Origin of the sequence: Dysosmobacter sp. Marseille-Q4140, assembly GCA_018228705.1 — a bacterium.
In the GTDB taxonomy this organism is placed as follows: domain Bacteria; phylum Bacillota; class Clostridia; order Oscillospirales; family Oscillospiraceae; genus Oscillibacter.
In genome coordinates this window covers 114618-170895 of record CP073694.1, presented here as the reverse complement: position 1 = coordinate 170895, position 56278 = coordinate 114618, and the positions used below count along the sequence as shown (strand labels likewise).

General features: G+C 65.6%; 58 protein-coding genes and 1 pseudogene (2 of these 59 only partly in view). 48 read left to right on the top strand and 11 right to left on the bottom strand.

The annotated features are described in order from the left end of the window. The 40 genes from rpsB to KFE19_00615 form a co-directional block, all read left to right on the top strand. On the top strand, positions 1–336 hold the 3' end of the coding sequence (rpsB, locus tag KFE19_00810; GenBank protein ID QUO38101.1) for a 30S ribosomal protein S2. It extends 390 nt beyond the left edge of the window; only the last 336 of its 726 coding nucleotides appear in the window; the start codon falls outside the window, past its left edge; its stop codon occupies positions 334–336. A 57-nt stretch (positions 337–393) separates the two neighbouring features. Next, the gene (locus KFE19_00805; GenBank protein ID QUO38100.1) at positions 394–1311 is read left to right on the top strand and encodes an elongation factor Ts; all 918 of its coding nucleotides are present in this window, start codon (positions 394–396) and stop codon (positions 1309–1311) included. A gap of 919 nt (positions 1312–2230) precedes the next feature. Then, positions 2231–3340, top strand: coding sequence for an S-layer homology domain-containing protein (locus KFE19_00800; GenBank protein QUO38099.1), 1110 nt, complete (start codon positions 2231–2233; stop codon positions 3338–3340). 175 nt (positions 3341–3515) lie between these two features. Further along, the gene (locus KFE19_00795) at positions 3516–4178 is read left to right on the top strand and encodes a site-2 protease family protein (protein ID QUO38098.1); all 663 of its coding nucleotides are present in this window, start codon (positions 3516–3518) and stop codon (positions 4176–4178) included. A 10-nt stretch (positions 4179–4188) separates the two neighbouring features. Then, complete coding sequence (locus tag KFE19_00790) at positions 4189–4971, top strand: segregation/condensation protein A (protein ID QUO39480.1); 783 nt, start codon at positions 4189–4191, stop codon at positions 4969–4971. A gap of 19 nt (positions 4972–4990) precedes the next feature. Next, a complete protein-coding gene (gene scpB, locus KFE19_00785) occupies positions 4991–5638 on the top strand; it encodes an SMC-Scp complex subunit ScpB (GenBank protein ID QUO38097.1) in 648 nt (215 codons plus the stop codon). Between the two features lie 34 nt (positions 5639–5672). Beyond that, on the top strand, positions 5673–6341 hold the full coding sequence (locus KFE19_00780; GenBank protein ID QUO38096.1) for a DUF2953 domain-containing protein: 669 nt from the start codon (positions 5673–5675) through the stop codon (positions 6339–6341). Between the two features lie 27 nt (positions 6342–6368). Continuing rightward, on the top strand, positions 6369–6764 hold the full coding sequence (gene ytfJ / locus KFE19_00775) for a GerW family sporulation protein (protein ID QUO38095.1): 396 nt from the start codon (positions 6369–6371) through the stop codon (positions 6762–6764). A 44-nt stretch (positions 6765–6808) separates the two neighbouring features. Beyond that, positions 6809–7909: a D-alanyl-D-alanine carboxypeptidase gene (locus KFE19_00770; GenBank protein ID QUO38094.1), complete on the top strand. Its 1101-nt coding sequence runs from the start codon at positions 6809–6811 to the stop codon at positions 7907–7909. 19 nt (positions 7910–7928) lie between these two features. Continuing rightward, positions 7929–8636 carry an rRNA pseudouridine synthase gene (locus KFE19_00765; protein QUO38093.1) on the top strand — a complete coding sequence of 236 codons (708 nt, stop codon included), beginning with the start codon at positions 7929–7931 and terminating at the stop codon, positions 8634–8636. A 172-nt stretch (positions 8637–8808) separates the two neighbouring features. Then, entirely contained in the window at positions 8809–9675 is an 867-nt protein-coding gene (locus KFE19_00760; protein QUO38092.1) for a MurR/RpiR family transcriptional regulator, read from the top strand. Next, positions 9668–10897 carry an NAD(P)/FAD-dependent oxidoreductase gene (locus KFE19_00755; protein ID QUO38091.1) on the top strand — a complete coding sequence of 410 codons (1230 nt, stop codon included), beginning with the start codon at positions 9668–9670 and terminating at the stop codon, positions 10895–10897. Before KFE19_00760 ends, KFE19_00755 begins: the two co-directional genes overlap by 8 nt. 17 nt (positions 10898–10914) lie before the next feature. Beyond that, the gene (locus KFE19_00750; protein QUO38090.1) at positions 10915–11595 is read left to right on the top strand and encodes a (d)CMP kinase; all 681 of its coding nucleotides are present in this window, start codon (positions 10915–10917) and stop codon (positions 11593–11595) included. Then, positions 11592–12239, top strand: coding sequence for a 1-acyl-sn-glycerol-3-phosphate acyltransferase (locus tag KFE19_00745; GenBank protein ID QUO39479.1), 648 nt, complete (start codon positions 11592–11594; stop codon positions 12237–12239). Before KFE19_00750 ends, KFE19_00745 begins: the two co-directional genes overlap by 4 nt. Next, positions 12230–14188: a bifunctional 4-hydroxy-3-methylbut-2-enyl diphosphate reductase/30S ribosomal protein S1 gene (locus KFE19_00740; GenBank protein ID QUO38089.1), complete on the top strand. Its 1959-nt coding sequence runs from the start codon at positions 12230–12232 to the stop codon at positions 14186–14188. Before KFE19_00745 ends, KFE19_00740 begins: the two co-directional genes overlap by 10 nt. Positions 14189–14438: 250 nt before the next feature. Next, positions 14439–15785: a butyryl-CoA:acetate CoA-transferase gene (locus KFE19_00735; protein ID QUO38088.1), complete on the top strand. Its 1347-nt coding sequence runs from the start codon at positions 14439–14441 to the stop codon at positions 15783–15785. A 175-nt stretch (positions 15786–15960) separates the two neighbouring features. Beyond that, a complete protein-coding gene (locus KFE19_00730; protein QUO38087.1) occupies positions 15961–16455 on the top strand; it encodes a CarD family transcriptional regulator in 495 nt (164 codons plus the stop codon). Positions 16456–16477: 22 nt separating this feature from the next. Further along, positions 16478–17206, top strand: coding sequence for a 2-C-methyl-D-erythritol 4-phosphate cytidylyltransferase (gene ispD, locus KFE19_00725; GenBank protein ID QUO38086.1), 729 nt, complete (start codon positions 16478–16480; stop codon positions 17204–17206). Then, positions 17203–17688 (top strand): 2-C-methyl-D-erythritol 2,4-cyclodiphosphate synthase, encoded by a 486-nt coding sequence (locus KFE19_00720; protein QUO38085.1) that lies wholly within the window; start codon positions 17203–17205, stop codon positions 17686–17688. Before ispD ends, KFE19_00720 begins: the two co-directional genes overlap by 4 nt. A 747-nt stretch (positions 17689–18435) precedes the next feature. Then, positions 18436–18687: a DUF3343 domain-containing protein gene (locus KFE19_00715; protein ID QUO38084.1), complete on the top strand. Its 252-nt coding sequence runs from the start codon at positions 18436–18438 to the stop codon at positions 18685–18687. Further along, complete coding sequence (locus tag KFE19_00710; protein ID QUO38083.1) at positions 18684–19808, top strand: aminotransferase class V-fold PLP-dependent enzyme; 1125 nt, start codon at positions 18684–18686, stop codon at positions 19806–19808. Before KFE19_00715 ends, KFE19_00710 begins: the two co-directional genes overlap by 4 nt. A 137-nt stretch (positions 19809–19945) precedes the next feature. Continuing rightward, positions 19946–20830 carry a diadenylate cyclase CdaA gene (gene cdaA / locus KFE19_00705; GenBank protein ID QUO39478.1) on the top strand — a complete coding sequence of 295 codons (885 nt, stop codon included), beginning with the start codon at positions 19946–19948 and terminating at the stop codon, positions 20828–20830. After that, positions 20817–22139 (top strand): hypothetical protein, encoded by a 1323-nt coding sequence (locus KFE19_00700; GenBank protein QUO38082.1) that lies wholly within the window; start codon positions 20817–20819, stop codon positions 22137–22139. Before cdaA ends, KFE19_00700 begins: the two co-directional genes overlap by 14 nt. A gap of 16 nt (positions 22140–22155) precedes the next feature. Beyond that, positions 22156–22563, top strand: coding sequence for a SoxR reducing system RseC family protein (locus KFE19_00695; GenBank protein ID QUO38081.1), 408 nt, complete (start codon positions 22156–22158; stop codon positions 22561–22563). Further along, positions 22563–23468, top strand: coding sequence for a hypothetical protein (locus tag KFE19_00690; protein ID QUO38080.1), 906 nt, complete (start codon positions 22563–22565; stop codon positions 23466–23468). The genes KFE19_00695 and KFE19_00690 overlap by 1 nt, the downstream gene beginning before the upstream one ends. After that, positions 23465–24103, top strand: a complete 639-nt coding sequence (locus KFE19_00685; protein QUO38079.1) for a DnaJ domain-containing protein — start codon at positions 23465–23467, stop codon at positions 24101–24103. The genes KFE19_00690 and KFE19_00685 overlap by 4 nt, the downstream gene beginning before the upstream one ends. A 24-nt stretch (positions 24104–24127) precedes the next feature. Beyond that, positions 24128–25009, top strand: a complete 882-nt coding sequence (locus KFE19_00680; protein QUO38078.1) for a YicC family protein — start codon at positions 24128–24130, stop codon at positions 25007–25009. A 7-nt stretch (positions 25010–25016) separates the two neighbouring features. Continuing rightward, positions 25017–25274: a DUF370 domain-containing protein gene (locus KFE19_00675; protein QUO38077.1), complete on the top strand. Its 258-nt coding sequence runs from the start codon at positions 25017–25019 to the stop codon at positions 25272–25274. Between the two features lie 4 nt (positions 25275–25278). Continuing rightward, positions 25279–25875: a guanylate kinase gene (gmk, locus tag KFE19_00670; GenBank protein ID QUO38076.1), complete on the top strand. Its 597-nt coding sequence runs from the start codon at positions 25279–25281 to the stop codon at positions 25873–25875. Positions 25876–25944: 69 nt separating this feature from the next. Beyond that, a complete protein-coding gene (gene rpoZ / locus KFE19_00665; protein ID QUO38075.1) occupies positions 25945–26160 on the top strand; it encodes a DNA-directed RNA polymerase subunit omega in 216 nt (71 codons plus the stop codon). A gap of 20 nt (positions 26161–26180) precedes the next feature. After that, entirely contained in the window at positions 26181–28613 is a 2433-nt protein-coding gene (priA, locus tag KFE19_00660) for a primosomal protein N' (GenBank protein QUO38074.1), read from the top strand. A 68-nt stretch (positions 28614–28681) separates the two neighbouring features. Further along, positions 28682–29182 carry a peptide deformylase gene (gene def / locus KFE19_00655; GenBank protein QUO38073.1) on the top strand — a complete coding sequence of 167 codons (501 nt, stop codon included), beginning with the start codon at positions 28682–28684 and terminating at the stop codon, positions 29180–29182. Between the two features lie 4 nt (positions 29183–29186). Next, entirely contained in the window at positions 29187–30101 is a 915-nt protein-coding gene (gene fmt / locus KFE19_00650) for a methionyl-tRNA formyltransferase (protein QUO38072.1), read from the top strand. A gap of 90 nt (positions 30102–30191) precedes the next feature. Continuing rightward, complete coding sequence (locus KFE19_00645; GenBank protein ID QUO38071.1) at positions 30192–30938, top strand: zinc metallopeptidase; 747 nt, start codon at positions 30192–30194, stop codon at positions 30936–30938. After that, the gene (gene rsmB, locus KFE19_00640; protein QUO38070.1) at positions 30935–32257 is read left to right on the top strand and encodes a 16S rRNA (cytosine(967)-C(5))-methyltransferase RsmB; all 1323 of its coding nucleotides are present in this window, start codon (positions 30935–30937) and stop codon (positions 32255–32257) included. Before KFE19_00645 ends, rsmB begins: the two co-directional genes overlap by 4 nt. A 13-nt stretch (positions 32258–32270) precedes the next feature. Then, positions 32271–33314, top strand: a complete 1044-nt coding sequence (gene rlmN / locus KFE19_00635) for a 23S rRNA (adenine(2503)-C(2))-methyltransferase RlmN (GenBank protein QUO38069.1) — start codon at positions 32271–32273, stop codon at positions 33312–33314. Between the two features lie 5 nt (positions 33315–33319). After that, a complete protein-coding gene (locus KFE19_00630) occupies positions 33320–34057 on the top strand; it encodes a Stp1/IreP family PP2C-type Ser/Thr phosphatase (GenBank protein ID QUO39477.1) in 738 nt (245 codons plus the stop codon). 16 nt (positions 34058–34073) lie between these two features. Further along, a complete protein-coding gene (pknB, locus tag KFE19_00625; GenBank protein QUO38068.1) occupies positions 34074–36074 on the top strand; it encodes a Stk1 family PASTA domain-containing Ser/Thr kinase in 2001 nt (666 codons plus the stop codon). Continuing rightward, positions 36067–36954: a ribosome small subunit-dependent GTPase A gene (gene rsgA / locus KFE19_00620; protein ID QUO38067.1), complete on the top strand. Its 888-nt coding sequence runs from the start codon at positions 36067–36069 to the stop codon at positions 36952–36954. Before pknB ends, rsgA begins: the two co-directional genes overlap by 8 nt. 487 nt (positions 36955–37441) lie before the next feature. Next, the gene (locus KFE19_00615; protein QUO38066.1) at positions 37442–38980 is read left to right on the top strand and encodes a DUF3794 domain-containing protein; all 1539 of its coding nucleotides are present in this window, start codon (positions 37442–37444) and stop codon (positions 38978–38980) included. Between the two features lie 1220 nt (positions 38981–40200). Here the strand turns inward: KFE19_00615 and KFE19_00610 are convergent. The 3 genes from KFE19_00610 to KFE19_00600 form a co-directional block, all read right to left on the bottom strand. Beyond that, a complete protein-coding gene (locus KFE19_00610) occupies positions 40201–40989 on the bottom strand; it encodes an amino acid ABC transporter ATP-binding protein (GenBank protein ID QUO38065.1) in 789 nt (262 codons plus the stop codon). 12 nt (positions 40990–41001) lie between these two features. Continuing rightward, positions 41002–41754, bottom strand: coding sequence for an amino acid ABC transporter permease (locus KFE19_00605; protein QUO38064.1), 753 nt, complete (start codon positions 41752–41754; stop codon positions 41002–41004). A gap of 98 nt (positions 41755–41852) precedes the next feature. After that, positions 41853–42722 (bottom strand): transporter substrate-binding domain-containing protein, encoded by an 870-nt coding sequence (locus KFE19_00600; protein QUO38063.1) that lies wholly within the window; start codon positions 42720–42722, stop codon positions 41853–41855. 226 nt (positions 42723–42948) lie between these two features. On the opposite strand from KFE19_00600, the gene spoIVA reads away from it, so the two are divergent. Further along, the gene (gene spoIVA / locus KFE19_00595; GenBank protein QUO38062.1) at positions 42949–44424 is read left to right on the top strand and encodes a stage IV sporulation protein A; all 1476 of its coding nucleotides are present in this window, start codon (positions 42949–42951) and stop codon (positions 44422–44424) included. A gap of 43 nt (positions 44425–44467) precedes the next feature. Here the strand turns inward: spoIVA and KFE19_00590 are convergent. Then, positions 44468–44806 (bottom strand): annotated as a pseudogene (locus KFE19_00590) (hypothetical protein). A gap of 100 nt (positions 44807–44906) precedes the next feature. Beyond that, on the bottom strand, positions 44907–45500 hold the full coding sequence (locus tag KFE19_00585) for a methylated-DNA--[protein]-cysteine S-methyltransferase (GenBank protein QUO38061.1): 594 nt from the start codon (positions 45498–45500) through the stop codon (positions 44907–44909). Between the two features lie 132 nt (positions 45501–45632). Between KFE19_00585 and KFE19_00580 the strand changes: the two genes are divergently transcribed. Both KFE19_00580 and KFE19_00575 read left to right on the top strand, forming a co-directional pair. Beyond that, complete coding sequence (locus KFE19_00580; GenBank protein QUO38060.1) at positions 45633–46403, top strand: type III pantothenate kinase; 771 nt, start codon at positions 45633–45635, stop codon at positions 46401–46403. Positions 46404–46424: 21 nt separating this feature from the next. After that, entirely contained in the window at positions 46425–46577 is a 153-nt protein-coding gene (locus tag KFE19_00575) for a hypothetical protein (protein QUO38059.1), read from the top strand. A gap of 51 nt (positions 46578–46628) precedes the next feature. Here KFE19_00575 and KFE19_00570 read toward each other — a convergent pair whose 3' ends face one another. Next, positions 46629–47867, bottom strand: coding sequence for a 6-phosphofructokinase (locus tag KFE19_00570; protein ID QUO38058.1), 1239 nt, complete (start codon positions 47865–47867; stop codon positions 46629–46631). Between the two features lie 202 nt (positions 47868–48069). Between KFE19_00570 and fba the strand changes: the two genes are divergently transcribed. After that, complete coding sequence (gene fba, locus KFE19_00565) at positions 48070–49038, top strand: class II fructose-1,6-bisphosphate aldolase (GenBank protein ID QUO38057.1); 969 nt, start codon at positions 48070–48072, stop codon at positions 49036–49038. 184 nt (positions 49039–49222) lie between these two features. Further along, the gene (locus KFE19_00560; GenBank protein ID QUO38056.1) at positions 49223–49858 is read left to right on the top strand and encodes a helix-turn-helix transcriptional regulator; all 636 of its coding nucleotides are present in this window, start codon (positions 49223–49225) and stop codon (positions 49856–49858) included. Positions 49859–50246: 388 nt separating this feature from the next. Here KFE19_00560 and KFE19_00555 read toward each other — a convergent pair whose 3' ends face one another. Beyond that, a complete protein-coding gene (locus KFE19_00555) occupies positions 50247–50873 on the bottom strand; it encodes a flavodoxin family protein (GenBank protein QUO38055.1) in 627 nt (208 codons plus the stop codon). A 224-nt stretch (positions 50874–51097) separates the two neighbouring features. Here KFE19_00555 and KFE19_00550 point away from each other — a divergent pair, with 224 nt between their 5' ends. From KFE19_00550 to KFE19_00540, 3 genes are read left to right on the top strand one after another with little or no spacing between them, the layout of a single operon-like run. Further along, positions 51098–51403, top strand: a complete 306-nt coding sequence (locus KFE19_00550; protein ID QUO38054.1) for an STAS domain-containing protein — start codon at positions 51098–51100, stop codon at positions 51401–51403. Positions 51404–51422: 19 nt separating this feature from the next. Next, on the top strand, positions 51423–51872 hold the full coding sequence (gene spoIIAB, locus KFE19_00545) for an anti-sigma F factor (GenBank protein QUO38053.1): 450 nt from the start codon (positions 51423–51425) through the stop codon (positions 51870–51872). Beyond that, positions 51869–52573, top strand: coding sequence for a sigma-70 family RNA polymerase sigma factor (locus KFE19_00540; protein QUO38052.1), 705 nt, complete (start codon positions 51869–51871; stop codon positions 52571–52573). The genes spoIIAB and KFE19_00540 overlap by 4 nt, the downstream gene beginning before the upstream one ends. Here KFE19_00540 and KFE19_00535 read toward each other — a convergent pair. From KFE19_00535 to KFE19_00520, 4 genes are all read right to left on the bottom strand, one after another. Next, positions 52461–53318 carry a TIGR03915 family putative DNA repair protein gene (locus tag KFE19_00535; protein QUO38051.1) on the bottom strand — a complete coding sequence of 286 codons (858 nt, stop codon included), beginning with the start codon at positions 53316–53318 and terminating at the stop codon, positions 52461–52463. The two genes, KFE19_00540 and KFE19_00535, sit on opposite strands and share 113 nt — an antisense overlap. Before the next feature lie 12 nt (positions 53319–53330). After that, complete coding sequence (locus KFE19_00530; protein QUO38050.1) at positions 53331–54590, bottom strand: putative DNA modification/repair radical SAM protein; 1260 nt, start codon at positions 54588–54590, stop codon at positions 53331–53333. 264 nt (positions 54591–54854) lie between these two features. Further along, on the bottom strand, positions 54855–56261 hold the full coding sequence (locus tag KFE19_00525) for a hypothetical protein (protein ID QUO38049.1): 1407 nt from the start codon (positions 56259–56261) through the stop codon (positions 54855–54857). Beyond that, a protein-coding gene (locus KFE19_00520; protein QUO38048.1) for a sigma-70 family RNA polymerase sigma factor crosses the window boundary here: on the bottom strand, positions 56258–56278 show its end. Its footprint extends 519 nt past the window's final position; 21 of the gene's 540 nt are visible here — the last part of the coding sequence; its start codon lies off the right edge, out of view — the gene reads right to left on this strand; the stop codon is at positions 56258–56260. The genes KFE19_00525 and KFE19_00520 overlap by 4 nt, the downstream gene beginning before the upstream one ends.

The following is a 56278-nucleotide window of genomic DNA, read 5'->3' as shown; positions in this document are numbered from 1 at the left end:
ATGCTGCCCAAGAAGGAAGTCATGAAGCACCTGGGCGAGATTGCCAAGCTGGAGAAGTACCTGGGCGGCGTGAAGGACATGAAGAAGCTGCCCGGCGCCCTGTTCATCGTGGACACCCGCAAGGAGCGCAACGCCATCGCCGAGGCCCACAAGCTGGGCATTCCCGTGGTCGCCATCGCCGACACCAACTGCGATCCCGACGAGATCGATTATGTGATCCCCGGCAACGATGACGCCATCCGCGCCATCAAGCTGATCTCTTCCATCATGGCCAACGCCGTGCTGGAGGGCAAGCAGGGCGAGCAGACCGAGGAGGCCGCTGAGGACGCTCAGTAAGCAAGACGCTTTCATCAGGCGCGGACGCCTGACACCAAATATATGGAGGAATCGAAAATGGCTTTTACTGCCGCAGATGTGAAGAACCTGCGCGAAATGACCGGCGTGGGCATGATGGACTGCAAGAAGGCTCTGACCGCCTCCGACGGCGATATGGACAAGGCGATCGAGTGGCTGCGTGAGAAGGGCATGGCCGCCTCCGCCAAGAAGGCCGGCCGCATCGCTGCCGAGGGCATGGCTTACGCCACCGTGGTGGACGGCGTGGGCGTCGTGGTCGAGGTCAACGCCGAGACCGACTTCGTGGGCAAGAACGAGAAGTTCGTGGACTTCGTCAAGGGCGTGGCCGCCACCGTGGCCAAGGCCAACCCCGCCGACCTGGACGCTCTGATGGAGTGCAAGTACGACGGCACCGACCTGACCGTCACCCAGCAGCAGCAGGAGATGGTCTTGGTCATCGGCGAGAACATCAAGGTCCGCCGCTTTGCCCGCTTCGCTGACGGCATCTCCGTTCCCTACGTCCACGCCGGCGGCAAGATCGGCGTGCTGGTGAACCTGACCACCGACCTCTCCGCCGACAAGGTGGAGGAGATCGGCAAGGATGTCGCCATGCAGATCGCCGCTCTGAATCCCCGTTTCTGGGACAAGAGCCAGGTGGGCCAGGACGTTCTGGACGAGGAGAAGAAGATCATGATGGTCCAGATGGAGAACGACCCCAAGATGGCCGGCAAGCCCGAGGCCGTTCGCGAGAAGATCGTCATGGGCAAGCTGAACAAGTTCTATGCCGAGAACTGCCTGCTGCAGCAGGAGTTCGTCAAGGACAACTCCATGACCGTGGAGAAGTATATCGCCTCCGCCGCCAAGGCGCTGGGCGGCAGCGTCACCTTCAAGGACGCCGTCCGTTTCGAGAAGGGCGAGGGCATCGAGAAGAAGCAGGAGAACTTCGCCGAGGAGATCGCCTCCATGGTGAAGGGCTGAGCCTCTCATACAGAACCGACAGGAGCGGGTGCGAAAGCGCCCGCTCCGTTTCCTTCTTCTCGATGCCCGCCGCGTATGCGGCGTCCAAGCGTTTTAGCCCCAGGCAAAAACCTTGAAATCGCCGGGCTCCGCCTGGCGATTTGAGTGAGATCGAGGGGCCCCCAAAGGGCGCTGGCCCTTTGGGGAGCAAGAAGCAGGAGAACTTCGCCGAGGAGATCGCTTCCATGGTGAAGGGTTGAGCCTCTCATACAGAACCGACAGGAGCGGGTGCGAAAGCGCCCACTCCGTTTCCTTCTTCCCAATACGCGCCTGCGGACCTCGGGATGGCGGGCGGATACAGGATCCGCCCCTGCGGCAAACGGGGAGGTCGTCAGTAACTGCCGGGGCAGCGCGTAGCAGAGCGTAACGCGCGGAGATCGGAGCAGGTCAAATCCGACAATCACTCCGGTCATCCGCCAAGGTTGCTATGCGGGGGCCGGGCTCTTCAAGCGCCAGGGTAAGGCGCAGAGTCGACGGGAGTCCCGATTTCTGCCGTACCGATTCGCAAGACCCCCGTTACACGAAGATGCGGCTCGAACGGACCGTATCTTCGTCAAAGCGCTTTTTCTTTTGGACTGGTGCAGCGATAACAAAACTTGCCGGGGGCAAGTTTTTAGCGTAGCCCCGGCCGAATAGGTTCGGCCGGGGCTACGCTGGCGCTGAAAATGGGGGGAGCATTCCCCGCGGACCCCCGCGCCCCCGGCGGGCCGGTCCCCCCGCAGGGAGCCTGCGCCCGCCCGTCCCGCCGGACGCAAAGAGCAATACCCGGACCATCCTTCCGGAAAGCGAAACTTCCCATTGACAACATCTTCCAGTCTGCTACAATGGAACAAGATCCCGGACAGGCTCTGTCCGGAGCACGAATGTGAGGGGGAATTTCATGAAAAAGTTTGTCTCTTTGCTGCTGGCGGCTGTGCTGGCGGCGTCTTTGGGCGTCACGGCCCTGGCGGCAGGGGGGAGCCTGAAAAAGGTCAACACCTACACGCCGGGCCAGTTCACCGACGTGACCGCCGATCTCTGGTGCGCCGCCAACGTCCAGGTCGCCTATGAGTACGGCATCATGGGCGGCAAGACCGCCACCTACTTTGACACGGAGAGCAATCTCACCGTGGCCCAGGCCATCGTCATGGCCTGCCGTCTCCACAGCGGCTATGTGGGCGACTGGGCGGAGTTTGCCGCCGCCGATCCCTGGTATCAGTCCTATCTGACCTACGCGGCGGACAACGGCATCCTCTGGAAGTACGATGCCTACGATGTGCCCGTGAGCCGGGCGGCCTTTGCCATGATCCTGGGCAGCGCCCTGCCGGACGAGGCCCTGCCGGTCATCAGCGACATCGAGGACGGCGCCATCCCCGACGTGCCGGAGGAGGCGGGCTACGCTGAGGCGGTGTACCGGCTCTACGATGCCGGCGTCCTCACCGGAAACGACGCCCTCGGTACCTTCACGCCCTTCAGCTACATCACCCGGGGCGCCGCGGCGGCCATCATCGGCCGCATGGCGGACCCGAGCCTGCGCAAGGCCATCACTCTGGAGAAGGCGCCCTTCCAGCCGGTGGCGGTGAACAAGCTGCAAAACCTGACCAGCCTGAAAAAGAAGTGCACCGATGCGGAATTCCAGGCGGCCTACAATGCGGCGGTGGAGCTGGTGACGCCGCTGGCGGACTTGCCCCGGGAGGACCAGCTCTACGGAATCGCCGTAGCGCTGCGGCAGATGGTGGACAGCGGAAAGGTATCCTATACCACCTCCACGGCCCACTACAACGATCCCTACGGCTACTTCGTGGCGGGTGTGTCCTCCTGTGCAGGCTGCACCCGGGCCACGGGACTGTGCCTGAACATCCTGGGCATCGCCTACGAGCACGTCAACGAGAACCAGTGGAGCCACCAGTGGTGCCGGGTCAAAATGGACGACGGGTCCTACTGGATCTGCGACGCCTACGGCCTCTACTGCGGGCCGGAGCCGGCGCCCTATCAGCACCCCTATTTTTGAGGTTTTTTTTCCGGGGTTTTGATAAGCAAGAGTATGGAGAGAACAGGGCTGCCGTTACCGGCAGCCCTGTCTCTTTCGGGACTTCACAGTCAGAAATCCGGGGATTTTCCTTGTATTGCAGGGGAGAAGCTGGTATAATAACCGTATCTTTTAGGCTATGATGACAGGAGCTGCCATGTCGCATTATTTACATCAACTGTTCCAGGCCCTGGACTTTTCCTCTATGTGGGACGCGGTCTTGCGGGTGGCCGCGGTTTTTCTTTGTCTGACGGTCCATGAGACCTGCCACGGCCTGGCGGCCCTGGCTCTGGGGGATCCCACTGCCAAGAGCCGCCACCGGATCAGCCTGAACCCGCTGCGCCATATCGACTGGTTCGGCCTGCTGTTCATGTTCATGGCGGGCTTCGGCTGGGCCAAGCCCGTTCCGGTGGACCCCCGTTACTTCAAGCACCCCAAGCGGGGTATGGCGCTGACCGCCCTGGCGGGGCCCGTCAGCAATCTGCTGCTGGCGTTTTTGGCTCTTCTGGCCGCAAAAGCGGTCTACCTTTACTCTCCGGACACCGCAGGCTGGAACCAGCTGCTGCAATTTCTGCTGTACACCCTGGCGCCGCTTTCCATCGGCCTGGGGGTGTTCAACCTGATCCCCATTCCGCCTCTGGACGGGTCCAAGGTGCTGGGGGCGCTGCTGCCGGACCGGCTGTACTGGGTCCAGCTGCGCTACGAGCGGTACGGCTTCGCGTTGCTGCTGGTGCTGTCCTTCCTGGGCGTGGGAGGCGGCATCATCAGCCGGGGCATGATGGCGGTTTACGGCGTGTTCGTCACGCTGATCTTTGGCTGAGGTGACTGGATTGGAAAACCCCGTATTCAAACTGGAAAAAGTGGTCCGGGGCCGGGAAGAGGAGATGCAGGACTTTGAGGGCCCCCTGGATCTGATTTTGTTCCTGTTGGGCAAGAACAAAATGGAGATCCAGGACATCTCCATCTCCCTGATCTGCGACCAGTACCTCCAATGGCTGGAGCAGCGGCAGAAGATGGACCTGGAGGTGGCCAGCGAATTCGTCACCATGGCCTCCCATCTGGTGTACATCAAGACGCGGATGCTCCTCTCCATTGAGGACCAGGAGGCCCAGAGCGAAATGGACGCCCTGATCCAGTCCCTGGAGGAGCGCCGCCGCAGCGAGAGCTACGGCCGCATCAAGGCCATGGCCGCGCGCCTGGCTCCCATGGGGGAGTTTGGCCGCAACATCCTCACCCGGGACCCCGAGCCGGTGGAGCGGGGCAAGATCTATGAATACCACCAGCAGCCGGCGGACCTGGTGCTGGCCATGGCGGAGATCCAGAACCGGGCGGAGCGGCGCCTGCCGCCGCCCCAGTCCGCCTTCCAGGCCATCGTCCGCCACGAGCCCTATCCCGTGGAGAGCAAGGCGAAAGAGATCCTGCAAAGGCTTAAACGCCACGGCGTCACCCGCTTTTTGCTGCTGTTCCGGGGCAACCGGAGCCGCAGCGAGGTAGTGGCCACCTTCCTGGCGGTGCTGGAGCTGTGCCGGGCCCACGTGCTGCACCTGGCCGGGTCCGAGACGGACTGCACCGTCCGCCAGGCCGGCGATGCGCCCGAGGACCTGAAATTCTGATGAGGAGGGGAGACGCCCCGTGGAAATGAGAGAAGTGGAGTCCGCCATCGAGGGCATCCTGTTCGCCTCCGGCGAGCCGGTACAGACGGACCGGGTCTGCGTGGCCCTGGACCTGGACCGGCCCACGGTGGAGCAGGTGCTCCAGAAGCTGATGGACACCTATGCCTACGAGCGCCGCGGGCTGCGCCTGGTGCGGATGGAGGACAGCTGGCAGATGTGCTCGGCCCCGGACTACGCCGACGTGATCCGCAAGGCCTTTGAGATCCGCAAGCCCGCCCGGCTGAGCCAGCCGGCGCTGGAGGTGCTGACCATCATCGCCTACTATCAGCCCACCACCCGGGCCTACGTGGACCAGATCCGGGGCGTGGACAGCGCGTATACCATCGGACTGCTGCTGGAGCGCAAGCTCATCGAGGAGTGCGGCAGACTCCAGGTGCCGGGCCGGCCCCACCTGTACCGGACCACCCGGAACTTCCTGCGGGCCTTCCATTTGAACAGCCTGGACGACCTGCCGGAGATGCCGGACCTGGGCGGCGAGGGACAGATGCGCATTAGCGAAAACGGCGAGATCGTGGACCCCGCCGAGCTGGCGGAGATCACCGGCGCCGATACGCCGGAGACCGCGGGTCCCGCCGCAGAGGAGACCGGAGAGCCGGAGCTGCCCTGAGCGGGGGCACGGCGGATGGAAAGGAGGCGCCGCTGTGATTTGGCTGTGGATTTTGGGCATCCTGATCGTACTGGCGGTGCTGATCTGCCGTACCCGGATCGGCGTCCGGGTGCGCTTCGGGGAGGCGCCGCCGGCGGCGGTGCTGACCATCGGCCCCTTCCGCATCCCTCTGACCGGGGAGCCGGAAAAAGAACCCCGACAAAAGCCCCAGCAGGCAAAAAAGCGGGAGAAACGTCCGAAAAAATCGGAAAAAGAGGAGAAAAAGCCCGCCTTTCCCAAGGTGACGGCGACGGACGTGAAAGAGGCGGCGCAGACCATGTGGCCGCCGCTGAAAAAGGCCCTGGGCCGCACCCGGCGCAGCGTCCGTCTGGACCCCATGACGGTCTCCGTCACCATCGGCGCCGCGGAGGACCCCGCCGCCGGGGCGGAAGTCTACGGCTGGGCCAGCGGGGCCATGTACAATATCATGCCCGCCCTGGAGGAGCTGGTCCGCGTCCCAGACCCCAGCGTCCACATCGGACTGGATTTCGACAGCCCCGCCACCCGCTGGGCCGGTGAGATCGGCGCCTCGGTGCGGATCGGGACGGCGGTGGCCGTGGCCTTCGGCGTGGCCGTTCCGGCCCTGCGGTGGCTGTCGGCCCTGATGAAGAAACAGACGCCCGCTGAGGAAAAGCGGGAATGTGCGCATACCGATGCCGCCTGAGCGCGGCGCAAGAAAGGATGGTTTTAAATGGACAATATGGAAAAAAAGGCCCCTCTCAACGATCTGATGCGCTCCACCATGGAGAAGATCCATGAGATGGTGGACACCAACACCATCGTCGGCCAGCCCATCACCACGCCGGACGGCGTGACGTTGATCCCCATTTCCAAGGTCAGCTTCGGCTTCGGCAGCGGCGGCGCGGACTACGGCAAGGTCCAGCCCAAGGACTTCGGCGGCGCCGCCGGCGCGGGCGTGAAGATCGATCCGGTGGCCTTCCTGGTCATCAAGGAGGGCACCACCCGGGTGCTGCCGGTGGCGGTGCCTGCGTCCACCACCCTGGACCGTGTGGTGGAGATGGTGCCGGACCTGATGGAGAAAGTGGAAAAATATTTCGACAAAAAGAAGGAAGATCAGACCTGCTGACGGGGGTATACTACCATCACTGATTTTGCGCGAGGTGATGGCGTTTGCGTACCCCTTTCCGACGGTGGGCGGCCTGCCTGACGGCAGTGCTTGTCCTGTGCAGTATATTTCCTTGTCAGTCCTTGGCGGTGAGCACTTCCGCCTCGTCCGCGATCCTGATGGACGTGGACAGCGGCCGGGTGCTCTACGAGCACAACGCCGACGCGAAAATGCTCATCGCCTCCACCACCAAGATCCTCACGGCCCTGGTGGCCATCGAGGAGGGGGATCTGAGCGACACGGTGACGGTGAGCCGGGCGGCCGCCTGGACCGAGGGCTCGTCCATGTACCTCAAGGAGGGGGAGGAGCTGACGCTGGAGACGCTGCTCTACGGCCTTCTGCTGTGCTCAGGGAACGACGCGGCGGTGGCCATCGCGGAGCACATCGCCGGCAGCGAGGCGGGCTTTGCCCGGCTCATGAACGAAAAGGCGGAGGAGCTGGGCATGACCGGCTCCTCCTTCGCCAACCCCAACGGCCTGGACGACGAGCTGCACTACTCCACCGCCCGGGATATGGCGCGCCTGGCCTGCGCGGCGGTGGAGAATGAGACCCTGGTCCGCATCGCCTCCACCAAAAGCGTCACCATCGGCGGACGGACTATGTCCAACCACAACAAGCTGCTGAACCTGGTGGAGGGCTGCATCGGCCTCAAGACCGGCTACACCCAGGCGGCGGGCCGGACCCTGGTCAGCTGCGCGGAGCGGGCGGGCCAGCGGCTGGTGGCGGTGACGCTTCAGGACGGCAACGACTGGGCGGACCACGAGGCCCTGCTGGAGTACGGCTTTTCCGCCTACCCGGCCTGCCGGGCCGCCGTGCCGGGCCAGATCCTGGACACGGCGCCGGTGCTGGGCGGCGCGGCGGACACGGTGCCCCTGGCCGCGGCGGCGGGCTTTGCCTGGCCCCTGGCGGAGGGGGAGACCCTGGAGACGGAGCTGGCGCTGACCGGCCCTCTGACGGCCCCGGTGACCGCCGGGACGGCGGCGGGGGAGGCGGTGTTCTCCGTGAACGGCAAAGAGGTGGGCCGGGCGGCCCTGGTGTGCGGGGCTGACGTGCCTCCGGCCGTGGAGAGCGCCATGGCGCTGCTGCGGCGGGGCTTCCCCCAGTGACAGAGAAAGAGAGAAAACGATGGAAGAACGGCTGCAAAAGCTGCTCTCCGCCGCCGGGGTCTGCTCCCGGCGGGCGGCGGAGGACTACCTCAACGCCGGACGGGTGACGGTCAACGGCGAGACCGCCCGGCTGGGCCAGAAGGCGGACCCGGACCGGGACGAGATCTGCGTGGACGGCGCGCCCCTGCGGCGGCCGGAGCAGATGGTCTACCTGATGCTCAACAAGCCCAGAGGGTATGTCACCACCCTCTCCGACGAGCAGGGCCGGCCAACGGTGGCGGAGCTGACGGCGGATGTGGGTGTCCGGGTGTACCCGGTGGGGCGGCTGGACCTGGACTCCGAGGGACTGCTGCTGCTGACCAACGACGGCGCCCTGACGGCGCGGCTGCTGCACCCCAGCCACGAGGTGAACAAGACCTACCACGTCCAGGTCTACGGCCCGGTGGCCGGGGCGGCGGAAAAACTTGCTGCCATTCGGGACCTGCGGGGGGAGCCCATCCGCCCTGCCCGAGTGAAATGCCTGTGGCAGGGGGAGCGGACGGCGGAGCTGGAGATCACCATTCACGAGGGGAAAAACCGGCAGATCCGGCGGATGTGCGCCCGGTGCGACCTGGGGGTCAAGCGGCTGCGCCGGGTCCGGGAGCACACCCTGACCCTGGGAGACCTGCCGCCGGGGAAGTGGCGGTACTTAATGGAAGAGGAGATCGCGGAGCTGAAGGGCCTGTGAAGGCCCTCCGGCTCCGTTGCTTTTCACGGCCGCAGAGGGCATTTTGCAGGAGTGTGAAAGAAATCCTGCAAAACAGGGTTTGAATTCACGGGGATTTGTGGTACAATACGCTGGAACGGCCGCGCCCGGCGCGGCACCCCCGGAACGGGGTCAGGAGACGGAGGATGGGACCGTGGCAAAGAGTATCTTACATATCATCGAGAGCGGCATGCGGGGCTTTTCCAAGGGCCAGAAGCGCATCGCCGAATACATCCTGCAAAATTACGACAAGGCGGCCTTCATGACTGCCAGCAAGCTGGGCCGTCTGGTGGGCGTCAGCGAGTCCACGGTGGTCCGCTTCGCCTCGGAGCTGGGCTACGACGGCTATCCCAGCATGCAGCGGGCTCTCCAGGAGATGATCCGCTCCCGGCTGACCTCCACCCAGCGGATCCAGGCCGCCGGGGACCTGTTCAGCAACCAGGACATCCTGTCCGCAGTCATCCAGTCCGACATGGACAAGCTCCGGGTGGTCACCGACGAGGCCGACCGGGCGGAGTTCGACCGGGTGGTGGACCGGATCATGGCCGCCCGCCACATCTACATCCTGGGCGTGCGCTCGTCCACCTTCGTGGCGGGCTATCTGAACTTCTACCTCCACCTGCTGTTCGAGAATGTCACCCTGGTCCAGTCCAACGCCGCCGGGGAGATCTTCGAGCAGCTGTTCCGGGTGGGGCCGGAGGATGTGATGATCGCCATCAGTTTCCCCCGGTACTCCAAGGTGACCATGAACACCGTGAAATTTGCAAAGGACCGGGGCGCCTCCGTCATCGCCGTCACCGACAACGAGCTCTCCCCGGTGTACCAGATGGCGGACGACGCCCTGCTGGCCCCCAGCGAGATGATCTCCTTCGTGGACTCCATGGTGGCGCCCATGTCCCTGATCAACGCGCTGCTCATCGCCATCGGCTACCGGATGCGCTCCGACGTGTCCCGCACCTTCGCGGACCTGGAGGACATCTGGAACGAGTACGGCGTGTTTGGGAAGATGGACGATGAGTAAGCGGATCGTGGTGATCGGCGGCGGAGCCGCCGGGATGATGGCCGCCATCTGTGCGGCGGAGAGCGGCGCCGCCGTGACGCTGCTGGAGCCCAACGAGCGGCTGGGCAAGAAGCTGAACATCACCGGCAAGGGCCGGTGCAATATCACCAACAATGCAGACCTTGAGACGCTGCTGGCCAACGTCCCCCGGAACGGCAAGTTCCTGTACAGCGCCTTTTCCCGGTTCGACGGCCGGGCCGCCATGGCCTTTTTCGAAGAGTTGGGCGTGCCCGTCAAGACTGAGCGGGGCAACCGGGTGTTCCCGGTCAGCGACCGGGCCTTTGACGTCAGCGGCGCTCTGGAGCGGCGGCTGCGGCGGCTGCGCGTGCAGCTGGTCCGGGACCGGGCGGCGGACCTGACCACAGCGGACGGCGCCGTCACCGGCGTGACGGGGGAGAAGGGGACGTATCCGGCCCAGGCCGTAATCCTGGCCACCGGCGGCGTCAGCTATCCTGCCACCGGCTCCACCGGCGACGGCCACCGTCTGGCGGCCCAGGCCGGTCATACGGTGACGGAGTTGCGGGGCTCCCTGGTGCCGCTTCTGGCGCCGGACTGCGCGCCCCTTCAGGGCCTGAGCCTTCGAAACGTGGGACTGACGGTCTACGAGAACAACAAAAAGCTCTACACGGACTTCGGGGAGCTGCTGTTCACCCACTTCGGCCTCAGCGGGCCGTTGATCCTCTCCGCCTCGGCCCATATGCGTCACTTCGGCAAAAAAGCCTACCGGCTGGAGATCGACCTCAAGCCCGCCCTGGACGAATCCACACTGGATAAGCGCCTGGTGTCGGACTTCACCAAATACGCCAACCACGACTTCTGCAACGCATTGAACGACCTGCTGCCCCAGAAGCTGATCGGCGCGGTGGTGGAGCGCAGCGGCATCCCTTCCCATCAGAAGGTCCACGACCTCAAGCGGGAGCAGCGGCAGGCTTTGCTGCGCCTGCTCAAGCACTTCACCGTGGAGGTGGAGGGCCCCTGCCCGGTGGAGCAGGCCATCGTCACCTCCGGCGGCGTGAAGGTGTCGGAGATCGACCCGAAAACCATGGAGTCAAAGATTGTAAAGGGGTTGTACTTTGCAGGCGAGCTGATCGACGTGGACGCCTACACCGGCGGCTTCAACCTGCAGATCGCCTGGGCCACGGGCCGGGCGGCCGGCCGCGCCGCGGCGGGCACAGAAGAATGAAGGAGAGAACGCAGACTATGAGCGAGATCATCAGCGTGGCCATTGACGGCCCCTCCGGCGCCGGGAAGAGCACCCTGGCCCGGGCGGCGGCCGGGCGGCTGGGATATGTATATGTGGACACCGGCGCCATCTACCGGACCATCGGCTACCACATTTTGAAAGCGGGCGTCGATCCGAAAAACGGCGCCGCCGTGGCGGCGGAGCTGCCGGAGCTGCGGGTGGAGATGCGCTACGGGGCCGACGGGCTCCAGCGGATGTATCTGAACGGGGAGGACGTGACCGACGCCATCCGGCTGCCGGAGGTGTCCCGGTACGCCTCCGACGTGTCGGCCCACCCGGCGGTGCGGGACTACCTCCTGGAGATGCAGCGGCAGCTGGCCCGGGAGCACAGTGTCATCATGGACGGCCGGGACATCGGCACCGTGGTGCTGCCGGAGGCGGCGGTGAAGGTGTTCCTCACCGCCTCGGCGGAGGCCCGGGCGCAGCGCCGGGTCCGGGAGCTGGAGCAGCGGGGGACCCCGCAGCCCTATGAGCAGGTCCTGGAGGAGATCCGCCAGCGGGACTACAACGACACCCATCGGGCCGCGGCGCCCCTGCGCCAGGCGGAGGACGCCGTGGTGCTGGACACCACGGAGCTGAATTTTCAAGAGAGCGAGGAGGCGCTGCTGTGCATCATACGGAAGAAACTGGAGAAGTGAAGAAAAAGCCTCTCAGCGCGCTGTTCCACGCGGCGTATTACGTGGTGGGCTTTTTGCTGGATATCCTGCACCCGGTCCGCGTGGAGGGACTGGAGGACCTGCCTGACGGCGGCGTGCTGCTGTGCCCCAACCACTCCAGCAACTGGGACCCGGTGCTGGTGGCGCTGAAGCTGCCGGTCAACTACCGGCTGCACATCATGGCCAAGGAGCAGCTGTTCCGCAACCGGTTCATCGGCTGGATACTGCGGCAGGTGGGCGCTTTCCCAGTCAAGCGGGGCGGCACGGACATCGAGTCGGTCCGCACCGCCATCCAGTCCATCCGCTCCGGAGACAATCTGCTGATCTTCCCGGAGGGGACCGTGATCCGAAAGGGTCTTGGAACTGTGGACGGCAAGCCCGCCCGGGCCAAGAGCGGCGTGGCGGTGATCGGCGTCCGCGCCGGCGCCACCATGGTGCCGGTATTCGTAGATGGAAAGAAGCGCCCCTTCCACCGCACCCGCATCATCTTCGGCAAGCCCTACACGCCGGTCTACTCCGGCCGTCACGGCACGGCGGAGGAGATGCAGCGGGCCGCCGATGAGATCCTGGCCGCCGCCTATGCCCTGGGAGGCCAGAGTGTGGGAGGTGAGCCCCTGTGTCCGTGATCCTGGCCAAGAGCGCGGGCTTTTGCTACGGCGTGCGCCGGGCGGTGGCCCTGACGGAGGAGACCGCAGCGGAAAGCGGCGGGTGCTGGATGCTGGGGGACCTGATCCACAATACCGCCGTGGTGGAGGATCTGCGCCGCCGGGGCGTCCGCAAGACGGACCGGCCGGAGGAGATCCCCGCCGGGGAGACGGTGGTGCTGCGCTCCCACGGGGAACGGCGCAGCGTTCTGGAGGAGTTGGAGGCCCGGGGTGTCCGGACCGTCAGCGCCACCTGCCCCAACGTGATGCGCATCCAGCGGCTGGTGGCTCAGGCGGAGGCCGAGGGCCGGCGGGCCGCCGTCATCGGAGATCCCAACCATCCGGAGGTCCAGGGCGTTGCCAGCTGGGGCCGGGACACGGTGGTGTTTGACGGGCCCGAGGCAGTAAAAATGTGGCTGGCCGCCGATCCGAAAAACCGGGAAATCCCTCTGACGGTAGTGGTTCAGACCACCTGCATTCGTGAACTTTTTGAAACTTCCTGCAAAATCCTAAAAAAAGAGTGTACAAACGTAAAAATTTTTGATACAATATGCAATGCTACGCATCAGCGTCAGTCAGAAGCGGCCGAAATCGCCGCCAGGGCGGACGTGATGGTTGTGGTGGGAGACCGTAAAAGCGCCAACACCAAACATTTGACGGAAATTTGCATGATGAGATGCCCAAGCGTGGTTCAGATCGAACGCGCGGACGAGCTCTCGCCGGATTTGTTCAATGGTTGCTCTGTTGCGGGTCTTACGGCCGGCGCATCCACGCCTGCGGGCATCATTAAGGAGGTATATGCAGCCATGAGTGAAGAAATCAAAGCGGCCGAGGGCAAAGAGGAGTCCTTCGAGGAATTACTGAATCAGTCTTTCAAAACTTTAAATAACGGTGACCGGGTGACCGGCATTGTCACGGCCATCACCCCCACCGAGGTCCAGGTGGATGTGGGTGCCAAGCAGGCCGCTTACATCAAGCTCAGCGAACTGAGCGACGATCCCAGCGTCAAGCCTGAGGATCTGGTCCACGTGGGCGACGAGATCGAGACCTGGGTCGTCCGCGTCAACGACGTGGAGGGCTACGCTGAACTGTCCAAGAAGCGTCTGGACGCCGCCAAGGTCTGGGAGAACATCGAGCAGGCCGTGGAGGACAAGACCGTCCTGGAGGGCACTGTCACCGAGGAGAACAAGGGTGGCATCGTGGTGTCCGTCAAGGGCGTGCGGGTGTTCGTTCCCGCCTCCCAGAGCGGCCAGCCCCGCGGCGCGGATCTGTCCGCCATGAAGGGCCAGAAGGTCCAGCTGCGCATCACTGAGGTCAACCGCGCCCGCCGCCGGGTCGTCGGCTCCATCCGCTCCGTGTCCGAGGAGGCCCGCAAGGCCGCTCAGGCCGAGCTGTGGGCCAACATCGAGGTCGGCAAGCACTACACCGGCACCGTCAAGTCCATGACCAGCTACGGCGTGTTCGTGGACATCGGCGGCGTGGACGGCATGGTACATATCTCCGAGCTGAGCTGGAGCCGCATCAAGACCCCCTCTGAGGTCTGCAAGGTGGGCGACACGCTGGAGGTCTATGTCATCTCCTTCGACCCCGAGAAGCACAAGATCTCCCTGGGCGTCAAGGACCACAGCGTGGATCCCTGGCAGGTGTTCATGGACAAGTACTCCGTGGGCGACGTGGCCAACGTGCGCATCGTCAAGCTGATGACCTTCGGCGCCTTCGCCGAGGTCGTGCCCGGTGTGGACGGCCTGATCCACATCTCCCAGATCGCCGACCGCCGCATCGACAAGCCTGAGGACGTGCTGTCCGAGGGTCAGATGGTGGACGTCAAGATCACCGCCGTGGACGAGGAGAAGAAGAAGATCTCCCTGTCCATCCGTGCTCTGCTGAGCCCCGCCGCCGATGAGGCCGACGAGGCCCCCGTGGAGGAGTAATCCAATCAAACCGCCAAGGGCGGGCCCGTGTCTGCGGGCCCGCCTTTTTTACGCCGAAAGAGGGAAGGACAGGCGGTTTCGTAAATTTTTGAAAATTTTGTGATTTTTTTCACGGTTAGGATTGCAAAGGCAGAAACCCTATGTTATAATCTTGACGATGTGAAATCTGACCACGCAACAGACATCATACAACTTTGCCATACAACGCCCCGGCGCAGCGGGGCACGAATTTGATTGGGAGGAAATCAAGATGAGCTATCAGGAGGCTTACCGGCAGAAGCTGACCACCGCCGATGAGGCGGTGAAGGTCGTCAAGTCCGGAGACTGGCTGGACTATGGCTGGAGCGTATGTTCCGCCAATGCGCTGGACGTGGCTTTGGCCAAACGGATGGGGGAGCTGACGGACATCAACATCCGCGGCGGCATCCTGACCCACCGCCCCGCTATTTTTGACGTGCCGAACGCCGCCGACCACTTTGCCTGGAACTCCTGGCACATGAGCGGTATCGAGCGCAAGGCTGTGGCGGAGGGCTTCTCCTATTATATCCCTCTGCGCTATTCCGAGCTGCCCGGCTACTACCGCAACTGCATCAAGACCCTGGATGTGGCCATGTTCCAGGTGGCCCCCATGGACGAGCACGGCTGGTTCAACTTCGGCCCCGGCGGCTCTCACCTCAAGGCCGTGTGTGAGTGCGCCAAGACCGTCATCGTGGAGGTCAACAAGAACATGCCCGTGTGCCTGGGCGGCTTTGAAAACTGCGTCCACATCGACGACGTGACCATGATCGTGGAGGGCGAGAATCCTCCCATGGAGGTCCTGGGCGGCTCCGGCGAGGCCAGCGAGACCGACCTGGCCGTGGCCAACCTGGTGGTGCCCGAGATCCCCAACGGCGCCTGCCTGCAGCTGGGCATCGGCTCCATGCCCAGCGCTATCGGCAAGATGATCGCCGAGAGCGACCTGAAGGACCTGGGCGTGCACACCGAGATGTACGTGGACGCCTTCGTGGATATGTCCATGGCCGGCCGCATCACCGGCGCCTGCAAGCCCTTTGACCGGGGCCGTCAGACCTACGCCTTCGCCGCCGGCACCCAGAAGCTCTATGACTTCCTCAACAACAACCCCGAGTGCATGGCCGCTCCCGTCAGCTATGTCAACGACATCGCCCGGGTGTCCCAGATCGACAACTTCATCTCCATCAACGGCGCTGTGGACGTGGACCTGTACGGCCAGGTCAGCTCCGAGTCCTCCGGCATTCACCACATCTCCGGTGCCGGCGGCCAGCAGGACTTCGTCATGGGCGCATATCTGGCCAAGGGCGGCAAGAGCTTCATCTGCTGCTCCTCCGCCTACATGGACAAGAAGACCGGCCAGCTCAAGTCCCGCATCCGTCCCACGCTGCTGGAGGGCTCCGTGGTCACCGCCACCCGCACCAACCTCCACTATGTGGTCACCGAGTACGGCAAGTTCAACGCCAAGGGCAAGTCCACCTGGGAGCGGGCCGAGGGCCTCATCGCCATCGCCCATCCCCAGTTCCGCGAGGAACTGATTGCGCAGGCGGAGAAAATGCACATCTGGCGCCGCTCCAACAAGCGCTGATTCCAATTTTTCAGGGCGTCCGGCTCATGCCGGACGCCTTTTTTACCGCCTGAAAGGCCGGAAGGATGGGGAAACCGGCTTGCCAAGCGATGGAAAAGCCGGTATAATAAACTAGATGGAGTATGAGCGGACAGACGGGCGGGGCGCCCGGGAGGCGCCCAAGGAGGGAGCTTCTATGTTCAGCGTAGGGGACCAGGTGGTACATCCCATGCACGGCGCCGGCGTCATTGACAGCATCGTCCGGGAGAAGGTGGCCGGTGTGACACAGGACTACTATGTCTTCAAGATGCCCGTAGGCGGGCTGCTGCTGAAGATCCCCATTGCCAGTACTCAGGCTGTCGGTCTGCGGTCCGTGATCTCCCGTCCGGAGGCGGAGCGGCTGATTGGTGCGCTGCCGGCTCTGGAGGTGGAGCACAACGGCAACTGGAACAAGCGCTACCGGGAGAACATGGTCCGTATGAAGAGCGGCGACCTCTACGAGGTGGCCCGGGTCATCAAGTGCCTCATGACCCGGGACAGCCGCCGCGGCCTTTCCACCGGGGAGCGGAAGATGCTCCACACCGCCCGGCAGATCCTGCTGTCAGAGCTGGTGCTGTCCGAGGAGGCCGGATACGCGGAGGTGGAGGCCCGGGTGGACCAAGCCATCCTCAGTTCCATCCAGGCCCAGTGAGCAACTACAGGGAGGGTAAGCGATGATCCCCTTTTTCAAACGCGCCCGGGAGGCGAGGCGGCCCCGCTGCGCCGCGCTGGTGGCTGCCGCCGGCAGTGCCAGCCGGATGGGCGGCGTGGATAAGCAGCTGACGGAGCTGGACGGCGTGCCGGTGCTGGTGCGGACCCTGCTGGCCCTGGAGAACGCCCGCCGGGTGGACACCATCGTGGTGGCCGCCCGGGAGGACCAGCTGGTAGAGATCTCCCGGCTTTGCAGGGAATACGGCATCACCAAGTGCGCCAAGGTGGTCCGGGGCGGAGAGAACCGGGTCCATTCGGTTCTGCTGGCGGCTCTGGAGGCCGGCGACGCGGAGCTGCTGGCGGTCCAGGACGGGGCCCGGCCCCTGACCACGCCGCAGCTGATCGACGAGGTCATCGCCCTGGCGGAGCGCTGCGGCGCGGCGGCCCCGGCGGTGCCGGTGAAGGACACGGTCAAGCAGGTCCGGAGCGACGGCGCCGTGGAGCGGACTCTGGACCGGTCGGCACTGCGGGCGGTCCAGACGCCCCAGGTGTTCCAGGCGGACCTGCTGAAGGCGGCGCTTCAGTCGGCTCTGGAGAGCGGCGCGGCGGTCACCGACGACTGCGGCGCCGTGGAGCGGCTGGGCAAGACCGTGTACCTCGCCGAGGGAGACGAGACCAATCTGAAGATCACCACCCCTGCGGATCTGATCCTGGCGGAGGCCCTGCTGCGGGCCAGAGAGGAGCGGCTATGACCAATCTGCGAATCGGACACGGCTATGACGTCCACCGGCTGACAGAGGGCCGGAAGCTGATCTTGGGCGGGGTGGAAATCCCGTACCGCCTGGGCCTGCTGGGTCACTCCGACGCCGACGTGCTGATCCACGCCGTCATGGACGCCCTGACCGGCGCCGCCCGGCTGGGGGACATCGGCAAGCTCTTCCCCGACACGGACCCGCAGTACGCGGGCATCTCCAGTTTGAAGCTGCTCTCCGAGGTGGGGCGGCTCCTGGGTGAGAGGGGCTACGCCGTGGTGAACATCGACGCCACGCTTCTGGCCCAGGCCCCCAAGGTGGGCCCCTACCGCCGGGAGATGGAAGCGAACATGGCGGCGGCCCTGGGCGTGGAGCCGGAGCGGATCAACGTCAAGGCCACCACCGAGGAGGGCCTGGGCTTCACAGGCGACGGCTCCGGCATGGCGGCCCATGCGGTGGCGCTGCTGGAGAAAAACGCATAGGATGAGGAGACACCGGGGAGGACGTGCCGCTGGCACGGCCTCCCCGGTGCGCGGCAGGGGCAGCGGGCCCCGCCGGGGCGCGGCTGATGAGGGGACGGATCACGCAAGTTCGCCGGCAGGCGGCCCCTCATCCGTCATTTGCTCCGCAAATGCCACCTTCCCCCATGGTGGAAGGCTTTGGGGCGCGGCAGTTCCGGGAGGGCCTGTACAGCGGGCGGATCTTTCATCAGCCCCTACCGCCAGGAGGGAAAGCCTGCGGCAACCGCCAGGACAGCGCCTAGCGAAACGGAAAGCGCGGAGATAGGCGCAGATCAAATTCGACAAGCACCCCGTCCATCCACCGCACCGTCTATGCGGCTCCAGGGTATTTCGACTGCCGGGATCCGGCGCAGGGACGACGGGGTTATCGATGTCCGCCGGACCGATTCGCACGCCCCCCGTTCCACGGACAGGCGGGACGCCTGTCCGTCCGACTGCCTTTTCTTTTGGACCGGCGCAGCGTGAAGAAAACTTGCCGGGGGCAAGTTTTTAGCGTAGCCCCGGCCGAACTTATTTCGGCCGGGGGGAACTGCGCTGGTGCTGTAAATGGGGGCGGATCCCCCTCGGGAAGCCCGCCCCGCCGGGGCAAATGAACAGCTCCATCCAGGCCTGCCGGGACAACCTGATAGCTCCCGGTCCGCCCGCTGACGCGCCCCCACGCACCTTCCGCACGCTCCCCCATACAATGGGGAGAGAGGAGGAGTGTCTGTGGAGCACTATTTGATTATCGCCCGCTCCGTCACCTACGCCCAGCGGATGCAGCGGGCTCTGAGCCGCTCGGGCATCCGGTGCCGGATCTTCCGGGCCCCCAGGGACCTGACGGACCTGGGCTGCGCCTATGCCGTGGAGATCGCCGCAGGCGATCTGTCCGCGGCACTGCCGGTCCTTCACGGGGAAGCGCTGAACCCCGTTCAAATATTCCTGTCCCAGCGGGGTACCTTTCGGGAGGTGACCCCATGATCTATTTTGACAGCGCGGCCACCACGTTTCAAAAGCCCCGGACCGTGTCCGGGGCCATGACGGACGCCCTGGCCACCATGAGTTCTCCCGGCCGGGGCGGCTATGGCGCCGCTATGGCCGCGGCGGACGCCGCCTTCGCCTGCCGGTCGGAGCTGGCGGAGCTGTACCACCTGGAGAGCCCGGAGCAGGTGGTGTTCACCATGAACGCCACCCACGCACTGAACATCGCCATCAAGTCCCTGGTGCCGGTGGGGGGGCGGGCCGTGATCTCCGGCTACGAGCACAATGCCGTCACCCGCCCCCTGGCGGCCCTGCGGGCGGAGACGGCGGTGGCCGCCGGGCCCCTGTTCGACCCCGGGGCCGTGGAGGCCGCCTTCGCCCGGGCCGTCACATCCCAGACCGACGCGGTGATCTGTTCCCACGTCTCCAACGTCTTTGGCTTCATCCAGCCGGTGGAGGCCATCGCCGCACTGTGCCGCAGCCGCGGGATCCCCTTTGTCATCGACGCCTCCCAGTCTGCCGGAGTGCTGCCGCTGGACATGGCGGCCCTGGGGGCCGCCTTCATCGCCATGCCCGGCCACAAGGGGCTCTACGGCCCCCAGGGCACCGGTGTGCTGCTGTGCGGAAAGGACGTGGAGACTGCCACGCTGCTGGAGGGCGGCACCGGCAGCATGTCCCTCCAGCAGGCCATGCCGGACTTCCTGCCCGACCGGCTGGAGGCCGGGACCCACAACATGCCCGGCATAGCCGGGCTCCTGGCCGGGGTGCGGTTTGTCCGCAGCCGGGGGGAGGGCGCCATCTGCCGCCATGAGCGGCTGCTGGCTCTGGCGGCGGCGGAGGGGCTGCGGCGGCTGCCCGGCGTCCGCGTCTATGCCCGGCCCGACCTGGCGGATCAGACCGGCGTGGTCTCCTTCACGGCAGAGGGGCAAGAGCCGGAAAGCCTGGCCGCGGCCCTGGCGGAGCGGGACATCGCCGTCCGGGCGGGGCTCCACTGCGCGCCCCTGGCCCACCGGACCGCCGGCACCGTGGATACGGGCACGGTCCGTGCCAGCTTTTCCCATTGGAACACCCCGGAGGAGGTGGGCCGATTCCTGTCCGCCATGGGGGAGATCCTCCGCTGATTTTCTGAACAGACCGTGAATTTTCGCCCCGTTCGCCTTGCAATCCACAGGTATATTTTATATAATACAATGTATTGTATTCATGGCCTGAAAGGGATGATGACGTCAACATGCGACCCACGATCACCTTCGCGGAGCTGTCGGCGGAATTGGCAGAGCTGCCGATCCGCATTGGGCGGTATCTGCTGACCGTACAGGTCACCGACATTCTGGACATCGCCATCCTGGTGTTCGTCCTGTATAAAATTCTGGCCCTGATGCGCACCACCCGGGCTGCCAGCCTGCTCAAGGGCCTGTTCGTGTTCTTCGCGGCGCTGCTGCTTTCCTATGTGCTGCAGCTCAACAGCATCTACTATCTGATGAGCCGCATGGTCCAGGTGGGCGTGCTGGCCCTCATCATCCTCTTCCAGCCGGAGATCCGCCGGATCCTGGAGGAGATGGGCTCCCGCCGCTTCATCGGCTTTTTCAGCCATATGGAGGGCGGCAGCACCATGGAGCAGACCATCGGCCAGACGGTGCTGGCCTGCACGGAGATGTCCCAGACCCGCACCGGCGCCCTGATCGTGTTCGAGCGGGAGATTCTGCTGGACGACATGGTCCGCAGCGGCACCATGCTGGACGCCGCCGTGTCCAGCGAGCTGCTGAAGAACATCTTTTTCGTCAAGGCTCCCATGCACGACGGCGCCGTCATCATCCGCCACGGGCGGATGCTGGGGGCCGGCTGCATGCTGCCCCTGAGCAAAAATGTGAACCTCAGCCGGGACCTGGGCATGCGGCACCGGGCCGGCATCGGCATGAGCGAGAACTCCGACGCGGTGGTGGTCATCGTGTCGGAGGAGACCGGCTCCATCTCCGTGGCCATCGGCGGGATGCTCAAGCGGCACCTCAAGCCGGAGACCCTGGAGAACCTCCTGCGGAACGAGCTGCTCCCGCAGGAGGAGTCCGACGGGGACAAGCAGCGCTTCGGCCTGGCCCGGCTGCTGCGCACCGGAAAAGGAGGTGGCGGCAATGACGGAACGTAACAAGAAGATGGACAAGCAGAAGATCATCTTTTTGGTCCTGTCGTGCCTGGTCGCCGTGACGCTGTGGATTTTCGTGGATGTGACCGGCGGGGAACTGGTGGAGATCGAGATCAAGGATATCCCCATCGAATACCTCAGCACCGACACGGTCCTTGCCCAGCGGGGACTGATGCTGCTGGAAGAGGGCACCACCCAGACTGTGGATGTGAAGCTGGTCGCCACCCGCTGGAACAGCACCAGTCTGGACCGCTCTGCCGTCCGGGCCTCCGCGGATCTGATCGACGTGACGGAGACCGGCACCCAGCGGGTCACCATCAGTATCTTTTACAATAATGAAGCCGAGGGCATCACCAAGAAATCCACCTCTCCCTCCATGGCCACCGTCAACATCGGGGAGCTCTACCACAAGGAGGTGGAGGTCCGCTGCGAGCGGGTGGGCACTGTGGCCGAGGGCTACTCCGCCGGTGAACTGCAGCTGTCTCCCTCTGTGGTAGAGATCCGGGGCCAGCAGGAGGACATCGATCCGGTCAGCTACGTCAAGGTGGTCCTGAACTATGACAACGCCACCTCTACCGTCACCGAGGATCTGGAGTTCCAGTACTACGATGAAAACGACCAGCTCCTCTCCGGCGAGGGCATCCATCCCACTGTGGACACCATCACGGCCACGCTGCCGGTGAATGTCACCAAGGAGCTGACGCTGACCATGGACTTCCTGGAGTCGCCCGGTGCCCGTCTGCGGAACGTGGAGTACAACATCGAGCCCAGGAGCATCCTGGTTTCCGGCGACGCGGACTTGCTGCGGGACGTGGAGACCATCGTGCTGGACGAGTTCGACCTGGCCTCCCTGGACGACAACACCCGGTACAGCTACACCATCCCGCTGCCGGAGGGCTGCGAGAACCTCAGCGGCGTCACAAAGGCCACGCTGACCATCTCCTTCAAGGACATGAAGAGCGTACCGCTGACCACCACCCGCATCCAGTGTGAGAACGTACCGGCCGGAAAGACCGCCAGCATCCTCACAGAGCAGCTGACGGTGATCATCTTCGGCACCAGCGCCGACGTGGACGCCGTCACCGGCGACGATCTGGTGGCTGTGGCGGATCTGACGGATTTCAGTGCCGCCGCCGGGACCTACACCGTGCCCGTGACCATCCGGTCGGAGAAGGGGGACCTGGGCGTCAGCGGGACGTATCAGATCCGCGTCACCCTGCGGGACGGGCAGGAGGAGACGCCGGACCAGGAGGAACCGCCGGAGGAGGAGACCCCCTCCGGCGGGGAGACCGGAGAGCCCTCCCCAACATAAAGGAGAACGAAGAAACATGACCCAAATCGCAACAGTAGAACGTCTCTTGGCCGGGGATTACGCCGTGATCTCCGTACCACGGAAGTCCGCCTGCGGGCACGACTGCGAGGAGTGCGCCGGCTGCGGCGTCACCGGCGCCGCCGTGCAGGCCCGGGCGGCCAACCCCATCGGGGCCAAGCCCGGGCAGAAGGTGGTGGTCCAGAGCGACACCCAGAAAATGCTGGGCATCGTGGCCCTGGTGTACCTGACGCCGGTGGTACTGTTCCTGGTGGGATACTTCGCCACCATCGCTGTGGCCAGCGCACCCATCCGCTACCTGTTTGGCGGTATCGGCTTTGTGCTGGGCATCCTGATCGCCGTGGCTTACGACCGCCGGCTGCGCAGGCAGGGCGGCCTCCGCTTCACCATCGTCCGGCTGTTCTGATGGTCGGCTATGTGCGTCCGCCTCTGGGGGAGCTGCCCCAGGCGGAGACGGAGCGGTTCCGCCGGGCCTACTGCGGCCTCTGCCATACCCTGGGCCGGCGGTACGGCCTGACGGAGCGATTTATCCTGAACTACGATTTCACCTACCTGGCCATCCTCCTCTCGGACCGGGAGGAGGGGGCGCCGGAGCGGTCCCGGTGCCCGGTGAGCCCCCTGCGCCCCAGGGAGTTCCAGCCTGAGACGCCGGCCCTGGCTCTGGCCGCGGACGAGAGCGTGATCCTGGCCTGGTGGCAGGCCCGGGACGGCGTGGCGGACCACGGCTCACTCAAGGGCCTGCCGTACCGGGCTGGCGGCGCCGCTTTGCACCGGGCCTACCGCCGGGCGGCGGAGCGCCGTCCCCGGTTCGACCAGGCCGTGCGGCGCCAGCTGGAGATCCTCTCGCGGCTGGAGGCGGAGAACTGCCCGGCCCTGGACCCGCCGGCAGACGCCTTTGCAGCTCTGCTCTCCGGTGCCGCAGCGGAGGTGGATGATCCCATTCGCCGCCGGGTGCTGGAGCAGATCCTCTACCACCTGGGCCGCTGGGTATACCTGGTGGACGCGGCGGACGATCTGAAAAAAGACGCCGCCTCCGGGAATTATAACCCCGTGGCACTGCGCTACGGCCTGAGAAACGGCGTCTGGACGGCGGAGGCCCGGCAGGCGTTTTCCGCCACACTGGACCACTCCATCCGCATGATGACCACCGCCTATGAGCTCTGGGACTTCGGCGTATGGTCGCCCCTGCTGGAGGCCACCTTCTACGGCAGCCTCTTCCAGGTGGGCCGGGCGGTGTTGGACGGCACCTTCCGGGCGGCGGTCCGGGGCAGATACAAAGAGAAACACAAGAATGTTGAGGAAACCACATGAACGATCCCTACAAGATCCTGGGTGTGCCGGAGACGGCCACGGATGCGGAAGTGAAAAAGGCCTATCTGAATCTGGCCAGAAAGTACCATCCGGACAATTATCATGACAATCCCCTGGCGGACCTGGCTCAGGAGAAGATGAAGGAGATCAACGCCGCTTACGAGCAGATCACCAAGGAACGGGGCAGCAAGGGCGGCGGGTCGTCCTCCTCGTCGGCCTCCGGCTACGGCGGCAGCTATGGCGGATACGGGGGATACTCCGGCTCCTACGCGGGCTCCAGCTCCGTATTGCAGCAGGTGCGCATCGCCATTTCCACCGGCGATCTGACCCGGGCGGAGGCGCTGCTGGCCAATTACAGCGACCACAACGCCGAGTGGAACTTTCTGCGGGGGGCCGTGTGCTACCGCCGGGGCTGGATGGACGAGGCCCACCGGTATTACCAGACCGCCTGCCAGATGGACCCGGGCAACGCCGAATACCGCCGGGCCCTGGAGTTCATGGACCACGCCGGAGAGACCACCTACCACCCGGAGGGGCGCACCTTCGGAACCGATATGTGCACGGCCAACCCCTGTCTGACGCTGTGCTGTGCCTATACCCTGTGCAACGGCGGCGGCTACTACTTCTGCTGCTGAGCCAGGTGAAAGGGAGGAAGAACCATGATCAAAAGCATGACCGGCTACGGCCGGGCCCGGCAGACCCTCAACAAGCGGGACATCACCGTGGAGGTCCGCTCCGTCAACAACCGGTATCTGGACTGCACGGTGAAAATGCCCCGGATGTACGCCTTCGCCGAGGACGCGGTGAAGCAGACCGTGCAGAAAAGCGTCTCCCGTGGCAAGGTGGACGTGTTCGTCACTGTGGACGCCTCTGCCGCGGATGTGGCAAAGGTCACGGTGAACCGGGAGCTGGCGGCTCAGTACGCCGCCGCCTTGGGAGAGCTGGCGGAGGTCTGCGGCCCCACGGCCTATAAGGTGACGCCGGAGACCCTGGCCCGCTTTCCCGATGTGCTGACCGTCACCAAGGCCGACGAGGATCTGGAGACCGTCAGCGCCGATCTCTGCGCCGTACTGGAGGAAGCCCTGGCCGCCTATCACGCCATGCGTGCCGTGGAGGGACAGAAGCTGGCCGAGGACATCGCAAACCGCCTGGACGCCATCGAGGCCTATACCGCCCAGGTGGAGGAGCGGTCCCCCCAGACCGTGGCGGAGTACCGGGCCAAGCTCACCGCCCGGATGCAGGAGGTGCTGCAAAGCGCCACCGTGGACCCCCAGCGCATCCTGACCGAGGCCGCCATCTACGCCGACAAGGTGGCCGTGGACGAGGAGACCGTGCGCCTGCGGAGCCACGTGGCCCAGCTGCGCACCATGCTCCAGAGCGACGAGCCCATGGGCCGGAAGATGGACTTCCTGATCCAGGAGGTCAACCGCGAGTCCAACACCATCGGCTCCAAGTGCTCGGACGTGGCCATCGCCCAGGTGGTGGTGGGCCTCAAGGCCGAGGTGGAGAAGATGCGCGAGCAGGTCCAGAATGTGGAGTGAGGCGGCCATGAAGCTCATCAACATCGGCTTCGGCAGCCTGGTCTCCGCCCAGCGGGTCATCGCCGTGGTGGGGCCGGACTCGGCGCCCATCAAGCGCATGATCCAGGAGTCCCGGGAGCGGGGCATGCTGATCGACGCCACCTACGGCCGCAAGACCGCCTCCATCTTCATCATGGACAGCGACCATGTGATCTTATCGGCCCTGCCGCCGGAGCGGTTCGGCCAGCGGCTCCAGGGAGAGCCAGCTACTGAGGAAAGGGATTGAAACCATGCGAAAAGGCAAGACGTTCATCATTTCCGGCCCCTCCGGCGTGGGCAAGAGCACGGTGCTCGCCGCCCTGCTGGAATCCCGGAAAAACCTGTACTTCTCTGTCTCCGCCACCACCCGCGACCCCCGGCCCGGCGAGCTGGACGGCGTCCACTACCACTTCATGGACGTGGACTCCTTCCGCAAGTGGATCGCCAAGGAGCAGTTCCTGGAGTACGCCGAGTATGTGGGCAACTTCTACGGAACGCCCAAGCGCTATGTGGACGAGGCCATGGAGCAGGGCAAGGACGTGATTTTGGACATCGAGGTCCAGGGTGCCATCCAGGTCACCAGCAAGCGGCCCGACACGGTGCGTATCTTCATCGCCCCGCCCAGCTGGTCGGAGCTGGAGCGGCGCCTCACCGAGCGGGGCACCGACAGCCCGGAAAAGATCCAAAAGCGCCTTCTGCGGGCCAAGGTGGAATTCCAGACGGCCCACACCTACGATTACTTCGTCATCAATGACACGGTGGAGAACGCCGTGGGCGAGCTCAACGCCATCATGACGGCGGAGCACTGCAAGCCCCGGGAGCGGATGGAGATCATCAACGGCCGCTGAGGCCCGTTTTCCCCGGTTTTCCCATACTAAATTTGACCGCCTGAACAGGCAGAATGGATGTGTTGTGTTATGATGCTGTATCCCGCTATGAACAAACTGACCTCTTATGTGCCCAACCGCTACATGCTGGTGAATGTGGTGGCCCGCCGGGCCCGCCAGATCGCCGACGCCGCCGAGGCGGCCGAGGAGCATCTGGAGGAAAAGCCCGTCACCATGGCCATCAACGAGGTGGCTGAGGGCCGGCTGGACGCCAGGGGCATGGATCTGACCATCCGGGAGGACTGAGACACGGAGGAGGGCGAGGCATGGAGACCGCTGTCATCGTAAAGGTCGCGGTCAGCGCCGCGCCCTATTCCATTGATAAGCCCTATGACTATCTGGTGCCGGAGCGGTGGCTGGAAGCGGCCCTGCCCGGCGCCCGGGTCACGGTCCCCTTCGGCCGGGGCAACCGCACCAGCGAGGGGCTGATCCTGGCCCGGGGCGAGGGGGAGAAGATCCCCGGCCTCAAGCCCCTGACGGCGGTACTGGACCCTGAGCCGGTGCTGGACGCGGACGGCATCGCCCTGGCGCTGTGGCTGCGGGGCCGGTACTTCTGCACGGTATTCGAGGCGGCCAGGACGCTGCTGCCGGCGGGGCTGTGGTTCCGCCTCCGGGAGATCTGGCAGCTGACAGAGCCTGTTTCGGAAGAAGGGCTGTCCCCGGCGGCCCGGGCGGTCCTGGAGGCGCTCCGCGCCGCCGGCGGCAGGGCGGAGCAGGCGGCTTTGGAAGCGGCCTGCGGAAGCGGCGCGGGCACCGTGCTGCGGGCACTGGAGAAGGAGGGGGCTGTGGTCCACGAGACCGACGCCCGCCGCAAGGCCGGAGACCGGATGCGGTTCATGGCCGGCCTGGCGGCGGACGCCGGAGAGGCCCTGGACCAGCTGGCCCACCGCCGGGCACCGGTTCGCCGGGCGGTGGTGGAGCTGCTCTCCGCCTCCGGGCCCATCCCCGCTGCCGACGTGTGCTATTTCACCGGCGCCGCCATGTCCACGCTGCGGGCCATGGAGCGGGCCGGCCTCGTGACCCTGACGGCGGAGGAGGAGCTGCGGGTCCCCACGGACACCGCGGCGCCGGAGCCCCCCGCCGTGCTGACGGCGGAGCAGGCCGCCGCCTATGCGGCCATCCGTGTCCTGGCGGACACGGGCAGGCCGGAGGCGGTCCTTTTGCAGGGCGTCACCGGCAGCGGCAAGACCCTGGTGTATCTGCACCTGGTGGCCGATGCCCTGGAACGGGGGCGCACCGCGCTGGTGCTGGTGCCGGAGATCGTGCTGACGCCCCAGATGATGCGCCGCTTCTCCGCCCGGTTCGGAGACGCCGTGGCCATGATCCACAGTGCCCTGCGGGTGACGGAGCGGTACGACCAGTGGAAGCGCATCCGCCGGGGGGAGGTCAAGGTGGTGCTGGGCACCCGCTCAGCGGTGTTCGCGCCGCTGAAAAACCTGGGCCTCGTTATTCTGGACGAGGAGCAGGAGAGCGGCTACCAGTCGGAAAACGCCCCCCGCTACCACGCCCGGGACGTAGCCAAGTACCTCTGCGGCCGGGACAAGGCCGTGCTGGTGCTGGGCTCCGCCACCCCGTCGGTGGAGACCGCCTGGGCGGCGGAGCAGGGCGTGTATCACCGGGTGGAGCTGACGGAGCGCTACAACCGCCGTCCGCTGCCGGAGGTGGTCATCGCCGACCTGCGCCAGGAGATCCGCAATGGCAACAGCGGCTCCATCGGCGCGGTGCTGCGGCGGGAGCTGGCGGAGAACCTGGACCGGGGCGAGCAGAGCATTTTGTTTCTCAACCGCCGGGGCAGCAGCCGCATGCTCCTTTGCGGAGAGTGCGGGGAGGTCCCCCAGTGTCCCCGGTGCAGCGTGCCCCTGACGTATCACTCCGCCAACGGGCGGCTCATGTGCCACCACTGCGGCCACTCCGAGCGCTCGCCGGAGCGGTGTCCGGTGTGCGGAGGTCTTTTGAAGCACGTGGGCAGCGGAACTCAGAAGGTGGAGGAGGAGCTGCGGCAGCTGTTTCCCGGGACGGAGGTCCTGCGGCTGGACGCGGACACCGCCGCCTCCGGCCACGAGCCCATCCTGCGGCGGTTCCGGGAGGAGCGGGTGCCCATCCTGCTGGGCACCCAAATGGTAGCCAAGGGCCTGGACTTCCCCGGTGTGACGCTGGTGGGCGTGCTGGCAGCGGACCTGAGCCTGTACGTGGACAACTACCGCGCCGCCGAGCGGACCTTCAGCCTGCTGACCCAGGTGGTGGGCCGGGCCGGCCGGGGCGGCAGCCGGGGCCGGGCGGTCATCCAGACCTACGCGCCGGAAAACGACGTGATCCGCTGCGCCGCCCGGCAGGACTATCAGAGCTTTTACCAGGGCGAGATCCGGATGCGGCGGCTGCGCCGCTGTCCGCCCTTTGCAGATCTCTTCACCTTCACCGTCTCCGGCCCCGAGGAGGGCGTGGTGCTCCGCGCCGCCGCCCGGGTGCGGCAGGCCCTGGACGGGCTGTGCCGGGCGCCGGACATGGCGGATACGGAGGCCCTGGGCCCCGCTCCGGCGCCGGTGGTGAAGCTCAACAACCGCTATCGGTATCACTGCCTGCTGGTGGGCCGGAACGACGCCGCCGCCAGGGCCCACATCCGGGCCCTGCTGCGGGACTTTTCCGCCGACCGGGCCAACCGGGGCATCCATTTGTTTGTGGAGTGCAACAGCATGGAATAATATACGGCGGGGCGCCGCGGCGCCCCGGGGCCGGAGACGGCCCATGGATCAAGGGAGGTTTCAGACATATGGCTTTGCGGAAAATCGTGGAACAGGGCGAGGAGTGCCTGGAGAAGGTCTGCCGCCCGGTGACGGAGTTCAACCCCCGGCTGCACGCGCTGCTGGACGATCTGATCGAGACGCTCTCCGACGCCAACGGCGCCGGACTGGCAGCGCCCCAGGTGGGGGTGCTGCGGCGGGTGTGCGTGGTGCTGGACGAGGGCTCCGAGGAGTATATCGAGCTGGTGAACCCGGAGATCGTGGCCACCAGCGGGGAGCAGACCGGCCTGGAGGGTTGCCTCAGCGTGCCCGGCAAGTGGGGCATCGTCACCCGGCCCAACGTGGTCCGGGTCCGGGCCCAGGACCGCTACGGCCGCCCCTTCGAGGTGGAGGCCGAGGGTCTCACCGCCCGGGCCTTCTGCCACGAGATCGAGCATCTGGACGGCCACCTGTTCGTGGAGCACGTGGACCACTTCCTCTCCGACCAGGAGCTGCGGGAGTATCTGGAGCGGGAAGAAGAGGGGGAGTGAGCCCATGCGCATCCTGTTCATGGGCACGCCGGAGTTCGCCGTGGCCTCCCTGCACCGCCTGGTGGAGGAGGGGCACACCATCTGCGGCGTGCTGACCCAGCCGGACAAACCCCGGAACCGGGGCCATAAGGTGACCTTCTCTCCTGTAAAGGAATATGCCTTGTCAGTCGGCCTGGACGTGTACCAGCCCGTCACGCTGCGGGACGAGGCCGCGTTGGAGCTGGTGAAGGGCCTGGCGCCGGAGCTGACGGTGGTGGCGGCCTATGGAAAGCTGCTGCCGGAGGCGATCCTGGAGGTGCCGCCCCTGGGGTCCATCAACGTCCACTCCTCGCTCCTGCCCAAGTACCGGGGCGCGGCCCCCATCAACTGGGCCATTTTGAACGGGGAGGAGACCACCGGCGTCTCCATCATGTATATGGCGAAAGCCCTGGACGCCGGAGACGTCATTTTGCAAAAGTCCACCCCCATCGGCCCCGACGAGGACGCCCCGGCCCTGACGGCGCGCCTTGCCCAGTTGGGGGCGGAGGCCCTCAGCGAGACCGTGACCGCCCTGGCGGCGGGCACCGCGGACCGGACGCCCCAGAACGAGGCGGAGATGACCTATGCGCCCATGCTGGGCCGGGAGCTCTCTGCCATGGATTGGACCCGGAGCGCGGCGGCCATCAGCTGCCAGGTCCGCGGGCTGATCCCATGGCCCTGCGCCCAGGCGGAGATCGCCGGGACGCGGTTCAAGGTCTACCGCACCGCCCCGGGCGGCGCCACGGACAAGGCCCCCGGCACGCTGCTCTCCGCCGGAAAGCTGGGCATCGAGGTGGCCTGCGGCGACGGGCGGAGCCTGTACCTGACGGAGATCCAGGCCGAGGGCGGCAGGCGCATGAGCGCCGCCGCGTATCTCCTGGGCCACCCCATGGAGGTCTGACATCGCTGTTTGATAAAAGGGCGGTCCTTTTGTCACAATAGGGATGGTCGGGGCTCCGCTCCGGAATTTTTCTAACTGCGAGGTTTTTCCATGCCTTATTCTTACGGCTATTACAGCTACGGCGAGTTTCTCGCCAACAATATCTATTTCCTGCTGCTGATCCCTGTTCTCATCCTGTCTGTCTGGGCCCAGTTCCAGGTGTCCGGCAACTTCCGCCAGTACAGTCAGGTGATGAACCGCCGGCGCCTCACCGGCGCCCAGGCGGCGGAGGCGGTGCTGCGGGCCAACGGCGTGGCGGGCGTGCCCGTCCGGCCCTGCCGGGGCCACCTCAGCGACCACTACGATCCCCGGGACAACACCATCTACCTCTCCGAGGACGTCTACGGCGCCGCCACGGTGGCGGCGGTGGGCGTGGCCGCCCACGAGGCGGGCCACGCGGTCCAGTACGCCGTGGGGTACGGCCCCGTGCGGCTGCGCACCGCCATCATCCCCGCCACCCAGCTGGGCTCCCGGTTCTCTTTCATCCTGCTGTTCGTGGGTCTGTTTCTGTACAGCCAGTCTCTGTTTCTGGCGGGCATCATTTTGTTCTCTCTCACCACCTTCTTCCAGCTGGTGACGCTGCCGGTGGAGTTCAACGCCTCCCGCCGGGCTCTGGAGACCATCGAGGGCACGGGGATGCTGGACGGGGACGAGTACTACGGCGCCCGCAAGGTGCTGCGGGCGGCGGCGCTGACGTATGTGGCCGCGCTGCTGATGAGCCTTTTGCAGCTGCTGCGGTTCGTACTGATCTTCCTCGGCCGCAGCGGCGGCCGGGGTGGAGACGGAGGTCGCCGATGAGCGCCCGCAGGACTGCCCTGGAGGTGCTGCGCCGCTGCCGCACCAACCAGGCCTGGGCCGACGCGGCCCTGGGCCCCGCCCTCCGGCGGGACGGCCTCACCGGCGCCGACGCTGCCCTGTGCAGCCGCCTGGTCTACGGTGTGCTGCAAAACCAGGCCCTGCTGGACTTTTATCTCGCCGCCTGGTGCTCCCAGAAGCCGGAGCACCTCCAGCCGCCCCTCCAGGACATCCTTCGCCTGGGGCTGTACCAGATCCTGTTTCTGGACAAGATCCCCGTCAGCGCCGCGGTGAACGAGTCCGTGGAGCTGGCGAAATCCTGCGGCCGCGGCGCCGCCGCCGGGCTGGTCAACGCCGTGCTGCGGCGGGCGGGCCGGGAGCGGGAGGCTCTGCCGCCCATTCCGGACAAGGACCCGGTGAAGTATCTCTCCACCCGGTACAGTCACCCCAGGTGGCTGGTGAAGCGGCTGATGCTGCTTCTGGGCAGGGAGGAGGCGGAGGCCTTCCTCGCCGCCGACAACACCCCGCCGCCCCTGACCGTCCAGGTGAACCCCCTCCGCACCACCGCGGAGGACCTGACGGCGGCCCTGACCGCCCTGGGCGTCACGGTGCAGCCCCACGCCTGGGTGCCGGGCTGCCTGGAACTGACCGGCGCCGGGGACCTGACGGCCCTGGAACCCTTCCGAAACGGAGACTTCCTGGTCCAGGACGCCGCCGCGGCGCTGGTGGCCCGGATCGCGGGGGTACAGCCCGGGGACCGGGTGCTGGACGTGTGCGCCGCCCCCGGCGGCAAGTCCTTCTCCGCCGCCTTCGCCATGGACAATCAGGGGAGCATCCACTCCTGCGACCTCCACGAGAATAAGTTGAAGCGCATCCGGGAGGGCGCGGCGCGGCTCGGCATCTCCTGCATCGAGACCGCCTCCGCCGACGGACAGGTGTTCCGTCCGGAGTGGGATGGGGCCTTTGACACCGTCCTGGTGGACGCGCCCTGCTCGGGCCTCGGTATCATCCGCAAGAAGCCCGACGCCCGGTACAAGCGGGCGGAGGACCTGTTCACTCTGCCTGTCGTCCAGGACGCCATTCTCCGCAACGCCGCCCGGTACGTCCGGCCCGGCGGAACTTTGGTCTACTCCACCTGCACCATTTTGCCGGAGGAGAACCAGCAGGTGACGGGGGCGTTTCTGGCGGAGACGCCGGACTTTTCCCTGTCGCCCTTCGACCTGCCGGACCCCGCAGGGGCCACGGAGGGGGAGATCACCCTCTGGCCTCACCGCCACGGCACCGACGGGTTCTACATCTGCCGCATGACGCGGCGCCCTTGAGAGGCGTTTTTCTATGACCGATTTGAAATCCATGACGGAGGCGGAGGTGACCGATACCCTCCGCGCCATGGGCGAGCCCGCCTTCCGGGGCAAGCAGGTGTTCTCCTGGCTCCACCGGGGCGCCGCCTCCTATGACGACATGACCAACCTGCCCAAGGCCCTGCGGGAGAAGCTGGCGGCGGAGCATCCCTTCACGGTGCCCGCCGTGGAGCGCAAACAGGTCTCCGCCCAGGACGGCACCATCAAGTACCTCTGGCGCCTGGGGGACGGCAACTGCGTGGAGTCCGTCCTCATGCGCTACCATCACGGCAACACCGTGTGCATCTCCTCCCAGGCGGGCTGCCGCATGGGCTGCGCCTTCTGCGCCTCCACCATCGCCGGCAAGGTCCGGGACCTGACGGCGGCAGAGATGCTGGACCAGGTGCTCTTTACCCAGACCGACTCCGGGGCGGAGGTGAGCAACATCGTCCTCATGGGCATCGGAGAGCCTCTGGACAACTTCGACAACGTCCTGCGCTTTCTGGAGCTGGTGAACCATCCGGACAGCATGAACATCGGGATGCGGCACATCTCCCTCTCCACCTGCGGGCTGGTGCCGGGCATCCGGCGCCTTTCAGAGCTGGGTTTGCAGCTGACTCTCTCCGTCTCCCTCCACGCGCCGGACAGTGAGACCCGCTCGAAGATCATGCCGGTGAATCGGGCCTACGACGTGGAGGAGCTGTTCGCCGCCTGCCATGACTATTTCAAAAAGACCGGCCGCCGCATCTCCTTCGAGTACGCCATGATCGACGGCGTCAACGACCACGACTGGCAGGCGGACCTGATCGTCAAGAAGCTCCGGGGCATGCCGGGGCATGTGAACCTGATCCCCCTCAACGAGGTGGCGGAGAGCCCCTTCAAGCCCTCCCGCCGGATCGCGGCCTTCCAGAAGCGTCTGGAGAGCCAGGGCGTCACCGCCACTGTGCGGCGGAGCCTGGGGGGAGACATCGACGCCTCCTGCGGACAGCTCCGCAGGAAGGCCATGCTGGAAGATGAGAAAGGGGAGTGTTCCCAATGAGCCTGATGCAAGTTTGGGGCCTGACTGACACCGGCCTGGTCCGCAAGGAGAACCAGGACGCCTACGCCGCCGACCAGGTGGACGGCCACACCGTCTGCGTGGTGTGCGACGGCATGGGCGGCGCCGCCGGCGGCCAGGAGGCCAGCCATATCGCCGTTGCCACCTTTATGGAGGCCGTCCGCCGCACCCTGCGCCCGGAGATGACGCCGGAGCAGCTGCGGGAGCTGTCGGCCTGCGCGGTGGCCCAGGCCAATCGGGCCGTGCGGGAAGCCGCCGCGGCCAGCGAGGAGCGGCGCAACATGGGCACTACCCTGGTCTCTGCCGTGTCCTATGACGGCGGCGTCGTCATTACCAACGTGGGAGACAGCCGGGCCTATCACATCACCGCCGAGGGCATCACCCGGGTCACCAAGGACCACTCCCTGGTGGAGAGCATGGTGGACCGGGGCGACATCACCGCCGAGGAGGCCCGCCGCCATCCCAACCGCAACCTCATCACCCGGGCCCTGGGTCCGGACGTGTCCGCCGACAGCGATGGGTACATCTGCCCCATGGCGCCGGGGGACTACCTGCTGCTGTGCACCGACGGACTGGTGGACACGGTGACGGACCAGGAGATGCTCTTCGAGGTCATCCACGGCGAGGGCCCCGACTCCTGCCTGGACCGGCTGCTGGCCATCTCCAAGAGCCGCGGCGCATCGGACAACGTCACCGCTGTGCTGATGCTGATGCGGAAACAGTAAGGGGGGGGGGCACACCATGGACCAGTACATTGGAAAAATGCTGGACAACCGCTATGAGATCCTGGAGCGCATCGGCACCGGGGGCATGGCGGTGGTCTACAAGGCCAAGTGCCACCGGCTCAACCGGCTGGTGGCGGTGAAGATCCTCAAGAGCGACCTGGCTCAGGACGAGGACTTCCGCCGCCGCTTCAACGCCGAGTCCCAGGCCGTCGCCCAGCTGTCCCATCCCAACATCGTCTCCGTGTATGACGTGTCCCGGGGCGGGGACACGGAGTATATCGTCATGGAGCTGATCGACGGCATCACCCTCAAGCAGTACATGGAGAAGCGGGGCCGCCTGAACTGGCGGGAGTCCCTGCACTTCATCACCCAGATCATGCGGGGCCTGAGCCACGCCCACAGCCGGGGCATCGTCCACCGGGACATCAAGCCCCAGAACGTCATGGTATTGCGGGACGGCAGCGTGAAGGTGGCCGACTTCGGCATCGCGTGCCTGGAAAACGCCGCCCAGACGCTGACCCAGGAGGCCCTGGGCTCCGTCCACTATATCTCCCCCGAGCAGGCCCGGGGCGACCGCACCGACGCCCGCAGCGACATCTACTCCGCCGGCGTGGTGCTCTATGAGATGCTCACCGGCCGGCTGCCCTTCGAGGGGGACAGCGCTGTGTCCGTTGCCATCCAGCACCTGAGCTCCGTGCCTCTGGCCCCCCGGGAGATCGACCCGGACATTCCGGAGCAGCTGGAGCTGATCTGCATGAAGGCCATGGCTCCGGATTTGGAGCGGCGGTATCCTTCGGCCGAGGCCATGATCGCCGACCTGGAGGCCTTTCGCAAGAACCCCGGCGTCAATCTGGACTTTGAGCTCAGCGACCTGCGCCCGGAGGAGAGCGACGAGCCCACCATGCTGCTGCGCACAACCGGCAGCCACCGGTCCCCGAGCCCCGAGCGGGATCGCCGGGACCGGTATGAGGCCGACCGCCGGGACCGGTACGAGGAGGAGCGGCGTCCCAAGCGCCGCAAGGCGGCGGCCGGACGGATCGCCCTTCTGAGCGCCGGTACGCTGGCGGCATTGGCAGTGGTGTTCTTCCTGTTCCGGGCCATCTTTGCCTCCTTCCTGACGCCATCTGCCTCCGGCCAGACCTATATCGTGCCGGATGTGACCAATTTGACGGTGGAGGAGGCCCGGCGGCTGGATCAGGTGGCTGACGGCACCTTCAAGATCGTGGAGAAGGGCAGCGAAGCCAGCGACGTGGCGGAGGGACTCATCATCCGCCAGGACCCGGAAGAGACCAAGCAGGTCAAGGGCGAGCTCCCCATTACCATCGAGGTCTGGACCAGCGCCGGAGAGGACGTGGGTACCATGCGGGACGTCACCGGCAAGACCTATGCCGAGGCCAAGGTGGAGCTGGATGACCTCATCAAGCAGTATGAGCTGACCTTTGATCTCAAGGAGGAGAGCAGCGAGGAAGTGCCCGAGAGCAAAATCATCTCCACAGACCCCGCGTCGGGCGAGGCGCTGCACCAGGGCGATGTCATTGAGCTGGTCATCAGCAAGGGCATGCCTCTGGTGCCCCTGGTCAACTTCGTGGGCAGCGACCTGGACTGGGCGCTGAATCAGCTGAGCACCCTGGGCCTGGAGAAAGGCGAGATCACCTATGAGCCCAGCGACCTGCCGGAGGGACAGATCATCTCCGTTGATCCGGCGGATTCCGAGGTCCCCAAAGGCACCAAGATCAACTTTGTGGTGAGCCAGGGTCCGGGCAGCAGCGCCGGCGGAGAGACCGGCCAGGAGGAGGGTGCCGACATGCTCTATGTGCCGCTGCCCGCCACCACCGGTACCGGTCATTTGCAGATCGTGGTCAATGATACGGTCTGGTTTGACGCTGACATCAACTACGCCAACTATGGCGGCACCTACGGTCAGCTCATCACCGGCACCGGCACTGCCAACGCCGTGGTCTATATCGACGGCGCCTATTACAACACCTACCCCCTGACCTTTACCACCGATGGCTGAGGGGCGGGTGATCAAGGCCCTCAGCGGCTTCTACTACGTGGATACCGGCAGTGAACTGCTCACATGCCGGGCCCGTGGGAAATTCCGCAAGGAGGGCGTCAGCCCCCTGGTGGGGGACAGGGTCACCGTCCGGGAGCTGGGCGGCGGCGAGGGCTTTCTGGAGACCATCCAGCCCCGCCGGAACGCCTTTGCCCGGCCCGCCGTGGCCAACGTGGACCAGCTGGTGGTCATCGCCTCCGGCGCCATCCCCAAAACCGACCCGTTCCTCATCGACCGGGTGGCCGCCATCGCCGCCCTGAAGGACTGCGGCGTGGTGGTGGTGCTGAACAAGTGCGACCTGGACAGCGCCGACGATCTCTACCGCATCTATGCCGCCTCCGGCTTCCCCACGGTCCGTGTCAGCGCCGAGACCGGGGAGGGATTGGAGGAGCTGGTGCCTCTGATCTCTGACAAGTTTTCTGCCTTTACAGGCAACTCCGGCGTAGGGAAGTCCAGCATTTTAAACGCCCTGGAGCCGGACTTCCACCTCCAGGTGGGGGATGTGAGCCAGGCCCTGGGCCGGGGCCGCCACACCACCCGGCACGTGGAGCTGTTCCGCCTCAAATGCGGGGCGGAGGTGGTGGACTCCCCGGGCTTCTCCTCCTTTGAGACGGAGGAGCTGAACCTGGAGTGGAAGGAGCGCCTGCCGGAGACCTTCGTGGAGTTCCGGCCCTATCTGGACCGGTGCCGCTTCACCGGGTGCAGCCACACCAAGGAGGCCGGCTGTGCCGTGCTGGAGGCCCTGGCGGAGGGGAAGATCCAGCCCAGCCGCCACCAGAGCTACCTGCGGCTGTACGAGGAGCTCAAGCCCCTCAAAGCCTGGCAGGAGAAGAAAAAATGACGAACGCGCCCGGAGCGGACCGCTCCGGGCGTGTTTTATTATCCCTCCGCGCCGGGACCGCTTCCCCGGCTCCCGCCCCGTCACCACCTGCCGCGCCGCCGCATATCCTGGGAACAGAGAAAGGGGTGTGAGCCGTATGTTTCGTGGAGGAGGCTGCTGGATGATGGGCGTGTGTGCCGTGGCCCTGGGGGCCGGGATCCTGATCGCCGCCATCTTTCCCGTGGGGGCGCTGCTGTTTCTGGTGGCGCTGCTGCTGATCGGGTGCGGCTGCGCCTGCTGCCGGCGATGAGAGGAGGGGAAGGTATGCGCATCGTGGTCTGGAAATCCCCGAAGATGCTGGGGGGCATCCTGCGGAAGCTGTTCCGGGTGCAGGCATAACACAGCCGGTCCGCTCATAGGATACTGGCAGAATGACGTCCCGGCGCGGCGCGGTCCCCGGCGGACTGGCCCGGAGCCGGAGGCGACTGCCGGGAAAGGATGGGCGACCATGGAACTGGAACTGAAAAAGAAATGCTTCGACGCCTATGAGACAGGCGGTGAACTGACCGTGACCCAGGAGGAGACCGCCGAGACCATCGTGCCGGACTACTGCCCGGACATCGCGCGGATCATCGAGACAGAGGGAAAAATCTACATCCACAATCGCGAACTCCGGGACGGCCGGGCGGAAATCACCGGCACTGTGCGGGTGACGGTGCTCTATACCCCCGACGGGGAGAGCGGCATCCGCACCCTGGAGTTCGCCATGCCCTTCACCGCCGAGAGCGACGGCCGGGGGCTCACTGACTGCGCGGCGGTGCTGGCGGAGACGGAGCCGGAATTCCTGGAGACCCGGATGCTGAACCCCCGGAAGGTGTTCACCCACTGCAAGCTGGTGACCCGGATGACCGGCTGGCGCCGGACGCCGGTGGCGGTGTGCGCCGACGTGGAGGCCCCGGAGGAGCTGCGGGTGGAAAAGCGCCTGGAGCGGCAGCACGCCGTGGTGCTGACCCATGTGGCCGAGAAGGACTTCACCTTCTCCGACACTCTCACCCTCTCCCCGGGCCGGGAGGGGGCGGCGGAGATCCTCACCAGCCGGGCCGCCGGCACCGTCACCGAGGCCAAGGTGGTGGGCAGCAAGCTGATCTTCAAGGGCGTGTTCACCGCTTCGCTGCTCTACCGCGCCAACGACGGCAAGTGCGCCGCCTTCAGCGGAGAGCTGCCCTTCTCCCAGGTCATGGAGGTGGACGGCGCCGCCGAGGGCACCGAGGCCGCGGTGCGGCTCCAGGTGACCGGGGCGGATATGCAGATCGACGGCGGCGATGCCGAGGGCCGGGACATCGCCGTGACGCTGTATCTTCACGCCGCGGCTCTGCTGCGGCAGGAGCGGGACATCAGCCTGCTCAGCGACCTGTACTCCACAGCCTACGACCTCAGCTACGAGGCCTCGCCCCTGACCCTGACAGGCTTCTCCCAGAGCCTCAGCCGCCGCCAGACGGTGCGGGAGGTGCTGGAGATCGGCGTGGTGGCCGACTCCATCCTGGCCCTCTCCGCCGTCTGCGGAGCGGTGTCCGTCAGCAGGGAGGGGGGCACCGCGGTGCTGCGGACTGGGGCCACCGTCCGGGCGCTGTATCTGGACGAGGGCGGCGCGCCGCTGGTGGCTGAGCGGTGCGTGGACGTCAGCTGCCAGCTGGAGCTGCCGGAGGACTGTCACGTCACCGCCCGGGCCGTCTGCCCCGAGGAGATCCAGGGCAGCCTGGGGGACCGGGGGATCGAGGTCCGGTTCCCGGTGGAGTTCCAGGCAGAGGCCTCCGCCCAGGTGAAGAAGGTTTGCATCACCGCCGCCCGGGTCAATACGGACGCCCCCAAGGACCTGGCCGGGGCGCCGTCGCTGGTGCTGCGGTGCCTGGGGCGGCAGGAGACGGCCTGGGATCTGGCAAAGCGCCACAACACCACCATTTCCGCCATTCTCTCCGCCAACCAGCTGGAATCGGAGGGGGACATCGCCGCCGAGGCGCTGCTGCTGATCCCCCGAAAGCGGGCGTAAGAGACGGGGCCCGGCTGAGCCTTCCACCAATGGGGGAAGGTGGTCTGCGCAGCGGACCGGATGAGGGGAGTGGGGAGGTCGGAGTTGTACCAGCGTATCCTGCGGCGTTCCCTCCGGAGGATGGCGAAGGTTTTAGGAGGGACCGCCCTCCGGAGGCGCGGCTTTACCGGAGGGATCCGCCCCCCATTTTCTCTTTTTGCAAAAAGAGAAAACGGGCTGCGGCCGGTCCAAAAGAGAAAAACGCTTTTGACGAAAGGGCGGCCCATTCGGGCCGCCCTTTCGTGATGCGTGGGTCGTGCGAATCGGTGCGGCGGGTGTTGATGGCCCCGCCGTCCCTGCGCCTTACCCCGGCGCTTGGAGAGCCTGGTTCCCGCATAACGACCGCGGCGGAGGGACGGGGAGGTGAACGAATAGACCAGCGCCGCTTTCCGCTGCCGCTCACCAGGCATTTGATGGGAGCTGGCAGCACGCTGCGGCGGGACATGGGTTCCACCTGCTGATGTCGTTGCCTCGTACTCGACCACCCAATTTTACCGTAGGGGTGGATGGAGGATCCGTTCGCCGCTCAGGTTCTCGCCTAGCACTGGGCCAGCGGCAGCGAAAAGAGAAGCAAACCAAATCGTCTACCTCCTACGTCTATCCGCCGCAGGATCTATGCGGCACCTGGGTATTTCGACCACCGGGGCATAGCGCAGGGTCGACGGGGCCATCAACACCCGCCGGACCGATTCGCCCGACCCCCGTATTCCGGCAAATAAGCCCCGGAGGGGGCGTTTTGCCGCTCCGGCGGTTTTCTCTTCCACCGGCCGCGGCGCATTCTCTTTTGTCAAGACAAAAGAGAATGGGGGGCGGATCCCCCGCGGGGCCCCGCCCGGCCCGCCGGGTAAGGGCAGCGCCTGCCGACACCCTCCCAGTCCCTGGTCCCCTCATCCGTCCGGCCTTCGGCCGTCCACCTTCCCCCAAGGGGGAAGGCGATTCGCCATGGATCTCGGCAACATTTCTGTCAGGAGAGAAGGCCCTGCGGGGCATCTCAGACGAGGTTCCCTCATCCGTCATTTGCTCTGCAAATGCCACCTTCCCCCGGTGGGGGAAGGCTCTCCGCCAGGGCTCATGTTCCGACAAACCTGCTCACCGTCCTTGCCGGAGGAACCAGCCCGGTCCTGTCTGCAAAAAAAAGAGCGGGGCATTTGCCCCGCTCCTTCCGCGTCCGTATAAGGCCCTCAGGCGTTCTCCCCGTACCGGGAGAGGAACTGCCGCGTCCGCTCCTCCTTCGGGTTCTCGATGACCTCCCGGGCGGGGCCCTGCTCCACGATGACGCCGCCGTCCATGAAGATCACGTCGTCGGCCACGTCCCGGGCAAAGGCCATCTCATGGGTGACGATGATCATGGTGGTCCGCTGCTCCGCCAGGGAGCGGATGACCTTCAGCACCTCGCCGGTGAGCTCCGGGTCCAGGGCGCTGGTGGGCTCGTCGAAGCACAGGATGTCCGGGTGCAGGGCCAGGGCCCGGGCGATGGCCACCCGCTGCTGCTGGCCGCCGGAGAGCTGGCTGGGGTAGTGGTCGGCCCGGTCGGAGAGGCCCATTTTTTGAAGCAGTTCTCGGCCCTCGGCCTGGATCTCGTCCAGGATGGCCCTTTTGTTCTCCTTGAAGTCCGGCCGCTCCTGGCTGAGGAGCTCCTTGGCCAGGGTCACGTTCTTCAGCGCCGTGTACTGGGGGAAGAGGTTAAAGGACTGGAACACCATGCCGAAGTGGAGCCGCTTCTTGCGGACCTCGCTCTCCCGCTGGGTGGCGGGGTCGGCGGCGTCGAAGATCACGGAGCCATTCACCGCGATGGTGCCCGCATCGGGCTTTTCCAGAAAGTTCAGGCACCGCAGCAGCGTGGTCTTGCCGGAGCCGGAGGAGCCGATGATGGCCAGGGCCTGGCCCTGCTCCAGATCGAAGCTGATGTCCTCCAGGACCCGGGTGGCGCCGAAATGCTTTTCAATGTTATGTACTTCCAAAACTGCCATGTGGGGTCCTCCTTACTGAAAGAAGGCCAGCTTTTGTTCCAGCTTGCCTAAGAGCACGGTGACGATGCCGCTGAAGATCAGGTAATAGACTGCCGTGAAGAACAGGGGCCAGGTAAGGCCCGCGATGTTGGAGTTGCCCTTCATGAAGGACTCGCCCATCCAGATGACCTCCTGCAAGGCGATGACCCGGGCCAGGGAGGTGTCCTTGACCAGGGTGATGACCTCGTTGGACATGGGGGGCACGATGCGCTTGATCATTTGTAAGAGGGTGATGTGCCGGAAGATCTGGCTCTTGGTCATGCCCAGCACCTGGCCGGCCTCCTGCTGGCCCCGGGGCACGCCCTGAATGCCGCCCCGGTAGATCTCGGAGAAGTAGCAGGCGTAGTTGATGATGAAGGCCACGCACACGGCCGTCATCCGTCCGCTCTCACCGCTGGGCCACCGGAACCAGTCCTTCATGCCCGGCACGTAGAACAGGGCGATGATCTGGAGCACCAGAGGCGTGCCCCGGATGATCCATACCAGCAGACGGCACACCAGGCTGATGGGTCGGAGCCCCAGCAGGCTCCTGAGCAGGGGAGACATGTTGGGACGGCGCAGGGACCCCAGCGGCGCCCAACGGCTCATGGAGCCGAAGCTGATGACGAGGCCCAGGGGCAGCGCGCCGATCAGGGTGATGAAGAACAGCTGCAGCGTCTTGAGGAAGCCGCTGTTCAGGGCCGACAGGACCGTTTGGAAGGTGCTGGAAGTGAAAAATTCGATCATGGTATCGTCCTCTCCGGGTGATGATGGTAGGGCAAAAGCCGCCGAAAGGCAGAGCGCGCTTGCGGCGCGCTCTGCCTTGGGTGCGTATCAGGGAGCGGTCACTCCAGGATCGCGGCGTCCTGCAGGCCGTAGGTGGTGGCCACCTCCAGCACGGTGCCGTCGGCGATCTTCTCCGCCCAGAAGGTATTGAAGGCGTCCACCAGGTCGGAGCCCAGCCGGAAGCCCACGCCGTACTCCTCAGAGGGCAGGTCCTGGGCGTCGTTGAGGTTGAGGCTGTAAGTGAGGTCAGCGTAGCTGGTGCCCTCGCCGGTCATCTCAGCGGCCATGAGCACATCGATGACGGCGGCGTCGGAGGTGCCGGCGGCCACTTCCATCAGGGCGTTGGCCTGGGCTTGGACCGGCACGGTGGCGGCGCCCAGGGCCTCGGCGGCGTCCTCACCGGCGGAGCCGGACTCCACGGCGATGTTCAGGCCCTCCAGAGAAGTCAGGCCCTCGAAATCGGCGGCCCGATCAGCGGAATAGACCAGGGTCTGATAGTTGGTGCAGTAGGGGGTGGAGGTGCCCATGGCGGCCGTGACCTCGTCGGTCAGGGTCATGCCGTTCCACACGCAGTCGATGGCCTTGGAGTTCAGCTCCTCCACCTTGTAATCCCAGGTGATCTCCTGGAACTCCACGTCCACGCCCAGGCTCTCGGCAAAGGCCTTGGCCATATCGGCGTCGAAGCCGATCCACTCGTCGCTGCCCTCGGCCTTGTAGTCCATGGGGGCGAAGTAGGTGATGCCCACCACCAGGGTGCCCTTGTCCTGGACATAGGCCAGATCGCTCTCGGTGGTCTCGGCGGCGTCGGCGGTCTCCTCGGTCTGGGTGTCATCGGCGGCGGTATCCTCCGCGGCGTCGTTGCCGCCGCAGGCGGCCAGGGACAGCGTCATGGCCAGAGCCAGCAGCAGGGCCCAAAATTTCTTGTTCATAGCGTTCCAATCCTCCAAATTTCCCGGACGGCAGTCCGTCCGTTTCATTACGTTAGCAGTTTACCATACTAAATTGTCCCTGTAAAGCCGGAAATTCCGACAAGAACGGAGAAGTAGAACAACCAGATTTGTGCAAAACCTCCAAAGCGAGACGGGCCGTCATACTTTGCCGGGGCGGGACATAGAGTTAGAACATGAATATGGAGCGGAAAAAGGACGGGATGCTATGAACGCCAGTATCTATCACAATATCGCCACCCGCACCGCCGGAGATATCTATATCGGTGTGGTGGGCCCGGTGCGCACGGGGAAATCCACCTTCATCAAGCGCTTTATGGAGACCCAGGTGATCCCCAGCATCGAAAACGTCTACCGCAAGGAGCGGGCCCGGGATGAGCTGCCCCAGAGCGGCTCCGGCCGCACGGTCATGACGGCGGAGCCCAAGTTCGTCCCCGAGGAGGCGGCCCAGATCCTTTTGCCGGACGGCGGCTCCTTCTCCGTGCGGCTGATCGACTGCGTGGGCTACATGGTCAAGGGCGCCATGGGCCAGTTCGAGGGCGACGCCCCCCGGATGGTCACCACCCCCTGGTACGATCACGAGATCCCCATGACCGAGGCGGCGGAGGTGGGCACCCGGAAGGTGATCGCCGAGCACTCCACCATCGGCATCGTGGTCACCACCGACGGCTCCATCGCCGACATTCCCCGGGAGGACTACCTGGAGGCGGAGGAGCGGGTGATCCGGGAGCTGCAGGAACTGGGAAAGCCCTTCATCGTCCTGGTCAACGCCGCAGACCCGGCGGGCAGCCGGGCCCAGGCCATCGCCAAGGACATCGCCTCCCGCTACCAGGTCAACGCCATGGCGGTCAACTGCCTGGAGCTGGGGGAGGAGGACGTGGCGGGCATCCTCAAGGCGGTGCTCTACGAGTTCCCCATGCAGGAGCTGGACCTGTTCCTGCCCCCCTGGGTGGACGCCCTTCCGGACCAGCACCCCATCAAGGCGGAGCTGTATGAGGCGGTGCGCCAGGGCACGGCACAGCTGCGCCACATCCGGGAGGTGGAGGGGGTGGTGGCCTCCCTGGGCCAGTGCGCCCACATCAGCGAGGCCAAGGTCACCGCCATGGACCTGGGCACCGGCGTAGCCACGGCGGTACTGGCCCTGCCCCGGGAGCTGTTCTACCAGACCCTATCGGAGCAGTCCGGCTTCACCGTGGCCGACGACGGAGACCTCATGTGCCTGCTGACGAAGCTGGCGGCGGTGAAGGCCGCCTACGACAAGGTGGAGGGGGCATTGAAGGACGTGCGGGAGACCGGCTACGGCATCGTGGTCCCCGGCATCGATGAGCTGACGCTGGAGGAGCCGGAGATCATGAAGCAGGGCGGCCGGTACGGCGTGCGTCTCAAGGCCAGCGCCCCCAGCATCCACATGATCCGTGCGGACATCGAGACGGCGGTGGCGCCCATCGTGGGCAATGAAAAGCAGTCCGAGGACATGGTCAACTACCTGCTCCAGGAGTTCGAGGGGGACACCAGCAAGATCTGGCAGTCCAACATCTTCGGCCGCAGCTTCCACGAGCTGGTCAGCGAGGACCTGCAGGCAAAGCTCAAGCGGATGCCGGAGGACGCCCGGAAAAAGCTCCGGGAGACGCTGGAGCGGATCATCAACGAGGGCAGCGGCGGGCTCATCTGCATCATTTTATAAGGGAAAACGGGACGCCGGAAACCGGCGTCCCGTTTTTCTCCGGTCAGGACAGCTCCTCCGGCCGGGGCGGCCGGACATGGGGCAGCAGGCGGGCCTCACAGGCGCCGAAGGCGCGGTAATTGGCCCGGCCCTGCTCCAGCGTCAGGCCGTGGTTGCAGTCGCTGGGCTCCGTGTCAGAGCTCGTGAACACGTCGTTCTCCCAAAAGCACGCCGGGCAGATATGGGCGAGGGCCTGCTCCGGCGGGACGGGAAGGGTGCGGCAGCCGCAGCAGGGGCAGCGTTATCTGCCGGGAGGCTCCGGAGGAGCGGCCTCCGGAGCCGGAGAAACAGCGGCGTTGTTGACGGCCTCGTGGTTGCTTTTGTTCCTGCCATGTGGTAAGATGGGGGCGAGATAGGCGGCAGGTCTCTACCTCGCCCCGTCTTTCGTGTCAGGCTCCCGTGCTTGTTAGGCTTTGGGGAGCCTGACTTTTTACTTTAACGCCTCAATCTTCTTTCGAATGATTTCGGCGGCCTCTGCGGCAGTGGTTGGCAGGAAGGTAGGTCCAGCCGCCGTCCCCTGCCGCGCCGCCCTTTGCCGGGAGAGCGGACAGGTCCGCCCCCTCCAGCTCCAGCAGAAAGCGCTTGCGCTCCACGCCGCCGGCGTAGCCGGTGAGGCTGCCGTTGGCCCCTACCACGCGGTGACAGGGGATCAGGATGGAGATGGGGTTGCGGCCCACGGCGGCGCCCACCGCCCTGGGCGCGCCGCCAAGGCCCCGGCGGCGCAGTTCCGCCGCCAGCTCACCGTAGGTCCGGGTCCGGCCCCAGGGGATCTCGGTGAGCAGGGCCCACACCGAGCGCTGGAAATCGGTCCCGGCAGGGGCCAGCGGCGGCAGCGGCGGCAGGGAAGCGCCGGAGAAATAGGCGGTCAGATACGCCTCCGCCTGGTGGAATACCGGCAGGTCTTTTTCCTTTACATCCATTGGCAGTCCGGCGCAGAAGTATTTCTGACCCTCCAGCCACAGCCCCGTCAGGGCCTGTCCGTCGCTGGAGAGGGTCAGTTTTCCCACCGGGGAGGGAAGGGTGGTCACATAGGTCATGGCAGCCGCCTCCTGGATCGGTTTTCTCCATTATACCCCGTCGGGTCTCCCGGCGCAAGGCACCTCTTGCGCCGGAGGGCGAGACGTGATACCATAGAGAAAACGACGAACCGAGAGAAAGGAGCGCGCGCCATGCTGCTTGCCATCGACGTGGGCAATTCCACCACCTCCGTGGGCCTGTTCGGCCGGGACGGGGAACTGCGGTTCCTGGCCTCCCTGGACACCGACAGCCGCAAGACCGCCGACCAGATCAGCATTGATCTGATGAACCTGTTCACCCTGTACCACTTTGATTATCACCAGGTCACCGGGGCGATTTTATGCAGCGTGGTGCCGCCGCTGAACTTCATGATGGAAAAGGCTCTGACTCGGCTGCTGGGGCGGCCGCCCATGGTGGTGGGCCCCGGGGTCCGGACGGGGCTCAACATTCGCCTGACCGTCCAGAGCCAGGTGGGCGCCGACATCGTGGCCAACGCCGTGGCGGCTCTGGAGAAGTTCCAGCCCCCCATCGTCACCGTGGACATGGGCACCGCCACCACCATCGGCGTCATCTCCGAGGGGCGCAACTACGAGGGCGGCATGCTGCTGCCGGGCGTGGGCGTGTCCCTGGACGCCCTGAGCCGCCGGGCGGCCCAGCTGCCCGCCATCTCCCTCCAGCACCCCAAGGCCTTGATCGGAAAGACCACGGAGGAGTGCATGCGCGCCGGCATCGTCTACGGCACCGCCGGCATGCTGGACGGCATCGTGGACCGGATCCGGGACCAGTTCCCGGGGAAGTTCGTGACGGTGGTGGCCACCGGCGGCAACGCCCCGGTGATCGTGAAATACTGCCGCAACCAGATCGTCTACGACAAGTACCTGCTGATGGAGGGCCTCTGGACCATCTATCAGAAGAACAAGTGAGGAAGCGTGACCGGCATAACGATGTTTGCGGTGGTGCTCTGGACCCTGGCGGCGGGCCTGGCGGGCTTTGCCCTGGACAGCTTCATCGGCGGGGGGAGCTCCTTTGGCGTGATCTTTGCCGTGGCGGTAGCCGCGGGGTTCATCTGTACGTTCCTTGACCGCCGGAAACAATAAAAAAAGAGCCGAAGCGGACACTCCGCTTCGGCTCTTTTCGTCGGGGGATGCTTACTTCGCCAGGACCTTCTTCAGCTTGGCGAAGCGGGGGAGGGAGTCCTCCTTGGGCAGCTTGGGCTCGCCCTGGATCAGGGGCAGGACGTAGTCAATGAAGGGCTTCTCCACGCCGTTGTGAGCGGCGTTGATCCACTCCAGGGGCACCTTCTTCTCGGTGTTGGCCACGTCGGTCAGGCCCAGCAGCTTCGTCTTGCAGACGTACTGGCCGTTCTCGTAGCTGCGCTCGAAGCCCACCATCTTGTCGGTGATGCCGGCCACGGCGTTCTCCACGGCGGCCTTGCCGGACATGAAGCTCTCCTCGATGTCGGTCTCGGAGGCCAGGTGCGCGCCGCAGCGCTGCAGCAGGCTCAGCTCGATGCCGCGGACCTTGGCGCCGGTGCGCTCCTTGACCACCTGGGCCAGCATGGCGGCAAGGCCGCCCAGCTGGGCGTGACCGAAGCCGTCGGTGGCAGAGGTCTTGGCCTCGGAGACGAAGGAGCCGTCGGCGTAGTGGATGCCCTCGGAGACGGCCACCATGCAGTTGCCCTTCTCCTTGTAGATGCGCTCCACGTCGGCGAGGAACTGGTCCATGTCGAAGTCCACCTCGGGCAGGTACACCAGGTCGGGACCGGCGCCGTAGGCGGTGGCCAGGGCGGCGGCGCCGGCCAGCCAGCCGGCGTGGCGGCCCATGATCTCAATGATGCAGACCATGCCGGTGTCATAGACCCGGGCGTCCTGATAGACCTCCATGCAGCTGGTGGCGATATACTTGGCGGCGGAGGCGAAGCCGGGGCAGTGGTCGGTGCCGAAGAGGTCGTTGTCGATGGTCTTGGGCACGCCCATCACGCGGCACTCATAGCCCACCTTCTGCATGTACTTGCTGATCTTGTTGCAGGTGTCCATGGAGTCGTTGCCGCCGTTGTAGAAGAAGTAGCGCACGTCGTACTTCTTGAAGATCTCCAGGATGCGCTTGTAGTCGGTGTCGTCCACGTCGGGATCGGCCATCTTGTAGCGGCAGGAGCCCAGAGCGGAGGAGGGCGTGTACTTCAGCAGCTCCAGCTCCTTGGGATCCTCCTTGCTCATGTCGAACAGCCGGTCGTTCAGCACGCCCTTGATGCCGTGCTCGGCGCCGTAGACGGCGGTGATGTTGGGGTTGTTCAGGGCGGTGGAGATGACGCCGTAGGCACTGGCGTTGATGACGGAGGTGGGGCCTCCGGACTGGCCGAAGATGCAGGCGCCTTTCAGTTCACTCATGGGAAATCCTCCTCTTATAAACGTTTTCCTTATCATATCATTCAAAAAAAGAATTGTAAATACTTGCAATTTATTTTTTATGTGATATTATCTAAGAAGAAAATCGTTTTCGTCCAGTTGAATCACCGGATTTCACAATTACCCTTCCAGGGCTGTGAGCCGGTGGCGGCGGGGCGGAACAAATTGAACAGGAGATGATCATATGCCACTGGTTACTTCCACCGAAATGTTCAAGAAGGCTTATGACGGCGGCTATGCCGTGGGTGCCTTCAACGTCAACAACATGGAGATCGTGCAGGGCATCACCGAGGCCGCCCGCGAGGTCAACGCCCCCCTGATCCTGCAGGTGTCCAAGGGCGCCCGCGCCTATGCCAACCACACCTATCTTGTGAAGCTGGTGGAGGCCGCTGCCATCGAGTGCCCCAACATTCCCATCGTGCTGCATCTGGACCACGGCCCGGATTTTGAGACCTGCAAGAGCTGCATCGACGGCGGCTTCACCTCCGTCATGATCGACGCCTCCTCCAAGCCCTTCGCCGAGAACATCGAGATCACCAAGAAGGTCGTCGAGTACGCCCATGACCACGGCGTGGTGGTCGAGGCCGAGCTGGGCGCCCTGGCCGGCATCGAGGACGACGTCAACGTCTCCGCCGAGGCCTCTCACTACACCAAGCCCGAAGAGGTGGAGGAGTTCGTCTCCAAGACCGGCTGCGACTCCCTGGCCATCGCCATCGGCACCAGCCACGGCGCCTACAAGTTCACCGCCGCTCAGTGCACCCGCAATGAGAAGGGTGAGCTGGTCCCGCCCCCGCTGCGCTTCGACATCCTGGACGAGGTCGTCAAGCGTCTGCCCGGCTTCCCCATCGTGCTCCACGGCTCTTCCTCCGTGCCCCAGAACTTCGTGAAGATGATCAACGAGAACGGCGGCAAGATGCCCGACGCCGTTGGCATCCCCGAGGAGCAGCTGCGCCAGGCCGCCAAGAGCGCCGTCTGCAAGATCAACATCGACTCCGACCTGCGTCTGGCCATGACCGGCACCATCCGGGAGTTCTTCAACGAGCATCCCGACAAGTTCGATCCCCGCGAGTACCTCAAGCCCGCCCGCGCCGCCATCAAGGAGCTGGTGAAGCACAAGCTCATCAACGTCCTGGGCTGCGACGGCAAGGCCTGAATCTCCTGAACAAAGCGATTTAAGCAGCGAGAGGGTGCGAAAGCGCCCTCTCGTTTTTTGTCCGGCGAAAACCGCCCATTTTGCTAAATTCCACTTTCAGTTGCGGCGGTTCCAGCCTAATGCGGTGGCGTTTTCCGGAGGAATCTGGTAGGATAGGCCCATCAAACACAGGGAGGACGCAACCATGACATTCGGAGAAAAGCTGCACCGCCTGCGCAGGGAGCGCGGCCTCAGCCAGGAGGCCCTGGCGGCGGAGCTGAGGGTGAGCCGGCAGGCCGTCTCCCGCTGGGAGCTGGGGGAGGTGGTGCCGGACACCGCCAACGTGCTGGCGGTGAGCCGGATCTTCGGCGTGTCCACGGACTACCTGCTGCTGGACGAGTGCGACCGCGAGGGCCAGACCCCGGCGGCAAAAAGCGCCGAGCGCAGCCTCAGGGAGCGGCAGGCGGCGGTGGGACAGGGCTTCTGCGCCCGGGTGCTGTGGCTGGCGCTGATCTCTCTGTTCCACCAGTACCGGCTGGACGCGGCCGGGGGCGGGGAACCGCCGGTGCCCATGTGGTGGCTGCTGGCGGCGGAGCTTGCGGCGGCGGTGTGGCTGGGGCGGCTGAACTGGCGCTACGGCGCGAAGGAGGGCGGCCGCTTCCGGGACCTGGTGGTGCCGGACCTGCTGGCGTTCACCTGCGCCTTCGGGTTGCCCTATGGCCTGGAGTGGGTGCCGGGCCGGTGGGGGATCCTCCTGGGGCAGCTGGCCGCCATTCTCCTTCTGGTGCAAAGCATCAAGACTTTACGGCTCCACTACGGCCTGCCCTGGGGGAAATCATAAGGCGCGGCACCGCGCTCCAAACATCCATTCCCCAACAAGCGGGGACTGGGGCAGCGGCGGCTTCCGCCGCGCAGCGTCCGGGGCGCGGCATCACGGCATCCGCAGCGCACAGGGCGGCTCCGCCTCGGGTCCCAGTAGCCGGAGCTGCGCGGGAATGCGCCGGGCACATCCCAGGAACCGGCGCCGCCCGGGGATTGCCCGATCCGCACGGCCGCTGAATATCCGCCCAGGCAGCCCAGGGCTGCACCCTCTGCTTCTTCGATATGTGTATATGTTCTCTTTGATATGCGAACACCCCCTGTACAGGTCTGTTTTCCTGTACAGGGGGTGTTTTTTCGTTCGTTCGGTTTTCCTCGTTTCCGCGGGGGCTCTGCCGTTTCCCGGCAGCTCAGCGGATGAAGTTGGTCCGGGCGCCCAACTCCGGCCGGGGCGGGCAGACACCGGCGGCCCGCCCCGCCTCGATGCAGCGCAGCAGCCAGGCCATGTTGGCCGCCAGGTTCCGCAGGGTCTGGAGGCCCTCCTCATCCCGGGCCACCTCCTCCGCCTGCATGCCGTGGACCATGGTCCAGTAGGTGGAGGCCACCACCGGCATCTGGGAGATGGTGAAATATTTTTGCAGCACGTCCAGAGTGGCGCAGGTGCCGGCCCGCCGGGCGGAGGCCACTGCCGCCGCGGGCTTGTGAGCGAAGGCGTCCTTGCCGGCGTAGAAGGCCCGGTCCAGTACGGAGAGGATCAGCCCCGTGGGGTGGGCGTAGTAGACCGGGGAGCCGAACACGAAGCCGTCCGCCTCCCGGGCTTTTTCGATCAGGATGTTGACGATGTCCCCGTCAAAGGCGCACCGGCCCGGCGCCTTCTTGCAGGCGCCGCAGGCGGCGCAGTCCCGCACCGGCCCCGCGCCAAGGTGGAGGATCTCCGCCTCCAGCCCCCGCTCCTCCAGAGCGCCGGCCACCGTCCGCAGCGCCGTATCCGTGCAGCCCCGGGGGTGGGGACTGCCGTTGATCAAAAGGACCTTCATAAAAATACCGCTCCTTTACCGCTGTCATTTCATCTGGGATGGCTCCATCATAACACCGTCCGGGCGGGGGAGGCAAGGCGACAGTGAAGATTTTCAAAAAATGGCGGACAGCGGAAGAAATCCGACAAAAAAGCGGGGGACAAGTCCCTATAATGGAGGGGAAAACCGCGCCCCGAGGGGCAATTTCAGCCTTTGCCGCGTCTGGCGGCGGATTGGAGGAACTCATGGAACTGAACGCCAAAAGCGTGGACCGCAAGCTCTTGCTGGAGCTGAGCGGCGAGGTGGACCACCACGGCGCCAGGGACGCCATCCGGCAGCTGGAGCTGGCGGTGGACGCGGCCCTGCCACGGCAGCTGGTGCTGGACATGTCCGGCGTCACCTTTATGGACAGCTCCGGCATCGCGCTGATCCTGCGGGCCCAGCAGCGGATGCAGCTGCTGGACGGCAGCCTGCTGGTGTGCAACGTGCCGTCCCAGGCCCGCCGGGTCCTGGACGCCGCCGGCATCGGCCGGCTGGTGACCATTCGATGAAACAGGAGGGATACATACCATGAAGATCAAAGCCAACAACGAAGTGACGCTGCAATTTCCCAGCCGCAGCGCCAACGAGGGCTTCGCCCGGGCGGCGGCCGCCTGCTTCGCCGCCCAGATGGACCCCACCCTCAACGAGCTGGAGGACATCAAGACCGCCGTCAGCGAGGCGGTGACCAACGCCATCGTCCACGCCTATCCGGAGGCCATCGGCCAGGTGCAGGTGAAGCTGCGGATCTGCCCGGACAACGTGCTGGAGATCACGGTCCGGGACCACGGCCGGGGCATCCCCGACGTGGAGAAGGCCCGCCAGCCCATGTTCACCACCGGCGGCGAGGAGCGCAGCGGTATGGGCTTCACCATCATGGAGAGCTTCATGGACCGCCTGACGGTCCGGTCCGTGCCGGGCCGGGGCACCACGGTGGTCATGCGCAAGCATCTGGCGCCCCGGATGAAAGCGGTGCGATGAGCGCCGCACTGGAGCTGCTGCGGGCGGCCCAGGAGGGAGACCGGGACGCCTGCGAGCAGGCGGTCATCGAGAACAACGGCCTGATCTGGAGCGTGGTGCGCCGGTACTACGGCCGGGGCGTGGACCCGGAGGACCTGTACCAGCTGGGGTGCCTGGGATTTTTAAAGGCGGTCCAGGGCTTCGACTTCGACTATGGCACCTGCTTCTCCACCTACGCCGTGCCCAAGATCGCCGGGGAGATCCGGCGCTTTCTCCGGGATGACGGCGCCATCAAAGTGGGGCGGAGCCTGCGGGAGCAAGCGCAAACGCTTTACACTGTCCGCCAGCGGCTGCGGCAGCAGCTGGGCCGGGAACCGGTTCTCAGCGAGCTGTCGGAGGCCACAGGCTGGACGGCGGAGGAGATCGCCCAGGTGGATCTGGCCACGGACGCGCCGGACTCCCTCCAGCGGGAGACCGCCGACGGGCTGACCCTGGAGGGGACCCTGGGTACCGAGGCCCCGGAGGAGAGCCTGGTGGAGCGGATCGCATTGCGGGAGGCCATCGACCACCTGCCGGAGCGGGAGCGGATGACCATTCTGCTGCGGTATTTCAAGGGGCTGACCCAGGACCAGACGGCCCGGATCCTGGGGGTGTCCCAGGTGCAGGTATCCCGGCTGGAGCGCCGGGGGCTGAAACGGCTGCGGGAGAGCTTCGGGCCGTGAAGTGCTCCGGGCCCTGGAACTCCGTCATGGTGCCCCAGTAGCGCTGGGGCATCTGGGTCCGGCGGCAGCGGGGATTGTACCGCTCCCGGATGGCCACGGTGTCGTAAAACCGCTTCCAGAGGAGACGGTACCGGGCCTCCGCCTCCTCCGGCGGCGCCATCCGGAAGTGGGCCAGGGGCCGGATCTCCGCCCGGCCGGCGGCGTAGAGCAGCACCTCGTGGTGGGTGCGGTCGTAGAGGAAGAACTTCTCCTCCCGGTAGCGGGCGCAGAAGTGGCAGCGAAGCAGGGGCAGCACCCTATTTTTAGGGGCGATCTCCCCGCCCAGGACGCCGCCCAGCTCGGAGAAACGGACGAAGCCCTTTAAAAGGTGGGCCTCGCTGGCAAGATGCCGCACCGCCTGCCGCAGAGGCGGCAGCTCCGGGTCTGCCAGGTCCCGCAGAAAGCCGGGGCCCTCCTCCAACAGCCGCCGAACCATGCGGTAGAGGTGCATCTCCCGGTCCGGAAGGCAGGTGAGAAAGCCCCGCCGCAGCAGATCCAGGGCCTCAGGGGAGCACTTGGCGATCCGCCGCAGCACCCGGGCGGCGTGGGCCGGATCCGTCTCCACGGTCCGCACGGGAAAGAGCGTGATGGCAGGGTCCTCACCGCCGACGATGGCGGTGAGGACCTCCTTTTGCGCATAGCTCTCAAAGACGCAGCAGAGGAAGCCCTCGAAGCTGCCGTCGTATTCATAGATCATCTCGGTCATGGGGAACCTCTCTCAGGCGAACAGGGACAGCTGTTCCATCTCCGGCTGGGGCAGGGAGGACCGCTCCGCGGCGATGAGTCCCCGCAGCAGGCTGTCCGGCGTGAAGCGCAGGCCCTCGGCCATTTTGCCGGAGGCGATGAGGAAGTACTGAGCCCGCTTCATCACCACGCCCAGCCGCTTCAGGTCCTCCACCCGCAGCCGCCGGACCCGCCGGGAGGCCAGGATCCGCTTGGCGGAGACCACGCCAACGCCGGGGATCCGCAGCAGCGTCTCATAGTCGGCGGTGTTGACCTCCACCGGGAAGAAGTCCAGATGGCTCAGGGCCCAGGAGCACTTGGGGTCCACCAGGGGGTTGAAATCCGGGTGGGCGTCGTCCAGCAGCTCCTCCGCCCGGAAGCCGTAAAACCGCAGCAGCCAGTCGGCCTGGTAGAGCCGGTGCTCCCGCAGCAGGGGCGGCTTGGTGTCCTTGGAGGGGAGGAGGGTGTGCTCCACCACCGGCACGTAGGCGGAGTAGAACACCCGTTTGAGCCGGTACCGGTCGTACAGCCCCTGGGTCAGCCGCAGGATGTGGAGGTCGGAGTCCGCCGTGGCGCCCACGATCAGCTGGGTGCTCTGGCCCGCCGGGGCGAAGCGGGGGGCGTGGCGGTATTTCACCAGCTCCTCCCGGCTCTGCTGGCCCCGGGTCCGGATCTGGCCCATGGGGGCCAGGATGGCCTGCTTGGTCTTGTCCGGAGCCAGGGCCCGGAGGCCCGCCTCCGAGGGCAGTTCGATGTTCACGCTGAGCCGGTCCGCCAGGAACCCCAGCTGCTCCACCAGCTCCGGCGATGTGCCGGGGATGGCCTTGGCGTGGATGTAGCCGTTGAAGCGGTACGTTTCCCGCAGCAGATGCAGGCAGCGGATCATCAGCTCCGTGGTGTAGTCGGGGCTGCGCAGCACACCGGAGGAGAGGAAGAGCCCTTCGATGTAGTTCCGGCGGTAGAACTGGATGGTCAGGTCTGCCAGCTCCTCCGGGGTGAAGGCGGCCCGGCGGGTATCGTTGCTGCGGCGGTTGACGCAGTACTTGCAGTCATACACGCAGCAGTTGGTCATCAGGACCTTCAAAAGGCTCACGCACCGCCCGTCGGCGGAGAAGGAGTGGCAGCAGCCCGCCACGGAGGCGGAGGTATTGCCGATATAGCCCTTCTGGGAGCCCCGGTCCCCGCCGCTGGAGGTGCAGGCGGCGTCGTACTTGGCGGCGTCCGTCAGGATCTCCAGCTTGTCCAGGACATCCATGTCACCGGACGGCGGCCCGGCGGTGAGAGCGCCGGGCAGGGCGCTCGATGGCGTCGATGACGCGGAAGAGCTGGGCAGTCAGATAGGTCACGCCCACCAGAATGAAAAACAACGTCCAACCGGTCATGGATGACTCCTCCTTTTAGTAGAACTCTTGTTCGAGTATCAGTATAACTCGAACAGACGTTCTTGTCAAGGAGAAATCGAACAAAAATTCGATTGTAGAAAAAACAGCCGCCGCCCTGTGTGGGCGGCGGCCTTCGGTTACGTTTCCAGATCTTCCGCGTACTGTGGCTCCAGGGGATAGGTGCTGTAGCTCTGGCTCTCCAGATCGTTCAGGATACCCACGATGGGCTGCTCCGGCAGCGGCGCGTAGGGGTACAGGTTCCGCAGCGCCTGGGTCTGGTAGAAGAGGATGGTGACGCCATAGATCCAATCGCCGGGAAAGACAGCGGAATAGGCGCACCAGCCCTGGCGTTCCGTGGTGAAAAGAGGGTAGCTGAACAGCGCCGTATCGATCTCTTCATCCCCGAAGAAAGACGTGCGGACACTCTTTTCCAGAGGAAGTTCCGCCGCAAAGGCAGTTCCGTCTTTCTCCCAGAGGATCTGTCCCGCCGCATCTGAAACGTGGGCGTAGCTGCTGTGAGACAGGGAGATTTGGTTCTGAAGCACAGACCGCGGGGTATCCACCGTGAAAAAGTGGTAGCAGCGGAAGGTGCGCCAGCCCGTCTGCACCTGAATGTCCGTATAGCGGACGCCGTTGTCGGTGGAATCCCCCCAGGCGTCCGGGCTCACATAGCAGCCTGACGCGGCGGAGAGCTTGGCGATCTCATTCTCCGGCAGCAGATCCAGCCACTCCTCCGGGAAGCCCAGGGCAGTGAGATCGGCCCGGATGGCGGCGGTCTCAGCGGATTCGAAAGTTTGTTCGACCGGGCGTGCCTCCACCGGCAGGTGATTGGAGGCCAGGCTGAGGACCGCCGTCAGGACCGCCAGGGACAGCAGGTACGCCGCCGCCAGCTTTCCGCCGCCGATCTTCACCGGCGCGGCCCGGACGGCGTAGCCCCAGCCGTCCAGGGCGGCGGAGAGCCGCAGCAGGGAATGGACGATGCAGACAAAGGCGGCAAGCATGGCCAGACCCACTGCCCAGCCGGGCTGGGGCCAGAGGACACCCAGCAGAGCCACCACCGCATACCATCCAAGGGCCCACAGGGCCGGAGCGGCCGCCCGCCGGGGCTGCCCCACCTCGTCGGCTGCCCGGACCAGACCCCGCCAGAGACACAGGAACAGCACCGCCGCCTTAGCCAGGAACGCCAGACCTCGGAGCCACAGGGGGAGCCAGTCCGGATCCAGGCTGAAGGGCGTAGCTTCCAGGAGGGTATTACCGTAAAGGAAAATTACTTGATAGATGCTGATAAACCAGCAGAATCGGAACCAGATGTTGTTGCGGCGCAGGCTGCGCAAGCCCAGGACCAGCAACATGGCGCCCAGAGCCGGCAGCAGGTAGGAAAGATACCAGAAATTCAGCGTAACGGAAGTCAGGCACAGGCCCCACACCACCCTGCCCATGGCGGCGCGGAAGGGGGTCACGGCCCGAACGGTCTCCTCCGGCGGCGGCAGCGCCGACAGGGAGGTAGCCAAGGCACAGTCAAAGTCGTCCCAGCGGTCGGTCACGGCGCGTCACCTCCCAA

Coding starts and splice junctions, on each gene's coding strand:
- KFE19_00710 (QUO38083.1), top strand. CDS start 18,684: ATGATCTATTTTGACAGCGCGGCCACCACGTTTCAAAAGCCCCGGACC.
- KFE19_00600 (QUO38063.1), bottom strand. CDS start 42,722: ATGAACAAGAAATTTTGGGCCCTGCTGCTGGCTCTGGCCATGACGCTG.
- KFE19_00615 (QUO38066.1), top strand. CDS start 37,442: ATGGAACTGGAACTGAAAAAGAAATGCTTCGACGCCTATGAGACAGGC.
- def (QUO38073.1), top strand. CDS start 28,682: ATGGCTTTGCGGAAAATCGTGGAACAGGGCGAGGAGTGCCTGGAGAAG.
- KFE19_00730 (QUO38087.1), top strand. CDS start 15,961: ATGTTCAGCGTAGGGGACCAGGTGGTACATCCCATGCACGGCGCCGGC.
- KFE19_00800 (QUO38099.1), top strand. CDS start 2,231: ATGAAAAAGTTTGTCTCTTTGCTGCTGGCGGCTGTGCTGGCGGCGTCT.
- KFE19_00530 (QUO38050.1), bottom strand. CDS start 54,590: ATGGATGTCCTGGACAAGCTGGAGATCCTGACGGACGCCGCCAAGTAC.
- ispD (QUO38086.1), top strand. CDS start 16,478: ATGATCCCCTTTTTCAAACGCGCCCGGGAGGCGAGGCGGCCCCGCTGC.
- KFE19_00685 (QUO38079.1), top strand. CDS start 23,465: ATGAACGATCCCTACAAGATCCTGGGTGTGCCGGAGACGGCCACGGAT.
- KFE19_00555 (QUO38055.1), bottom strand. CDS start 50,873: ATGAAGGTCCTTTTGATCAACGGCAGTCCCCACCCCCGGGGCTGCACG.
- KFE19_00570 (QUO38058.1), bottom strand. CDS start 47,867: ATGAGTGAACTGAAAGGCGCCTGCATCTTCGGCCAGTCCGGAGGCCCC.
- KFE19_00575 (QUO38059.1), top strand. CDS start 46,425: ATGTTTGCGGTGGTGCTCTGGACCCTGGCGGCGGGCCTGGCGGGCTTT.
- KFE19_00765 (QUO38093.1), top strand. CDS start 7,929: ATGGAAGAACGGCTGCAAAAGCTGCTCTCCGCCGCCGGGGTCTGCTCC.
- KFE19_00580 (QUO38060.1), top strand. CDS start 45,633: ATGCTGCTTGCCATCGACGTGGGCAATTCCACCACCTCCGTGGGCCTG.
- KFE19_00680 (QUO38078.1), top strand. CDS start 24,128: ATGATCAAAAGCATGACCGGCTACGGCCGGGCCCGGCAGACCCTCAAC.
- ytfJ (QUO38095.1), top strand. CDS start 6,369: ATGGACAATATGGAAAAAAAGGCCCCTCTCAACGATCTGATGCGCTCC.
- KFE19_00755 (QUO38091.1), top strand. CDS start 9,668: ATGAGTAAGCGGATCGTGGTGATCGGCGGCGGAGCCGCCGGGATGATG.
- priA (QUO38074.1), top strand. CDS start 26,181: ATGGAGACCGCTGTCATCGTAAAGGTCGCGGTCAGCGCCGCGCCCTAT.
- KFE19_00695 (QUO38081.1), top strand. CDS start 22,156: ATGACCCAAATCGCAACAGTAGAACGTCTCTTGGCCGGGGATTACGCC.
- rsmB (QUO38070.1), top strand. CDS start 30,935: ATGAGCGCCCGCAGGACTGCCCTGGAGGTGCTGCGCCGCTGCCGCACC.
- KFE19_00535 (QUO38051.1), bottom strand. CDS start 53,318: ATGACCGAGATGATCTATGAATACGACGGCAGCTTCGAGGGCTTCCTC.
- KFE19_00645 (QUO38071.1), top strand. CDS start 30,192: ATGCCTTATTCTTACGGCTATTACAGCTACGGCGAGTTTCTCGCCAAC.
- KFE19_00610 (QUO38065.1), bottom strand. CDS start 40,989: ATGGCAGTTTTGGAAGTACATAACATTGAAAAGCATTTCGGCGCCACC.
- spoIIAB (QUO38053.1), top strand. CDS start 51,423: ATGAAGATCAAAGCCAACAACGAAGTGACGCTGCAATTTCCCAGCCGC.
- KFE19_00700 (QUO38082.1), top strand. CDS start 20,817: ATGACGGAACGTAACAAGAAGATGGACAAGCAGAAGATCATCTTTTTG.
- KFE19_00675 (QUO38077.1), top strand. CDS start 25,017: ATGAAGCTCATCAACATCGGCTTCGGCAGCCTGGTCTCCGCCCAGCGG.
- fmt (QUO38072.1), top strand. CDS start 29,187: ATGCGCATCCTGTTCATGGGCACGCCGGAGTTCGCCGTGGCCTCCCTG.
- rlmN (QUO38069.1), top strand. CDS start 32,271: ATGACCGATTTGAAATCCATGACGGAGGCGGAGGTGACCGATACCCTC.
- KFE19_00540 (QUO38052.1), top strand. CDS start 51,869: ATGAGCGCCGCACTGGAGCTGCTGCGGGCGGCCCAGGAGGGAGACCGG.
- KFE19_00720 (QUO38085.1), top strand. CDS start 17,203: ATGACCAATCTGCGAATCGGACACGGCTATGACGTCCACCGGCTGACA.
- KFE19_00550 (QUO38054.1), top strand. CDS start 51,098: ATGGAACTGAACGCCAAAAGCGTGGACCGCAAGCTCTTGCTGGAGCTG.
- KFE19_00795 (QUO38098.1), top strand. CDS start 3,516: ATGTCGCATTATTTACATCAACTGTTCCAGGCCCTGGACTTTTCCTCT.
- fba (QUO38057.1), top strand. CDS start 48,070: ATGCCACTGGTTACTTCCACCGAAATGTTCAAGAAGGCTTATGACGGC.
- rsgA (QUO38067.1), top strand. CDS start 36,067: ATGGCTGAGGGGCGGGTGATCAAGGCCCTCAGCGGCTTCTACTACGTG.
- KFE19_00690 (QUO38080.1), top strand. CDS start 22,563: ATGGTCGGCTATGTGCGTCCGCCTCTGGGGGAGCTGCCCCAGGCGGAG.
- KFE19_00560 (QUO38056.1), top strand. CDS start 49,223: ATGACATTCGGAGAAAAGCTGCACCGCCTGCGCAGGGAGCGCGGCCTC.
- KFE19_00585 (QUO38061.1), bottom strand. CDS start 45,500: ATGACCTATGTGACCACCCTTCCCTCCCCGGTGGGAAAACTGACCCTC.
- KFE19_00735 (QUO38088.1), top strand. CDS start 14,439: ATGAGCTATCAGGAGGCTTACCGGCAGAAGCTGACCACCGCCGATGAG.
- KFE19_00605 (QUO38064.1), bottom strand. CDS start 41,754: ATGATCGAATTTTTCACTTCCAGCACCTTCCAAACGGTCCTGTCGGCC.
- gmk (QUO38076.1), top strand. CDS start 25,279: ATGCGAAAAGGCAAGACGTTCATCATTTCCGGCCCCTCCGGCGTGGGC.
- KFE19_00805 (QUO38100.1), top strand. CDS start 394: ATGGCTTTTACTGCCGCAGATGTGAAGAACCTGCGCGAAATGACCGGC.
- KFE19_00630 (QUO39477.1), top strand. CDS start 33,320: ATGCAAGTTTGGGGCCTGACTGACACCGGCCTGGTCCGCAAGGAGAAC.
- spoIVA (QUO38062.1), top strand. CDS start 42,949: ATGAACGCCAGTATCTATCACAATATCGCCACCCGCACCGCCGGAGAT.
- KFE19_00750 (QUO38090.1), top strand. CDS start 10,915: ATGAGCGAGATCATCAGCGTGGCCATTGACGGCCCCTCCGGCGCCGGG.
- pknB (QUO38068.1), top strand. CDS start 34,074: ATGGACCAGTACATTGGAAAAATGCTGGACAACCGCTATGAGATCCTG.
- rpoZ (QUO38075.1), top strand. CDS start 25,945: ATGATGCTGTATCCCGCTATGAACAAACTGACCTCTTATGTGCCCAAC.